This window comes from Bacillus proteolyticus (assembly GCF_001884065.1).
GTDB classification, from domain to species: Bacteria; Bacillota; Bacilli; order Bacillales; family Bacillaceae_G; genus Bacillus_A; species Bacillus_A proteolyticus.
The window spans coordinates 57,672-115,342 of record NZ_MACH01000048.1 but is presented as its reverse complement, the minus strand read 5'-3'; the positions used below and the strand labels follow the sequence as shown (position 1 = coordinate 115,342).

Genomic DNA, 57,671 nt, shown 5'->3' with positions numbered 1-57,671 from the left:
CCATCATCATGAATAACGATAACCATTTTTTCATTACCCTTTGTTATAACTTCAAATTTACATCCAATGCCCGGTAGTTCACTCTCTCTAATATTCATATTCCCGCCTCCTAAAATTTTTTAGTTACGGCTCTTCCCTTTTTACAAATCTACATCAATCTCTGTCTTAAACTTTTCATCTTTCGAGATTCCTAAATACTTTAATGTTTCTGACGGAGTCGCGTGATGGAAATGTTTTTGCAACAGTGCGATTGCTATTCCTCTTTTATATGCATGAAATCCAAATGTTTTTCGCATTGAGTTCGTTCCAATCTTACCAAGTATTCCGACCGCTTCAGCTGCGCTATGGATAACACGATACGCTTGTTGGCGTGAGATTGAATTTGTTGTTTTGTTCGATTGAAATACGTAGTTTTCTCTTTGAATATCAAAAGATTGTACGTACGCTAAAAGTGCCTCTTTGACTTTTGTATTTAAATAAATATCTTGTTTAAACTTTTCATCTTTCACAGGAAGAGAATAAAAATCTTTAACAGTTCTATCTTCATTTAATACATCTTCAAATTTAATACTTAATAGCTCAGTAATTTTTAATCCAGTGTTAATCCCAATAACAAATAAAAGATAATCTCGCTGCGAGTGCTCTTTTAAATATTTTTTCATAGCCTCAATTTGGTTTATATCTTTTAATGCCTCTACAACTTCCATACATGTTTTCTCCTCATCTTATGAACGGTAATTTTCTCATTATGTTGTCCATTTTACCTTATCATGCTATGGGATTTCCATGTCTTATCCATTATTTTTACAATATACTTCTGTGGTCTCGGCAATTTTTAATGTGGAAACTTACGATTGTACAAATACGGTGTGGTTAGAAAAAAGTGTGGGGATAAAAGGTTCAGCTTCTTTCTACAGATCGGATTCCTCCTTTCCTTATCCAGCTGCTTCTACTTTTATTTTATGTTACTTATTTATATTATATTGTATATTTCAGTAACATTAAAGTGTTTTTTCTGAAAATAATAAAAACCGAGCAGTTTCGCTCGGTTTTTTATTAATCTTCCTTAGGAAGAACAATTCCTTTATACAATTGAACTGTAATGAAGTAATAAATCGTGTAAATAACTACGAAAATTACAATTGGTACCCAAATACGGAAGTACGGATCGATTAAAATAAATCCGAAAATATTCATACCGACTAATACGTGAGCAATACCTACAATTGCTGGGAATAAGAATACTAAGAATAATTCTTTATAAATTGATTTTGTTAATAATTCACGGCGCACACCGATTTTACGAAGCATTTGATAACGCGTAATATCTTTTGATGCACCAGAAAGAATTTTAAACATTAAACAACTTGCCATCATTGCTAAGAAAGCAATTCCAAGGAAGAATCCCATAAACACTGTTCCGCTCGCAACGCCGTAGAACATGTCGTAAGCTTGATATTTACTATCTAATCTTTCAGATGCTACATTTTTATATTTATCTAGTTGCAACTCGTCAAGTTTTTTCCATTCTTTTGTGTGTGCTTCAAAATCATCTGTTTTTCCAGTAAATACGATTCCTTCTTTACCATTTACAGTATCGTACATTTTTTGATCTACAATTTTAATTGCATGATCTTCATGTACGTAGAATGGCTGGATTGTTCTGAAAGCCTCGTCCCATTCTTGTGGAAGTTCTTTAGCGTTCGCATCTTTTTCATTCATTTCTCTAGAAACTGCACCTACTGGTAGTTCCTCTGAAACTTTTTTCGTTTTCACTAAATCCTTCATCGACTTCATGTTTTCCATATCTTTTACTAAAGGACGATTTTTCTCTAAATCCTCTTTTACATAGTAAACGTATTTATCATCGACTTTGTAACGATATTCGCTTTTCTCTTTAAATGTAATACCGTCTAAAATTTTCTTTTCTTCAGCAGTTGGATTATGAACTACTGAATCATATATTACGAAACCATCAACCATTTTTATAACGTTATTTTTAAACGCCATACCACCTGAAATCGCACCGGCTCCAAGAGCAACTAACATCGCTACCGTAGCAAGAACCTTTGTTAAACTATTAATACGGAAGTTTAATTGTGCAAATGTAAAAGCGTTAAGTCCTTTTTCACTACGCTTTTTATTGCTCTTTAACTTTTTAATAATAACAGGAAGAAGTGATCCAAATAGCATGTAAGTACCAGCTGTTGTTGTAATTAATGCAATAAGGATTCCCATTTCTCTTAGTTTTTCCATGTAAATCATTGATGCATAGCCAATTCCTAATAAAATAACCGCTAGGAATGCAACTAAACCTGTCATTTTTCCTTTTACTGCAACACGCTCTGTTTGTGCATCTGCATGTACAAGTTGCAGTACAGAAATACGTGATAACTTAATACTATTCATAATTGCTGATAGTACAAATAATGCAAAGAAGAAAATACAAGTAACAGTCATAGATGGAAGGTAAAATGCTTTATAACCTTCACCAGCAAATTCTAATTGTTTCATTAATAACTGCCCGATACCTTCTGCAAGTCCTACACCAACTGTAATACCAATCGCAAGAGATGCAGCACCTAATACAATCGTTTCAATAAACATAAGTAATGTAACTTTATGCTTTTTTGCTCCTAACATCATATACATACCAAACTCTTTTTGACGAAGCGATAATAAGAAAGAGTTCGCATATAAAATATAGAAGAAGGTTATGATTGCTAGTAAAAATGAACCTGCTTGGAATACGAATCCAATTGATTGAATAACTGAGTTAGATTCGATAAACGCTTTATTCAGCGCTAACGTTTGAAACATATAAAAAATTGAGATAGACATGACAAGGCCGACAAGTAAGACGATATAATCTTTTAGCTTACTCTTTAGCCCTGACATGGAAAGTTTGAATAACATGTCCTAGACCTCCTCCCTTACGCTTTTTGTGTACCTAAATCTGCAAGTACATCTAAAATTTCTTTATAGAACTCTTCACGCGTACCACCGCGATGAATTTCTTTATATAGCTCACCATCTTGAATGAATAAAATACGCTGACAGTAGCTTGCACTGTACGGATCATGTGTAACCATCATAATAGATACACCTTGATCTTGATTTAAGTTTGTCATCGCATCAAGTAAGCTCGCTGCATTTTTAGAATCAAGCGCTCCTGTTGGCTCGTCCCCTAAAATAATTGCTGGCTCATGTACTAAAGCGCGCGCTGCTGCTGAACGCTGTTTTTGTCCACCAGAGACTTCAGATGGATATTTTTGAAGTATTGCCGAAATGCCTAACATATCAGCTACCTTTTCTACTTTCGGTCCAATATTACGTGATGAAACACCTTGAAGTGAAAGTGGAAGTGCAATGTTTTCATAAATAGATAAGTTTTCTAATAAATTAAAGTCTTGGAAGATGAATCCTAACTTTTGTGAACGGAAATCTGAAAGCTCACCTTGCTTCATTTTTGTAATATCCGTTCCTGCAATTTCAACAACGCCGCCCGTTGCTTTATCAAGCGTTGAAATTACATTTAATAATGTCGTTTTACCAGAACCAGATGGCCCCATAATTCCAACAAACTCACCCTCTTGAATTGAGAATGATACACCTTTTAACGCGTGTGATTGATTCTCACCTTTTTTACCGTACACTTTTTGAACGTTTTTTACGTCTACAACTGGTTTCGTCATATATATCCTCCTACGCTTGTTTTTCCATTACCTATTTTGCGCCTTTTGGAGAGGAACTGCTATTTGTTAACATTACATTTACCTTACACTTTTGTAATATAAAAAAGGGGTGCTTGTAAGCTTAGCTTTTATCCTTTTAAAACAAATTCATTTTCTTCATTAGTAGATAAAATTCCATTAGCGATTTACCGCAAAAAGCTGACAAAAAAATAGACTGTTCCACAAAAGGAACAGCCCACTTCTCTCTTTATTTCTTTAAAGGTGTTACCGTCCAATACGTAATAACACGCCAAATCCATTCTAGTGGACCCATTTTAAAGTTTTTCATCCAAATTACACTAAACACAATTTGAATTGCATAAATTGCGATACACACATATAACGTCTGCATGTACGTTAAGTTTCCTGCAAAGTTAAATACACTTCCTGCAATTAAAATCATTGCAGTTTGTCCAATATAATTCGTTAAAGCCATACGACCATAGTACTTCAGTGGTGCTAGCAATGTTTGAACTGGTTTTAATTGAAGTAGTAAAATTAATGCTCCAACATAGAAAGCTGAAATAATTGTTCCAACTGTAATACCAATTTTTAAGAATTGGCTTGCAGCATCCATTGTCCCATCCTCATTCTCAAGTATCATATTTACAAATGGAGCAGCAGGGACGTGCCCATATTGATACCATAAAGCTACAACACTTAAAACAAACATAATGCCTGTAAAAATAGCTACTTGCTTTATTTTCGCTGAAAGATTTTCAAATACTTTATACTGCCCTGCAGCAAGCCCTAATAAAATTAAACTTAGCGGCAGAAATTCTTTCGCAGCAAGTACACTAAGGGTAATTGTCAAAATAAGACCGATTACTAAGTTCACTTCTTTTTTCGCTTTATAAAACGGTAAAACGATTAACCCGTAAATTGCATATAGCGTTAACGCTTCTCCAGGTTGAAACATTTGATGAATGTAGCCAAAAATAAATAGCGCAACTACACGGCGTAAAAATAAAACATATCCATTTTTCCCCTTCGCAATCGCTCTAGAGATAAAGATATAGAATCCCACTCCAAATAAGAATGAGAAGATTGAAAAGAAACGACCTTCTACAAATAAGTATAGAAATCTTTGATAACTTGCATCCACTGTATTAGGATCTGGAGTTTTAATATTAAGTAGTGCGAGAATATTTACTAAAATAATCCCCAGTAGTGCGAAGCCACGAATATAATCTAACTCATCAATTCGTTTGTTTGTAACATTGTTCCCCATAAAGCAACTCCTTGTATAAAATTTAATCCTTCCTTACTCTACTGGAGAAGTGGGCTTATAACTATCGACAAACCTTACAGGAATCTTACATTATTGTAATATAATAAAATGAAGCTTTAATCAACCCTCACCAATCGGGCGTTTATGAGCAGCCCGACTCCCACAAATAGCGGGATAAAATAAAACCAGGTCATATTGCGACCTGGTTTACTCTGATTGCTTTGATTTTTGAGGTTGTCCTTTTTTACTGTTACGCTGTTTCACTTGCACAACTGGATCAAGTTCATTTGAAAATTCAGCGTTATGTCCATTTTGCGTTTTTTGTTCTGGATTATTTTGATCTGAACGTTTTGCCATAACATTCACTCCTTATTAGTGCGGTGTAATAATCATTTGATGTTGCAATTGGCGAATTGCCATACGTGCTCTATTTAACTGCTCACGTTGCTCATCATTCGCATGTTGCTGCATAGTTTGTAAGTCATTATATGCTTGTTCTAATTGTAACTGCGCATCCGAATACTCCATCGTATTGTAATGCTCTTGTCTCATACCTTGGTCTAATTGTTCTTTCGCATATTCCACCGCTTGTTCAGCTTGTGTAATATACGATTCAAGTGATTGACGCTCTGCCATAATTGTCCCTCCTTGCTTCAATTCCTCTTTAGTGTGTCCCTTCCATCTGAACCTTATGAGTATGTTATAATGGATTTTATTTGTTTCATTTTGACTCGTCTTAGGAGGGAAAGTAATGAAGGTTCAAAACCCTTTTCCATATACAAACGACAATAAACGTTATCATACATGGAATTACCATTTACGAAATGAATTTGGTGAAAAAATCTTTAAAGTTTCATTAGATGCTGGCTTCGATTGCCCGAACCGTGACGGTACAGTTGCTTATGGCGGCTGTACATTTTGCAGTGCTGCTGGATCTGGTGACTTCGCTGGCGATCGCCGCGATGATGTTATAACGCAATATCATGAAATGAAAGACAAAATGCACTCAAAGTGGAAAGATGGAAAGTGTATCGCTTATTTCCAGGCGTACACAAATACACATGCACCACTTGAAGTGTTAAAAGAAAAATTCGAACCGCTTTTAGCGGAAAGGGACGTTGTCGGTCTTTCTATCGCAACTCGTCCAGATTGTTTACCGGACGATGTCGTTGAATATTTAGCGGACTTAAATAAACGCACGTATCTTTGGGTTGAACTCGGATTACAAACTGTCCATGAACGTACTGCAAATCTGATTAACCGTGCTCACGATTATCCATCTTACGTTGAAGGTGTAAATAAATTACGCAAACACGGCATTAGAGTTTGCTCTCATATTATTAACGGTCTTCCACTTGAAGATTACGACATGATGATGGAAACAGCTCGTGAAGTAGCGAAGCTTGACGTACAAGGAATTAAAATTCATTTACTCCATTTATTAAAAGGAACGCCAATGGTGAAGCAATATGAAAAAGGACAACTAGAATTCCTTTCTCTTGAAGATTACGTAAGTCTCGTTGTTGACCAACTTGAAATTATTCCAGAAGATGTAATTGTGCACCGTATCACAGGTGACGGCCCACCTGATTTAATGATCGGTCCGATGTGGAGCTTAAATAAATGGGAAGTATTAAATTCCATCGATGCAGAATTTGTACGCCGCGGAAGCTGGCAAGGAAAATATGCAAATGAGGAGAAACAAAAATGAAATTAGAACGTGTATTACCGTTTGCTCGCTCGCTTCTGCAAACGGCAGTAAAAGAAGGCAATTACGCTGTAGATGCAACTTTAGGCAATGGGCATGACACTTGCTTCCTAGCTGAAATCGTTGGAGATAACGGAAAAGTATTTGGATTTGATATTCAAAAAGAGGCAATTGAAAGCTCAACAACTCGTCTAAAAGAAAAAGAACTTTTCGAACGTACTGTTTTAGTTCATGATAGTCACGATACACTTCTATCCGTATTACCAGAAGATGCAAAAGGAAAAGTAACAGGCGCAATTTTTAACTTAGGTTACCTTCCAGGCGGAGACAAGCATATCGTTACAAAACCGAACTCAACAATCTCAGCGATCGAACAATTATTAGAAGTAATGGCGCCTGAAGGTATCATCGTCCTTGTTATTTACCACGGACATCCAGAAGGACAAGTAGAACGCGACGCTGTACTTAAATTTGCCGAGGAACTAGACCAAAAACAAGCACACGTACTGCGATACGGCTTCATTAACCAGCAAAATAACCCGCCATTTATTGTGGCGATCGAGAAACGATAATATATCGACAATTCGACAAAACATAACAAAAAAAGACGTGCACTCATTGCACGTCTTTTTGTTATTCTCCTATATAATGGATATATACACTATTTAAAGAAAGAAGGATAGAACTTTGCTAGTAGAACTACGGGGAATTCAAAAGAAGTATGGCAAATCACTTATACTAGACAACATTGATTTATCCATTCCAGAAGGAGAAGCGCTCGCCATTGTTGGCGGGAACGGGACTGGAAAAAGTACTCTACTCAAAATAATTGCAGGTTTTATTTCACCTACAGCAGGGACACTTCAAAGAAAAGAACATATACAAATCGGCTATGTACCTGAACATTTTCCTGAAGGAATTCGTTTTACATTAGAGGATTATTTATATCATCTCGGCCACATTCATGGTTTATCAACAAAATATTTAAAAGATAAAATTCCGATGCTTCTAGAATCTTTTCATTTACATCATGCAAGACATTCCGTTGTACGAAACTTTTCAAAAGGTATGAAACAAAAAACAGGCATTATGCAAGCATTACTTACGGACGTACATTTATTAATTTTAGACGAACCGCTTTCTGGGCTCGATCCTAACTCTCAGCAAGAATTAGAACATATTTTACTCTCATTAAAACAGCAAGGCATATCTGTACTCTTCACATGTCATGAAAAACAACTACTAGAAAACCTCGCCGATAAAATCGTAACGTTAGCAAATCATACAATCATAGCAGATACCTTTGTACAAAAAGGGGCAGAACAAGTCTATATTGAAGCAATCGTTCACGACACATTTTCAGCGATAGAACTACGGAAACAATTAGGTTTTATACACGTTACATACAATTCAAATCAAAACCTTATTCAATTACAAATCGAAAAGGAATATACAAACGAAATGCTTCAGTTTTTATTACATAAAAAAGCATCTATCACACTGCTACAACCTAACTTTTAAATCGAAAGAAGGTTTATTATGTTTGCGCTTATTCGTTACCATTTTCTCGACTATACAAAATCGTATAAGTACATCCCTCCTATTGCGATGTACTTTGTGAGCTTGCTTTTTGTATATACATATAAACCGACTCCTATTGTACCGACATATTTAGAAACAGCACTCGCACTTTATTTATTATCTGCCTGGATTGCAGTCACAATTTTTCATACCGAAGACCCTGTACAAGAGCAAATCACTATTTCACACACAAATAATATTTCCACATTATATGTTGGTAAATATATTACGGCTCTTCTCATTTGTACTGTGTTATCTTTTATATCCGTAATCTATCCCATTATTTTGCAAATGTTTAATGAAAAAATGACAGTTTCTTTATTTATGGTCGGATTTCTCGCTCACATGTCTTTCTCTATACTAGGAATTTCAATCGCAACATTATTTACTAGAAATATGATTCAAAAAGCAGGCACTGCTTGGCTTAGCCTTACATTTATATTGCTTATAACGATCGTATCTATCCGGTTTAAAAAAGAGTTACTATGGTTTTTACCACCTGTCGAAAGCTTTCTAATGCTTGGACAATACAAATATAATTTACTGACTCACACTCTATGGCTTACAGCTTGGGCTATCGTATATTCATTTTTATTATTTACCTTATTTCTTTTTATCGTTCGCAAAAAACGTTTTTAATTACATATTAAAGGAGACGAAACAATGATCGGAATACTAGCAGGAATGGGGCCAAAATCAACTGGACCATTCGTCGATACAGTTGTAGCAAGGTGCCAAACAATATACGGAGCAAAGCATGATATGGACTTTCCTCATATGATGATTTATTCTTGTCCAACGCCCTTTTACATGGATCGCCCTATTGAACATGCGGCGATGAAAAAAGCAATTATTGAAGGGGCACAAAAACTTGAAAGTACTGGCGTAGAATTTATCGCTATGCCGTGTAATACGGCGCATCTTTATTTTGAAGAATTACAGCGTTCTCTTTCTATCCCAATTTTAAATATAGTCGATGAAACGTTAAAAGCAATTCCTGAAAATACAAAAAGAGTCGCTCTTCTCGCAACAGAAGCAACTGTTCAAGCTGTGATTTACCAAGACGGCATTGCAAAGCGTAATATAGAGTACATTCACCATGAAAAATGGCAAGAAATGATTAATCAAATTATTACTTGTATTAAATCTGGAGAAATTGAAGAAGCTCGTGAATTGTGGAATACACTCGTTTTACAATTGCGAGTTGAAGTTGATACCGCTATTATTGCATGTACTGATTTGAATGTAGTCGCGAGTGAGAATTTTGTCGATTCCGCTCAATGTCTTGCTGAAGCGGTTGTTAGAATGTATGTAGAAAATATAAGGAGGTCCAAATGAATATACCTTTTGAAATGGGATACACATTTGATGAAAATCTTAGAGAAAAACCTATATCCCTTGCTGAAATGAAGCAAGGGATTGTATTTTTGAAAGAGCATTTACATAAAGGACCGTTATATGGAAAAAACTGCGGATTAATCGGTGTTTATGAACGAATCGCTGGCAACCTTTCTGACAGTAAGTATTACTTACAGGAGGCGATTGAATATTACACACAAACAGACAACATCCAAGGGATTTTTATTAACAAACTTCGTCTCGCACATACATATCATTGGGAAAGAAAATTTCCTGCTGCAAATGTACTCTTTATCGAACTTCTACAAACACTACCCGACTTACCTAATTATGAGGACTTCTTCTACCAACATTACGGAAAAAGTAAATTGGATGAGGGCGACTTCCACACCGCCCTTACTTATTTTCAAAAGGCACTTCAAATCAGGATACAAAAAGGAAATGAAGAGCTGATTCACTCAACTAAGCTTTGTATTACGTATTGTATGTCTCGCCGATAAAAATCCCCAAAACTTTTAACTTTCTTCACAATTCTTTCAAAGTATCCACACTTAATCTCGCTATATTAAATAAGTAGTTTATTCATATAGGGAAGGTTAGGGGAACTGAAAGTATGAAACAAAATCGTTCGCTTCATTATATTTTTTGGCGTTGGCATTTTTATGCTGGACTTTTTATTACGCCGCTTCTTATTACTTTGTCACTGAGCGGAATTGGGTATTTATTTCGGGAAGAAGTTGAGGATTTCATCTATAAAGATTTATATTTCGGGAAGAGCACCCAAACAGAATCTATTTCGATGTCTGATTCGCTTTTCTTAACAGAGAAAAAATATCCACATTATAGCGTGGCGAAAATTAGTGAGTTTAATGGGGATTATAATACGAGACTTACGATTGCAAATGAATATACTGGGCAACAAAAATATGTGTATTTAGATAGTAATAATCAAATTGTTGGGGATCAAAACGCAAGTGAAACGTTTGCCAATATAATGAGGGAATTACATAGTTCTCTTTTAGTTGGTGGCACTGTCGTCAACTATACTGTAGAACTTGCGGCATGCTGGACAATCTTTTTAATTGTGACTGGGTTGTATATGAGTATACGCCAATTCAAAAACACACCGGCATCCAATAAGCGAGAAAAGGCAAAACGACGTCATTCTATTATCGGTATTATATTTACAATTCCTCTCGTTTTGTTAGTCGCATCTGGATTGCCGTGGTCAGGATTTATGGGTAACCAAATTTATAAAATTGCATCGTCGAATGAATCGCTCGGATATCCAAAGTTGTATATGGCACCGCCTGAATCGAAGGTAAAAGAATTGCCGTGGGCAACAAGAAAAGAAGCTCCTCCTGAATCTAATTCAAATGAGCCAAAAGCAATTTCAGTTGATACATTACAAAAAGGAATTGAAATAAAAAAGCCATATGTTATTTCACTACCAGCTGATCCGAAAGGTGTATTCACCGTTTCGAAATCGAGCGGTTCTGGTATTACGGGTATGCACGTCGCACCAAATGAAGAAATAACAGCTTACTTTGATCAATATAGCGGAGAACTCATTTCCAAAACGGACTATCGTGATTATGGCTTATTGGCACAATGGTTCACTTACGGTATCCCACTTCATGAAGGTCATTTATTCGGATGGCCAAATAAAATATTATGCTTACTAACGACATTATCTTTATTACTTCTCATTTATTACGGAATAAAAATGTGGTTAGCAAGAAGGCCGAAAGGAAAATTAGCAGCCCCTCCAAAGCAAAGAGATAAGAAAAGTATATTCGTTTTCTTTGTCATGATGGTTATACTAGGCGCTGTCATGCCTTTATTCGGACTATCTGTTTTAGTTATTTTCACAATTGAACTTCTCATATACGTATTTTCAAAAATACGATCATAATAAAAAGAAAACCACTCTATATGAGTGGTTTTCTTCATCACTGCGCCATTTTCTTTCGGTACATCTTCCCGTTCCAGTAGAAGAATCGTGAAGTGAGCCCTCCGTATTTTACAATGCGCCGTGCCATTTTGTTCATATTCTTTTGTGCTGATACTTTTTGATCTGATAAATAAATACCAAGTAGGCCTCGGCTTATGAGACGATGAAACTTCGCATGAGGCAAATCACCAATGCTCTTCTCTGCTTCTTCAACAAAATGTTTCATACGATCTAATATAGCTTGCTCGTTTTCATAATAACTACAGAAATTCAAATCTCCGCCGATACGGTCTTCTTCTTGATCAATGAAATAATCAAGTAAAATGTGAAGTCCTTGTACGTAAGGAAAGTATCCTTGTCTAATTTTCACAATATCTTCTTCATGTAACTCATCATGAAATGCATATGCTACAAGACAGAAAATTCCAAGCGTAGAACCTGCACATGCTGAAAACTCAAACCAACTCATCGATGGTAAATTTTCTTTATGTGCTTCAAACCATGTTTTTAAGCGTGGTTCTCTTTCTTCTAACTTCACGTGTTTATGAATTTGCAAATCACAATAATAACAAGCAAGCTCATGAAGAATTGGAGCAATTTTGTCATAATGCTTCGTTTTCTTTAAAACATCCTGACATGTTTCAACGAGCTCATCTAAATAACCACCATCATCTTGATCATCACGATAACGATAATAGTTACCGCCTCCTTCAACTTCAGGACTTAATGCCATTACCATCGACTCATGAAGAGCCGCAAAGTCTTTCGGGTCAAGTGATGTACTACGATCACATAAATTATCTAAGTAGTCGCTAATCGTTTGATACGCTACAATAAAACGAATACATTCCTCACGATGTTCATTTGCTAGCAGCGCTAAAATACCACCGCCTTCGCAATGAAACGTTTTATTTTCAATACTTGCGATCGCTTGACTATGAAGCTCGTCATTCGGAATATGGTAGGCACGCTCTTTCCACATCGCTAGCTCATGGTGTACAACCGGAAACACATCACGGTATACTTTGGCCATGAGCGTTATGGGATTACTCGGTACGTTCACTTCTTCCTTCATCTCCTCTATTAAATGTACAAATAATAATTTATTTGTTTGTTTCTACTATATTATTGATACGTATTTCAGTAAATGACTGAATATAATTCAAAATTTCATCACGCTCATACTCATTTAATAATTCATGATAACAATTAGGCCATTCCTTATATGCCTTATCACTCATTTTAACATTATCAAACCATGTGCGGACACGTGTTTTATCTACAAGTTTATCCTCACATGCCTGCATTAGCAAGAGCGGAACATCTGGAAAATCATCTATTTTCTCATGAGCAATCTCGATAGACTTAATTAATTCACTATACCAACGCACTGATACTTTACGCAAGAACAATGAATCATTCTCCATCGCATCCCTCACTTCATGATTGCGAGTTGACATTTCTACAGTGAGATTTGTTGCAAATTGTAACTTCGGGGCAACGATATTTAATATTTTTGAAGCAGCACGAAGCGGAGCGGAGGGTGCAGCTAATACTCCTAAACAAGGCGAGCTTAGTACAATCCCATCTATGTCCTCTCTTTTCGTTTCTTGCATCATACGAATAACGACAAGTCCTCCCATACTATGACCAAATAAAAAAATAGGCAATCTATATTTTCTTGCTTCTTTCACCCATAACTTTATTTCCTTTATGTATTCATCAAATGAGTCGATATGTCCTCTATTTCTTGAAGTTGTTCCGTGTGCTGGAAGATCGCCCATAACAACGTGATAACCGATATGATTCCACATTTCTGCAACTGCTTCATAACGCCCGTGATATTCCATAGCACCATGCACGATAATAATGACGGCTTTCGCTTCTTCCGCTTCATAGTTCCACATACGAAACTCCTCCATTTCACTCTTTTTCATAATTTGATACACTAAAACTAGTCTCTAGGAAAGGAAGGCTTTACATGATATATCCTTATAAAGAAAAAAATCCGAAAATTGCGAGTAGTGCTTTTATCGCTGACTATGTTACTATTACAGGCGATGTTTCAATTGGTGAGGAATCAAGTATTTGGTTTAATACAGTCATCCGTGGTGATGTATCACCGACAATAATTGGTGACAGAGTAAATGTACAAGATCAATGTACACTCCACCAAAGCCCGCAGTATCCTCTTATTTTAGAAGATGACGTTACCGTTGGGCACCAAGTTATTTTACATAGCTGCAAAATCGAAAAAGATGCTTTAATTGGAATGGGATCTATCATATTAGATGGTGCTGAAATTGGTGAAGGAGCTTTCATCGGTGCTGGAAGTCTCGTTTCACAAGGAAAGAAAATCCCTCCTAATACGTTAGCTTTCGGTCGTCCTGCTAAGGTCATTCGCGAATTAACAGAAGAAGACCTTAAAGATATGGAACGTATCCGCACACAATACGTTGAAAAAGGACAATATTATAAATCGTTACAAAAATGATTTTATCGCTGCCATAAGACTGGCAGCTTTTTTTATGAAAAAATCTAACTTTTTCTTTACAAAACATTATTATTCCCTCAATAAAATCTTATTAAAATAGAAGTTAATAACTCCATATATATGTAAATGAGGGAGGAAAAATCTCATGAAGGTCAGTGGACTATATAAAATAGAATGTTACATTTTCAAAGGAATTAATCGCTACTTTGATCAAAAAACATTAAACATCTTTTTCAGCAATATTACCCATATCGGTGGTGCTACCTTCTCCATTGCACTCACACTTTTCTTTTTAATTTTCGCAACAGGGAATTTGCATCAAGCTGCAATTGCAACTGCTATTTCTTTAACGATTAGCCATATTCCCGTGCAAATATTAAAAAGATGGTATCCACGAAAACGTCCATATTTGACAATTCAAGATGCGAAATATCCAATTCATCCATTAAAAGATCATTCTTTTCCATCCGGACATACAACGGCTGTTTTCTCTGTCCTCATTCCATTTATTTGCTATAATCCAAGCTTACTTGCTTTTCTATTACCGCTAGCGCTATGCGTCGGTATTTCCCGTATTTATTTAGGGCTTCATTATCCGTCAGATGTATTTGTAGGCATGTGCCTTGGCACTTGCTCTGGCATCATCTCTTTTTATCAATTCATCCCACTTTTCACATAAAGGAGCGATATGATGAGAGTCGCCATATTTACCGATACATTTACACCACAAGTCAACGGTGTGGCGAAAACTTTGGAACGTTTAACTAAATATTTTCAAAGAGAAAATATCGCCTATTCTGTTTTCGCCCCTCAGCATACGGCAGAAGATAATTTCGTAGCGAATGTGAACAAAATGAGAAGTATCCCGTTAACAATATTATATCCAGAATGTCGCTTTTCTTTTCCTACTCCGCGTATTAAACGGGAACTTCTTGCCTTTAAACCTGATATCATTCACATTGCCACACCTTTCAACATGGGACTTTGTGGATTGTATTATGCAAAAAAGTTGAACATCCCTGTTGTCGGTTCTTATCATACTGATTTCGACGCCTATTTACGCTATTACAAAATCGAATTCCTCTCTAACATGCTATGGAACTATTTAAGTTGGTTTCATAGTCATATGCAAAAAAACTTTGTTCCTTCTCCTGAAACATTACATCAATTAAAGAAAAAAGGATTTCAACAGCTCTATATTTGGGGACGTGGTGTAGATTGTACTCTCTTTCATCCAACTTACAATAAAGACCTATTCCGAAAAAAATATAATATTACAGCGAAATATATTCTTTCCTACGTCGGACGCCTTGCTCCTGAAAAAGATATTGATACATTGCAAGATCTTATTGTTAAAACTACACATGCTCGGAGCGATATTCATTGGCTCATCGCTGGAGACGGTCCTCTTGCAAAAACTTTGCGTGAAAATGTGCCAAAAACAAATGTAACCTTTACTGGATATTTACAAGGTGAGGATTTAGCTGAAGCTTATGCTTCTTCCGATTTAATGGTATTTCCATCTGCTACTGAAACATTTGGGAACGTCGTACTTGAATCACTGGCCTGTGGTACACCTGTTATTGGTGCGAATGGTGGAGGGGTTAAAAATATTATTACAGATGGAAAAACAGGTTTTCTTTGTGAACCTAAAAATGCTAACTCATTTTTGTCATCTATTTATGAATTGTTAAATAATGAAGAAATGCGTAAACAAATAAGCCTAGATGCTCAATCCTATGCTGCTACACAAAGCTGGGATGAAATTTTCAGTAATTTACTCATGCATTATGATGATGTGATTCAAAGTCGAAAAGCGGAAATGCTAGCTTAGACTCAGCTTATGTATCATCAATTTACAAGATAAAAGGAGGTCCTCCTTCGAAGGATGACCTCTCTTTATCTCACGCTTTTATTTAACGCCTAAGTTGTTACATAGATATAACGAATAAAATTTGAACTTATTTTTCTTTCCCTTTTGTTTGATTCGCATTAAACGTCCAGTTCAATTTCAATGTATCTCCTTGGAATACGTTTTGATCTTCTCCATTATCTTCAAATATGAATTTCACATAGAAAGTGTCATCCTTGCCTGGAGCAAGTCCATTTCCTTCCCAGTTTACGACACCTTTTTCTACAAGATCAGGAAAATTGCCATCAGCAGTAGCTTGTTTCAATTCAGACAAAGTAGTTTCCCATACAGGAACTGTGTTTTTGTCTATGTTCCATAAAAACTCCACTTTGACATGATCACCGAAATCAGCATTTCCATTATCACCTTTTGCATCTGTTACAGTGTAATCAGTAAGAAGATGAACGTCCTTAATTTTCAAAGTACCGCTATTGATTAAGTGGAAATCGCGTTCTATTTGATCACCTGGTTTGATTTTGTCAACATCGATGATAACTTGTGGATCAATGCTCAAATCTAACGTACCAGCCGCAAATGTGTTTTCTGATATTTCTTTATCACTGAAGTATGCAAAGGTTCCGCCTCCAATTAAAGATAAACCAAGAACTGCAGATGCAACACCCATACCAAGTTTTTTCTTAAGATTCATTTTAATAATCCCCCTATTTTTATAATATTTAAACCATCCCAAAGCTGATAAGTCTATATGAGGTAAAAACGAATTGTTTCCTTATTTGATGCCTTTTAGGTGGCCACTAAGTTCTTAATAAAGAACTTAGTGTTTTATTTAAGAGCGACTATCGATATTTACAGAAGATGAAATCCCCCCCTATTTTATCAACAACCACTCCTAGGTCACCTTATTTTTATCCCGCTTTTTGTAGGCAGTAAACGTCCGATTGGTGAAGGCTAATAATCCGTGGGGGATGAACAAAACCCCCACGGATTATAGTTTCACTTTATTTCTTCGGTTCTAGACCGATCTGACGTAAGAAATCTGCCAGCCCTTTTTTGCCAATTGTTTCTTTTGGCTTAACTACTTCTGGAACACCGACTTCTTTTTGCAAGAAGTTTTTCTCAATGAAGCGGACATCTTTCTCGTCTACGACACCGTCTTGGTTAATGTCTTGCGGCAAGATAGATGCATCTTTCTTACCGTATACATCAACTACACTTTGCATATCGCGAATGTCAATCAATCTATCACCATTCACATCCCCCGCAAGATTTGTAGCACGTAATCTAACATGTTGCCCGCGCATCTCACCGTTTACAGAATATCCAGGAATGAATTTCTGCATCGCTTTGAGATGTCCCGGAACATCGAAAACAACTGTATATGCTTCATTAGAAGCTGGGATACCCTTAATCGTGTATTCCCCTCTACTATCAATTGTTCCCTGATATTTTTTACCTTTTGGGGACATTGCATATACTTGGGCACCGATTTTTGAATAATCACCTTTTGACAAACTACCGTCATTTCTCAAAAATGCTTCCGGCCCGATATAACCCTGCACTCTCGAATGCGTTGGAATGATGTTAAAGCTTTCCGGACCGACATAAGGAATGGCAGTAGCAGCTGTTTGTCCCGCTTTCATATAAGACGCCTGATTCACCTGAAATCCGGTAGCATTATCGTAATATGCATCACTTACTACTTTGAACGTGACATCAAGAAAAGGCATATCCCCGTCCATACCGTTGAATGCATTCCCTTTCATAGATGCGCCAACTTTCACCGTATTAGTGTTAGTTCCTTCTGTCACCACAGGTTCTTGCAACGATACCTCCAGGCCCTTTTCCTTTGCATACTCGTTTGCCGCATTGTTCAGCTTCACATTCTCAAACTTAAACAAATCGTTATTGAACCCTACTTGGAATTCTCCAGATACAAGCTGCTTTACATTATTGAGGCTAAGTGTCATCGTAACTGTATCGTCAATTTTCACGTCTTTCTTATCGTAACTAGAAGTCGTATATTCCGTACCTTCTTTTACGAAAACATAGTTTTGTTTACCAACTGCCGTCGCGATATCAGACGTAGTCAAAGTCAAATTTAAAGGTTTTTTTGCAATGTCGCTTTCCTCAATACCGAATTTCACATCTCCGTTTGCTTGTATTGGGAAGTACCCATTTATGAACCCAGAGTTTGCAGAGTACCCCATTTCGTTAGACGATTGATCGTAGTTCAACCCTTTGGATTTTAATAGATCCACTGTTGCATCCTTAGCTGTTCCATGCAGCCATACTGCTTTTTGTCCATCCTCTACTGTAAACATGGAGTCATTAACCTCAATTACACCCGGTTTTTTATCCATGTTCACTTCCGGTGCTGTATTGTCCACGATAAGCGGATTATCTGCAACATATGATTTCCCTTCCTCATCGTGCGCAATAAATTCCAATATATAATCGCCTGCTGGAAGCTTCACAGGAAGATCACCAATTGGCTTAGAAGGATCGTTTGTAAATGGATAGACAGTACCACTGAATGCATTCATAAGATAAGTTTCTACATCTATCAGTAATTTACTAGTGTTCGCTGTTCCTATAAAACCTACAGCTTTCCCTGCTTTGCTGTCCTTAACAAGCACATCGATTGTTTGCATCTGACTATTCAACTTTATTATTCCGTGAACAAAAGGGTATAAACCTTGCCAAAAAGGCGTTGTATTCGTTACGGATGGTGTACTTGTCTTTACATATTCAAATCCCTTTTCCGTCACCATGACAGCGAATGGAATTTGATACGTTTCGGACGGATTGTTCGCATTCGTTACATGAATATATCCTTCGTATCTGCCTTTCGCTGCGCTACCAGGAATCGTAATTTTTGGCTGCAGTTCCTGTGACTTTCCACTTGCCACTGTAAGATATGCAGGCACCTCAACTTGTATACCGTTCTTTACTGCATCTTGAATACCTGTACGCTCACCGTGATACTCCACTTCTACTTTAAAGGATTTTTCTTCTTTACTGTTGTTCTGGACAGCCACTTTTTTGCTCGCTTCAATCGGTTTATCCCCTTGCTTAACATGTCTACCAAACACGATGGAACCTGTTTGTTCGTCAATTTCGACAACTTTTCCATTCTCGACATTTTGTGTTTTGTCTAATACTTTAATGGATGTGTCCGTATGAACAGCTTGATACGCATCAATGCGCCCCGCACCCACTTCGTATACGGAATTCTGGCCATTCAAATCATCGGATGTATTCATAAGAGCCGCTTTTACATCGAAAGGAGTGTATTCTGGATGCTGCTGCAGGATCAATGCTGCTGTACCTGCTACATGAGGAGACGCCATAGAAGTACCAGACAAGCGTACATATGCATTGCCGTAATTTATACCGTCCTGCGGATCATTGATATATTCTGGTGCAGTAGAAAAAACCGACACACCAGGAGCGACTACATCCGGCTTAATGTCATAATTTCCGTTTACCGGTCCGCGTGAGCTGAAATCAGCTAAGTGATCACCTTCCGTTTTTGTATTGCCCAGCGTTTCGAATTTGAAAGATACTTCTCCTAGCGCCTTTAACCGTTCGCCATCCGCTTTTGACAGGCGGAAAGATGGAATAAGACCTACCCCCTCACCTAAGTAGGCAGATATTTGGCCGTCAGCATTGTTATATACGATAACCGCTTTTGCCCTAGCATTTTTTGCATTTTTAATTTTTTCATCAAACGTAATTTCTCCGCGCTGAATTAACGCAATTTTTCCGTTAAGATCTTTCCCCGTAAAATCAGCTGGTTTACCAAGTCCCGCAAATACAATCGGTAACGATTGTCCTTGTAGATCTTCTAACTTATTAGGAAAATCTTTTCCTAATAGCTGCATATTTTCAAATTTTTCGTTAGATACACTTGCGCTGAATGTAGGAATAGACATGGCAGCATCACTTGCCCCTACTGAAATACCAAGAGCTGCCGTTCCAGGGGAACCGAGCGTCTTTTCGTTTGGTCCATTGTTTCCTGCGGCAACAACTGTCGCTACTCCTGAAAGCATGGCGTTATTTACTGCGACAGAAGTAGCATATAGCGGATCATTCGTCTGTGCGCCTAGCGACATGTTGATGACATCCATACCATCTGCAATTGCTTTATCCATTCCGGCAAGGATTCCCGCTGTATTTCCTCCGCCCCATGGTCCTAGTACTCTGTAAGCATATAAATCTACATCAGGTGCCACACCTTTTACAGCGTAATCTGCATTATTTTTCTTTTGAGCTGCAATCGTTCCTGCTACATGTGTACCATGGTTTGTATAGTACACTAAGCCTGGATACTCTGGCTTACCAGCTTTTATCCAATCCTCGTACGTTGTTTCCATCGGATTTGCATCGTTATCTACAAAATCATATCCGCCTTTATAAGCATCTTTTAAATCTGGGTGATTATAGTCAACACCTGTATCAAGAACGCCGACTTTAATCCCTTTACCTGTAATGTTTTCTGCATGAAGCTTGTCTACACCAATTTGCGGAATGCTGTCCGCCATTTTTGGCTGGATTTCTTTTTGTGTTTCTACTGGAGGTTCTACTTTTACCTCGTAATCTTTAAAGACACGGTTTACTACTCCAGATTGGATCAACTCCTGCACAGCCACACCAGGTAAAGTCATCGCTACACCGTTGATTGCATTCTTATATTCGCGTGTGATTTCCACTTTTTTCGTATCGTAAGTGCCAACATCTTTCTTCGATTTTAAAGATTCGACATGTTGTTTGAACACTTTATGCTCTTCATCCACTTTTGCTTGCGCAGTAGTAGCAGCTATTTTCTTCCCTTTCGCCGCTTGTTTCATCACTTCAATTTTTGCTGGAGCTTGATTGAATTCCACGATAACGTTAACTAATTTAGGACTATTCGTATCAATATCAGGTGAAATCGTAAAATTAGGGCTTACATCTAGCTGTTCCAACGCTTTTCTTTGTTCTGGAGACAGATTCTTTAGTACCTGTTCCGCATTATCAACTGGCTTCAGTTCAGCCGGACTTTCTGCTAATACATTATACGGAATACCTTGTGACAATAGCATACCAGCAACTAATGTTCCTGTAAGAACCCTCCCAAATTTTCCTCTCTTCATACAAGTTCCCCCATCTAAATTTATTTGTATCTATAGTCATTGCATAACATAAATCTCCAAAACTATTAGGCTACGACTCTACTTTCTTATCTTAATAAATTTAAATTTTTCTGAAAATTACCAAAAAGGAATATTTTTTTTAGTTATTAGTTCTATACCGTATAGTGCAAAAGAACTACTCCGCTCCTTATTATTTTGAGTAAAATAATAAGGTACAGAGTAGTTCTTTTAAATGATTTTCATTTAAGAAAATGGAACAAGCTGATTTCGAACAGCATATATGACTGCTTGTGAACGGCTTTTCACATTTAATTTCCTGAAAATCTTATTAATATGGATTTTAACTGTCTTATCACTAATATATAGTGCCTCAGCAATTTCCTTATTGCTAAGACCTTTAACCAATTCAAACAGTATTTCTTTTTCACGTTCTGTTAGTTCATTTTCATTTGATTCTGATTTCGTTTGTTGATGATATGTAATCAACTTTTTAGTCATACGCGGATGAATTACAGAATCTCCTTGTAATACCATTCGGATTGCCGCCACTACCTGCTCGGATGATGAATCCTTCAGTAAATAACCGTCTGCCCCTGCCCGAAGAGCAGACATCAAGTATTCATCATGTTCATACATAGTTAATACGAGAACACGGCAGTTCGGATACTGATTTTTCACGAGTGATGTAGCCTCGATACCATTTTTCCCTGGTAAATTAATATCCATTAAGATACAATCAGGCCTACACTCTTCTACTTTCTTTACTACCTCATCACCGGAAACAGCCTCCCCAACTACTCGCATATCAGATTCGAGTTCCAATATACTTCGAATTCCATCACGCAAAACAGTATGATCATCCACTACTAATATTCGAATCATGATACTCCTCCCCCATTTCTGAATCTGGAATTAACAATATGATTTCTGTACCTTTTCCTTTTGAACTATCAATTTGAAGGGCAGCCCCTAGCTGTTCAGCCTGTTCATTCATATGTAATATACCATAATGCGGCTCATGCTTTGCTTTAATCATAGATTCAAAAAGAGAAAAGCCAATTCCGTTATCCTTTACCTTTAAAAGCACATGTCCCTTTTGATAACTTAATAAAATATCAACTTTATCTGCCCTTGCATGCTTTATAATGTTCTGCAAACTCTCCTGTAAAGTGTCGAAAATGACTCGTTCTTTCGTAAAACTAAGTTTTCGAGAACGACCTCTTTCATGGTATGTAATGGCTAGATCATATTCTTGTTTTAAGGATTGGACTTTATTTATAATTGCTTGTTTTAGTCCTAATCTTTGTGTTGGATATGGCTTTAAAGCATAAATAGAATAACGGACTTCACTCAAACTCTTCCGTAATTTTTTTATGCTTGTATCAACCACTTGCTGCATGTCTTTTGGTTGATCTGCATATTTTTTCTGGGCTGACTCCATCTGAAATACCACACCAGCCAGTGCTTGTGCGATTCCATCATGGATTTCACGAGCAATTCGATTTCGCTCTTCTAAAATCGTTCTTTTTTCCTGTTCAGAGACGAGTGTCCGTGTTTTAAGCAAGCTGCCTAATTGATTGGCAAACGTAGCTAAAGTTTGTACATCTTCAGTAATAAAACTCGCACTCCTACTTTTCCCTGCCACAAACATTCCAACTAATTCATGATTTACCTTAAGAGGTAAATACACAAGGGAACGCATCGTATTTTCAAACACTTCATCTCCCGGAGCCATACCTGTTTTCCAATCCGTCACAACAACAGTTTCTAATATTTCTTCAAACTCCTTATACAGGTCAGAATAATTAGAAATATCACGACGTACTTTTCCATCCTTTAATAAAAGCGTCCAGTTCTCTTCATCTTTCGCCCATAAAACATATGCCTGTATTCCTAGAAACCCTTTCAATGATTGTTTCATCTGTTGTAAGTTTCCGGCAGATAATCCGTGACTTAATTCCGTCGTAATAGAAAAAAGCTTATATAATCGTTCTTTTTCCACTCGTATTTGTCTAACGAATGAGCTAATGATACAAATTGCCACAAGGGGGAAAAAGAAGAACAGTACCATAATTTCATCTATCACGCCACGATATCGGTAATCTAAAATATGTATAAGTGAAGAATAAAATAAACAAAAACTCAAACTCAAGAGTACTAACATATTCTTTTTACGCCACTCTTCTAGTGGATAAGGCTGAGGGAGAAGTATGATTAAAAGATCATAAAATAAACTGTTAAATAGACAAAGAAATGCGCTGAATAAAAATAAGATTATGAATTTTTCATATAAAACTGAAAGATTCATTCCAGAAATAAAAAAAGAGAAACACCCTCTCGAAAACCATTCTGCTAATACAATGCTAAGAGCAAGTTGCGCACAATTAAATACCGTCCTTTGCATAGGTAATCGGCGAAACAATTGGATACTTAACATCACACCCACACATGAAACAACAGTTATATACATTCCAAACTGCCAATTCATTGTATAAATAAGTGTAAGGCTCAGTGTGATTCCACCTCTCCAAATGCGGATAGGAAAATACTCAGTAATGCCCATAAACATAATTAACAACAAAAGTAATACAAAATGGGAAGGCATTTCAATTAAAAATAAGGAAATCATAACAGCAATTAAACCAAGAAAAGAGATAGAATAAATATAAAAACTAGCTACTTGCTCTCTCACAGAAGTAAAATCTATCTTTTTCAAAACGATCCCTCCCTCAAAAAATTTATTATCATCATTATCTAATAAAAAACCGGCACTGGCAAAATGAGAATGTTCCCATTAGCCAATCACCGGCTGCGCACTGTCCCTTAGAAGGGGTGACACAATATTAGTATAAAACAGGCCTTTTCATTTCGCTAACCATCAAATGTTATATTTGTAAATATATTCTATGTCTATCGTATAGAACTAAAGATGTATATAAATCAATTTCATAACAAAAAACTCCCTTCAACTAGACAAAGAAAGTTTATTACACAATTATAAAATTTCTTTCACGAAATGATACACAAGGTGAAATATCTCTTTATTTCTATATTAATTATATCAAAAAGATACATAACTAAACAGACTTGTAATAAAAACCCATAAAAATTAATATATGGTTATACAGTGTTTTTACTGTATAACCATTTTAAGAGATTCCCCTTAAAATCTACTTACTCACATACCTGTATACAGCAATTGTTCCCCAATTTCTGTATATCAAAAAGACCTTTCATTCATTTGAAAGGTCTTTTTGAGCCTGCGCATATTCTTCTTTCGTATTCACATTTATAAACCATTCTGCATTTGCTTGTACATCTTCTCCGGCAACATATTTCACATTACATTGTGATAAAAGCTGCCCCATGCTTCTTTTCTCTTCCTGAAGTAAAGTGTAAATCTTCTCTTTCACACGGTTATGATACGCCGCAAGTAACGGTTGTTTTCTTCCATTAATAATAGGCACAACCGCATCATACTCATCACTCGTTTGCTCTAGTAAAATGGTAAACCATTCAAGCGAAACATTTGGTGCATCGCAAGGCATAATAGCGTACCAATCTGCTTCTATATATTCCATTCCTGATACAATGCCAGCAAGTGGGCCATTTCCTTTATAATGCGGAATATCTTCTATAACAGGAACTTGTACGAATTTCTCTACTCGCTCTTTTATATCGGAGTTACTAATGACTACAACTTCTTGTATCGCAGTTGTCATCACTTTCAAAATATGCTCAACAAAAGTACTCCCACCCCAGCTCGCTAACGCTTTCGGTTCACCGAATCTACTCGACATACCACCCGCTAATACAATTCCAGCCCACTTACTCATTGGCGATGCAGCTCAAATGTAATATGACCTAATTCCGGTAAAATTAATTTATTCATCGCAAGGCGAACTGCGCCGCTAGACCCTGGCATCGAGAAGACTACTTTGCGCCCAATTGTACCACCAATTGCTCTACTTAACATTGCGCTGCTTCCGATATCTTCTAAATAACTAATCATGCGGAACAACTCACCAAATCCAACAATTTCTTTATCTAATAGCGCTGATACTGCTTCAATTGTCACATCACGTTTCGTAATACCAGTACCGCCATTTGTTAATACAACATCTACGTCTTCCTTATGATAACCAGCTAACACCGCTTGCTGAATACTTTCTTTATCATCTTTTACAATTTCATAAGAAGTTACTGTATGTCCTGCTTCTTTTAACAATTCATGTAGTAGTTGTCCGCTCTTATCTGTCTCTTCCGTACGTGTATCGGAAATTGTTACGATCTTGCAACGCACTTCTTTTGGCGCTTGTTTTTTATGTTCAGTTACGCTCATTTTTTCATCTTTCCTTTCATTTAATCTTATAAAATTATGTATAAATTAAATAATCCAATATGATACAATAAAAGTATATTTATCCATATAAAGGAGCTTTACATGATTCAAAATATAAAACGATACGTACCCATTATACCATTCCTAGTTATATTATCTCTTTTTCAATGCATCGCTTACGGATTCGATATTAACTTTCTAAAATTTTATGTACTTATGCCTGATGGTGGTATCCGTTACTATTTAACTAGCACAGCCATTCCACTTGCCCTTACCTACCTTATAAATTTTGTATGGAAGCAAAAACTTAATTAAAGGAGGTAACATGAAAAATAATACGATTTATATATTTTTCATTTCCTTATTAGGGCTATGTTTTTCTTCTGTCGTTCATGCTGAAGAGAGAAATACGAATGCAATACAAGTAAACATAACAAATTGGAATGAAGATAAAAATACGTCTGAACAAAAAGCAAATCTCCTACTAAAAAAGAATTCTGCTGGGATCCAGCTCCACCATAATAACGGTAATCCAATTAAAACAAACATCTTGGAATCTTCCCCAAAAACAAATTTATATTTATTTGCTGTCTCCGATTATTATATAAACAAAATCAGCTATAGAGACTATTACTTCTCAGAAGCGAAAACAGAAAATATAGAGACCATTCAAAAAGAATCCACACACTCTTTAGAAAAGATTTTACATTCAAATTCTTATACTTCTAAGTCCGTTACAGCAAAGAGAAATTATCATTACTCCTTTTATTCTGGGGCTGAATTAACAACAACTATTACATTTAGTCAGAACAGTTCTGTCGTAGATATTAACGAAAAAACAGGATCTGTGTGGGATATTACGGCATCTCATACTATGAAAAACACAGTTATAAACCCGCCTTTTATAAGCTGGCATACACAATTATCTGTACCCTATTCATCACAACTTTTAATAGATTTCGCCCCTGATTCCACTATGCTCCCAACAAGAATTTTTTCAAACTTAACTGATTTTAGCATAAACAGTAGCTCATCATTAAGTGACAAATATGGAAGCTGGACGCTGGAGAAAAATCTATTTAACTCTGTCCCCAAAACAGCTCAAATGAATACAAAAATTAGAACTTCAAATACTGCTGGAAATTTAGGTTTACAGTTAAGCCACACTTACGTACGCGCCGGTGGTATTACTCACTCTACAGGGATAGTTTCCACATATATACCAGATAGATGACACTATACATTTCTTGAAAAGGAGATTCATTATGGAACTTTATAAAAAATTAACAACAACATTTATCCTCTTATTCATCGCTTCAATCACTGTCGGCTTTTCCTTAAAAGGCGCAATTCCATATGCTACATTAATAAGCGTTATATTCGCAACACTCTTTTTACTATGCAGTGCATTTTGCGCAGGCAAAGCACGTCAGATAAAGGAATGATTGCATATGTTCCGTAAGAAACTGACAATTTGTAAATCATGTAAAAAGGAAATACAAACGTATGAAAAATCGTGGATTCATATGCCCTTTCCAGCAAGCGGAATGACAAATACGAAAAAATATATTGAGGTAGAAGGAGAAGTGTATTGTAATTCATGCATTCAAATAATAAGTAAAATAAAATAAAAAAAGCTTTGCGCTCACCGCGCAAAGCTTTTTTTCATATATTATAGACCAGCTTGCTCTTTTAAAGCTACAGCTTTGTCTGTACGTTCCCATGAAAGATCTACATCAGTACGTCCAAAGTGGCCGTAAGCTGCTGTTTGTTTGTAAATCGGGCGACGTAAGTCTAGCATTTTAATAATACCAGCTGGGCGAAGATCGAAGTTGTTACGAACTAGTTCTACTAGTACGTCTTCAGATACTTTACCAGTGCCAAATGTATCAACTGAAATTGATACTGGTTGCGCTACGCCAATTGCGTATGCAAGTTGTACTTCTGCTTTGTCAGCAAGACCAGCTGCTACGATGTTTTTCGCAACATAACGAGCTGCATATGCTGCAGAACGGTCAACTTTTGTTGCATCTTTACCAGAGAATGCACCGCCACCGTGGCGAGCGTATCCACCGTAAGTATCAACGATGATTTTACGTCCTGTTAAACCAGCATCACCTTGAGGTCCACCAATTACGAAGCGACCAGTTGGGTTAATGAAGAATTTCGTTTCTCCATCCATTAATTCAGCTGGAACTACAGCTTTAATTACATGCTCTTTTAAATCGCGATCGATTTCTTCCCATGTAACATCTGGATGATGTTGTGTAGAAATTACAATTGTATCCACACGTACAGGTTTACCATTTTCATCATACTCAACTGTAACTTGCGTTTTTCCATCCGGACGTAAGTATGATAATGTGTCATCTTTACGTACTTCAGTTAAACGGCGAGCTAATTTGTGAGCAAGCGAGATTGGAAGTGGCATTAATTCTTGTGTTTCATTACATGCGAAGCCAAACATTAAACCTTGGTCTCCCGCACCAATTGCCTCAATCTCAGCGTCAGTCATTAGACCTTCGCGTGCTTCTAGCGCTTGGTCAACACCCATAGCGATGTCAGCAGATTGCTCATCGATAGATGTTAAAACTGCACAAGTTTCTGCATCGAATCCATATTTTGCACGTGTGTAACCAATGCCTTGAATTGTTTCACGAACGATTTTCGGAATATCTACATAAGTAGAAGTCGTAATTTCCCCCGCTACCAATACTAAACCAGTTGTTACAGTTGTTTCACAAGCTACACGTGCATTTGCGTCCTTTGATAAGATCGCATCTAAAATTGAATCAGAAATTTGGTCACAAATTTTATCTGGATGTCCTTCAGTTACAGACTCAGATGTGAACAGATGACGTTTTTTTGTCATGTGGTAAACCTCCCTACAGTAATTGTATATATTGTACGGAACTCATCCTTAATTTGCCACAAACTGCGACATACATTTATTCTCCCACACAAGCATACAGAAAAACCTTTCCCACTTAACATAGAGGAAAGGTTTAATTTGCTACTTGCATACTGCTTTTTGCCCTTTGCTCTTATCGTTCGAGACCATTAGCCTCGCACAGGTTTTAGCACCTATTCACCTGTATTTACCACTACAAGTGAGGTTGCTGGGCTTCATCGGGCCTGTCCCTCCGCCAGCTCGGGATAAGAGAGTATCCGTCCCAACCTATACTAAAGAAATGATATTCATTTGTCAATTAATATTCACATTTTCCTGAAAGTTTTTCTCAATACGTATGGAATGAAATATAAATAAGGAAATAATACATTCACACAAACAAAAATAAATAAATAGTATACATTATTTATATAATTGTGTTATACTCTTGATGGGGATTACGAGAAATATTTCATTAAATGAAAAGGATGGTATATAAATATGAGTACTGTGAATGTCCAAATTGGTTTACATGAATTATTGAACGGAAGCAATGCACAGATTCAACTAAGTGTTCCGCAATTAGTGGAAAAAGTATTAATGCGAAATGAAGGGAAATTAACTTCTACTGGTGCCGTTTCTGCTTCAACAGGAAAATACACAGGACGTTCTCCTAAAGATAAATTTATTGTGAAGGAAGCATCGGTTGCTGACAAAATTGCTTGGGGAGCTGTGAACCAACCGATTTCTGAAGAACATTTTAATAAATTATATACGAAAGTTTTAGAATACTTAAAAGAAAAAGAAGAGTTATTCGTCTTCAAAGGATTTGCTGGCGCTGACCGCAACTATCGCCTACCAATTCAAGTTGTTAACGAATACGCATGGCATAATTTGTTCGTACATCAATTATTTATTCGTCCAACTGAAGAAGAATTAGCAACTCATGAATCAGAGTTCACAATTGTTTCTGCACCAAACTTTAAAGCAGATCCAGCAGTTGACGGTACAAATTCTGAAGCATTCATTATGGTTTCATTTGAACAACGTATCGTACTAATCGGTGGTACAGAATATGCTGGAGAAATGAAAAAATCAATCTTCTCTATTATGAACTTCTTACTACCTGAACAAGACATTCTTTCTATGCATTGCTCTGCAAACGTAGGTGAAGAAGGCGACGTAGCATTATTCTTCGGTTTATCTGGAACAGGTAAAACAACATTATCCGCTGATCCAAACCGTAAATTAATCGGTGATGATGAGCACGGTTGGTCTGATAACGGCGTATTCAATATTGAAGGCGGTTGCTACGCGAAATGTGTAAACCTTTCTCATGAGAAAGAACCACAAATCTTCGATGCGATCAAATTCGGTTCAGTTTTAGAAAACGTTGTCATTGATGGCCAAACACGCATCGCTGACTATAACGATACTACTTTAACAGAAAATACACGTGCTGCATACCCTATGCATGCGATTGACAATATCGTACTACCAAGTGTTGCAGGACATCCAAATACAATTATTTTCTTAACTGCTGATGCATCTGGCGTATTGCCTCCAATCAGTAAGTTATCAAAAGAGCAAGCTATGTACCATTTCTTAAGCGGTTACACTAGTAAACTAGCAGGAACAGAGCGCGGCGTTACATCTCCGCAAGCTACATTCTCAACTTGCTTCGGTTCACCGTTCTTACCACTTGATGCATCTCGCTATGCTGAAATGCTTGGTGAAAAAATCGAGAAACATGATGCGAAAGTATTCTTAGTAAACACTGGCTGGACTGGTGGCGAATACGGCGTTGGTAAACGTATGAACTTAGGTTACACTCGCGCAATGATTCAAGCAGCATTAAGTGGCGAACTTGCAAAAGCTGAAACTGCGAAACACGACATCTTCGGTCTTGAAGTTCCACTTCACGTACCAGGTGTACCTGACGAAGTATTAATGCCTGAACAAACTTGGGCTGATAAAGATGCTTACAAAGTGAAAGCAATTGAGCTTGCAAACGAATTCAAAGCAAACTTCAAAAAGTTTGATAGCGTTTCTGAAGATATTATTAACTTAGGCGGCCCAATCGCTTAAGTATAAACTTTCTGTTGGAATAACCCTTTACTCATATGAATAAGTGTCGTGTAACCGTAAAGTTTCGCGTACTCACCGACAAAACCCAATGCGGCTTAACGGTTACACACACTTACATAAAAAAGAAGCTTACGTTTTTTACGTAAGCTTCTTTCTATATCTTATATAAAGTGAAACATTAATCCCTTCATCTGTGACTTAGCTCGTAAAATTACAGAAAATTCACTTTATAAACATTCATTTTTTAGTTTTCATGGTAAAATTTACATATACAGGAAAGGAGCAGTCCTATGAAAAATTTTTCTCGTACAGGAAAAATTTTATTCAGTTATGGAGCGATTCAAATGTTTTGGGGACTTGTGATGCTTAACGTTAATTTATTTGAGCATACAAGTGAAATGATAAAATACATTATTCTAATTACTGGACTAGTTTGTTGTATTATATCCAATTTTTTTAAAGAACCTAAGAGTCATACTAATACGTGATTTCATATTAACTTATTGGAAGCAGAAACCTGTATTTTATGCAAAGTTTCGCTTCCTGTTGTACTACCCTTCGCTGAATCCTCTATTCCATCTAAAAAGAGGCTTTTTATCTTTTTATCTCTTTTAGCTCTTTGTTAATTCTTTCTCATCTTTCATACTATAGTATCCTAAATTAACAACAATTAAGAAATAACCGCCCATAATCCCTACTGCAAATGCCCACATAACCATATGGTGCTCAATCTCGTACATAATAATAGCACCTAAAATGGCAGCTGCAAAGCGATTAAACATACCAAGCGTCGGCGCCTTCGTCTTCTTTACGAGACTATCTCCAAGCTTTTCAATCCGTCTCCCTAAAAGCCAAACACAGTACATACTTACAATAAGTCCAATTCCAGCACCGAGAAAATGTGCTGAAAACGGTGTTAACATCCAGCCTAATAACAGAATACCTAGTAGATAATACGATTGAATTTTAAACGATCTTAATGACATACTAATCATGCTGTACTCCCCTTCAATGTTTTTTCTATTTATCCAACAAAAGCTGTATAACTCATTTCTTTCGAGTCCATACTACTTAAAATCCATTTCACTCAAATAAAACAACATAAACAGTATGTTTATGTTGTTAAAATGTTTTTAGAAAATAATATTATACAAGATTATTAATATAGAATCCCTCACAAATGTGACGTTTTTCAAAACATTTTCCGTCCAATTATGAAAAAAGTGATATCAATCTATGAACATACGGATATGATGTAATAAACACATAAATAAAGGGGGCGTCTAATGATTTATTTTTTAATGGCTCTCATTCACCTCATTGTCCCTGCACTTATTGGACTTTCCTTATATTGGTACACGAAAAAACATAGTATTTTCTATGCTGTCCTCGGTGTTCTTCTTCCAGGTATTATTCTTATTACACTCTTCCGTATTCCATTTTTAAACTTAATTCCACTTATTACTGCGATCTTATTTCTCATCTTCTTACCAAAAATAAAAAAATAGGAAAGCAGATCATAGGTGATCTGTTTTCCTATTTTGATATAAGTTTTTCTACAGTAGCATGCACCTTTACTTTCTCTGATTTCACAAACCATAGACCGAAGAAAATGATGATTCCACCGATTACTTGTTGTAATGAAACATATTCATTTGCCCATACAGCTGCAAATAAAACAGCTACAAGCGGTGTAATATACATATATACCATCGTATGTGATGCTCCAATTTTTTGGACACCAACATACCACATAACTAAGCCGAATACTGTTACAAAGAAAATAGAATATAGTAAGGCAAATAGTGTCATTCCGTGTGTAATACGAAATGGCATGGCAAATACATGTGGACCACTTAACAATAAAAGCGGGATTGCGCCAACTAATGCCGACCATGCCGTAACACGTAGTGCCGAGTACTTTTTAATTAACGGTCCTGCTAAAACAGGATAAAGCCCCCAGCATATCGATGTAATTAGTCCAATTCCATTTCCGTAAAAAGAACTAGCGAGTGAATGACCAGCTACTAAAACTAATGCAGCACCGGCAAAGGCAATCATAGAACCAATGAACTTTCGAGAAGAAAATTTTTCTTGTTTCAAGAAAATCGCAAATACAGTTGTAAAAATTGGTGAAATAGAAATGAGTAAGGAGGCATTTGTAGCGGATGTATATTTGACAGTTTCCATAAATAGCGTTTGATACAGTACAATACCTACCGTGCTAACGATGATTAATCTTGGTATATCTTTTCGCTCCATATAAAGCGATTTTTCAATAAAGAATGTAAGTAATAACAGTAGTGGTGCCGCAGCCATCATTCGAAGCGCGGTAAATTCAATTGCGGTAAATTCTAAAAATCCATATTTTGCAATCGTATAGTTAATACCCCAAATAATAACAACACTTAAAATTAATAATTCAATTCCCCATTTTCTCATGCGTATCCCCTCCGCAAAGAAAATTATACAGAAAATTCAATCATATGTACATTTCATTATGTGAAAAAATCTTTTTATTAAGCCTTCTTTTGGTAAATAAAATTATATCGGCGATTTTCTGAATATATCGACCGTAACTCAAAATATATCAGCGATTTTTCGAATATATCGACCGTAACTCAAAATATATCAGCGATTTTTCAAATATATCGACTTATCAACAAAAAACGACAATAATAGCACCTCATACAATAAAAAGGTGGTTCCAAAATACATTTTGGAACCACCTTCCTTTTACTACACTCGAACATGTAACTTCATAGTTGGATTATAAAATTGGCTTGGGCTCTTCAGCTGAAAAGTTCCTCCACCTTCATGCCAATCAACGGTTAACTTATCATCCATAAATACAAGCTTTGTGCGATCTGCAATAAAATTCATTGCGCTGGATTCGATATCCACATCGCGCTCATCTTTTTCCGCTACAGCTACTAAATCGATGATTCCGCTCATTACACAACCGCAACCTTCATTATCGTAAAATAACTTTATATATTTCGCTTCATTTGGAATCGTATCCATAATCTTTTTATATGCTGCTTCTGTTACAGTAACGTACATACGTTAATCTTCATCCTCTCTTCTCGTATCCTTCATATATTGTACCACCATTTTTCTCAAAAAATATATACAGAAAATTAAGACTAATGTACGCTATATGTAATAAAGGAGGTTGTATCACGTATGTTCAAATTACTGCGATACCCCATCTTCTTAGGTCTACTCGGTAGCTTTTTTATTTCTAGCGGAATGGTATTACAACATATACTTCCCTATTCTCCTTCTATCGGTTGGATTCTAGGTTTTTTGTGCTTCCTATCCGCTTCTTATTTTGCCATGAAAAACAAAAACAACTAACAGGGTAAGGATTATTTTAAGGAGGGTAACACAACATGCCAGCTTTAAAAGAAATAGAACAATCACTTAATCATTTATTCCAAATTGAAAAATACGGAAAAGACAGTTCCTTTAGTCGTTTCCTTCCAGCTACATATGATCAAATCCAGTTTCCATGGCAACAATTTTTCGAAGCAACTTTTGTTGAGCTATTTAACGGTCTTATGATAAGAGGCGCTGAAAATGTAAACACAATCTTTTTAGCTGTGTTCCCAACTGATGATGTTCTCGAAAAATTCATTTCACAATCCAGGCCAGGTGATTTACTCTTCATGCACCATCCAATTGTGATGGAGTGCGGTGATCCACTCGGAAAGTCAGGGCGAGGATTTACTCCAATTTCATCAAAATATTTGCAGGCAATTAAAGAAAAACAACTTTCTATATATACATGTCACGTTCCAATGGATTTTCATCAAACGCATGGAACTAGCATTTCAATCGCAAAAGCACTACAAGCCAATGTAATTGACGGGTTTGCTTACGGTGGTCCAGAAACAGAACCAGTCGGTCTCATTTGTGAAATAGATGAAACAACAACAGAAAAACTCCAAAAACATCTAAAAAAACTCTTTAACATTCCTTATACAGACTTCGAAGGTAAACAACATGATTTCATCAAGAAAATTGCAATTATCGCTGGCTGCGGCGATGTCGTATCTTTAATGAAAGAAGCAGAAGAAAAAGGTGCTGAAGCATATATTACAGGAGAAATCCATTGCCATATCGACAATGATTACGGCAGGCATAAATACTCGCTCATTATGGATTACGTAAAAGAAACAAATATGTCACTCATCGGTGTGTCACACTCTGCCTCTGAATATTTAGTGAAAGAGACATTGATGTATGATTGGTTTAAAGAGAATTTTGGTGCGAATGTTACTTTGCTTCCACAGGAAAAATGGTGGTTATAAGACCTCCCCTATTTTTGAAATCTATATACACAATACAATCGGCCACACAAAAATATAGAATCTATAATATATATATAGTGGTTCTACTTTTATAATAGATTTTCAAAAATATAGAAAGGAGAAAGTACATGTATCAACGCAATTGTTTTAGTTGTGACGGTAGACGTAACAGTGGTTCTATCGGAAGCACTGGACCTACTGGTTCTACTGGTTCTACTGGCGCCACTGGACCTACTGGACCTACTGGACCTACTGGTTCTGCTGGGCCTACCGGGGCTGGTTTACAAAGTACTACCGCTTTTAGTCTAGCAGCCGCTCCTAACTATAAAACAGGACAAGTTGTGACTTACACGAGTAGCGGCTATGTTGTAAAAAAAGATGCACCTCAAGGTTTTCCGAATGTATCTCCAGATTATATCGTATTGGTAGAAGGTGGTCCTACTGGAGCTACTGGACCTACCGGGAGCACCGGACCTACTGGAAACACTGGGACTACCGGGAGCACTGGATCCACTGGCATTACTGGACCTACCGGGAACACTGGACCTACTGGAAACACTGGACCTATCGGAATCACTGGGACTACCGGAGGCACTGGACCTACTGGCATCACTGGGACTACCGGGAGCACTGGAAACACCGGTAGCAGTTCAGCAAAAAGCATCCTTTTCCAAGGAACTAACACTGGGTTTCAACGTATAGCAGGTGCTCCAGCAGTTGATTCCAATATTATTCCTTATGTAGTTGCTGGATCTGGAAATATAGCTGGTTTTTCTGCATCTATAAATGTAAATAATTTGCCTATAGAAGTTTATACAATTCAAATCTGCACTAATGTCCCAACAAACCTTTCCGCCCCTACCTCTAATCACGTTATATCTACTATTACTTTTACCACTACGGCTAAAATCACTGGAACAATCACATTTGCTATTACTCCTTCAGACGTTGGATCACAGCTGGTTCAAGTGTATGATCCTACCCCTTTACCGGGACCTGCCACTGTTATTTGGACTAGTACAACAACTGGAAATCCAGTTTCCAGAGGAGATGCATTATGCCTTTATATTAGCCCTGGGATTACTGACAGTGCTATATACTCCATTTTTCTGATTACCTCTATTTAAACTGTACTCTATAGAAAAAACTTTAATCAGTAGGGGGATCCCTTCCCTACTGATTATTGGTTGAACCAATTGGATCTTAACGCAAGATAAATCAAAAAAACATCACTTTTGATTAAGTGATGTTTTCTATTTATCTCTTACACTATCATTAAATCGGCAACATAATCTCAACAGTCGTTCCAACTCCAACTTCACTTTCAAAGTTCAATTTACCGTGGTGATCTTTAATAATATTTTCCGTAACTACTAATCCTAAGCCTGTTCCAGTTTCTTTCGTTGTGTAAAAAGCTTCATTCAGCTTCGGAATTTTATCTTTTGGAATGCCGCATCCCTCATCTATAATTTGCACAATGATTACATCTTTCACTATAACTTTCACAGTAATAGTTCCACCAACTGACATTGCTTCAATCGCATTTTTTATTAAATTAAAAAATACTTGTTTCAATCGTTTTTCATCGCATGTAATTGAAGGGATATCTTTACTATAAATAGCATGCATCTTTATCCCTTGTTCTAAAGCTGGCTTTTCCATAACCCTGATAACATAAGAGATAATTTCTTTAATATTATGAGTTTCTGACTCTAGCGATTTAGGCTTCTCAAACCCACTGAGTTCTGTAGCTATTGTATGAATTCGCTCTATTTCCTGTCTCATAATTTCACTATAAATCTTATCTTCTGGATGTTTTTTTGCTTGCTTGTTCACAAGTTTTTTCAATTTTTCTAACGGTCTTCTAATCTTATCGCCAATTACAGCTGCCATTTGTCCAACCATCGCTAATTTTTCTACCTTTTGTATTTCTTTGTCCATCATTTCAAGTGTACGAACGTAAGATTGGAATCTTAAGAATATAATCCAACATATAATAACAAACGCGCTGTATAATGCCATTGGGATAAGAACGATAAAAGATTGTACAACGAATCCCATAAGTACATATTTTCCAACAATAGTTCCGGCAACTAACCAAAAGTACCTCTTATTCACAAATATCGGTGCAAATAAAATAAAGAATCCTTCTACTATATTCCCACCATCAAATTCCGCATCACTTCCGTAATAAATAATGAAGTTATTAATAAAATCCAATATGTTATAGCCAATTAAAATAATATACTTCACAATATACGGCTTTTCCCATTTTATTATATAAAATCCGACAAGGAATAATCCAATCATCAAACTATGTAGCCATAGACCTAATCCTTCTCCAAAAACATCTGCTAGTTTTTGATTTTCATCTGATAAAAGGACCATAGCCTTTTCAGCAAAATCATACGCAAAAAATATAAAGAAGAATAAGCTTGAAAATATTTTTAACGCCTTTATCTCTTCTTTTTCAAATATATTGCCTTTTTCCATATGATAACTCCTTTAACAACCCCTCTTAATCTTGTGTCACATTGCTCTTACGTTTTTTCGGAAGCAGTATTTCTACTCTCGTTCCCTTTTTTACTTCACTAGAAATATGTAATTCTCCAAGATGCTCTGTAATAATTCGCTCTGCTACCGTAAGACCTAATCCAATTCTATCTTGCTTTGTTGTATAAAAAGCATTCTTAACTCTTCCTAAATTATCCTTTTTTATCCCAAAGCCACTATCTACTATACTTACTATTACGTAATCTCTTTTTTTATTTTCAACTTGTATTTTTAATGTTCCACCATGTTCCATTGCCTCTAAAGCATTTTTAATAACATACAAAAATACTCCTTTTAATTTGCGTTTATCACATTCAATTTCACTTCTATTTTCCTCTTCATTAAAGGTGCAATTTATATTTAACTCGTCCATTTTTCCGCGCATATTTTCTACTGCCTGTACTAAAACATCACTTACAATATGTTTTTCATAAACAGAAGGTTTACATGTAGCAATCTCCATTAATTCACTAATCATGTTATTCATATTTTCTATTTCAAGAATCATTTGTCCATATGTTGCATCTTTTTCGTGTTTCTCTTTTTGTAATTGCGTAAACCCTTTTAATGAAGCAAGTGGATTTTTAATTTCATGCCCAACTGTCGCTGCCATTTTTCCGATAACCGCCAATTTTTGTGACTGACTTGCTTCTGCAATACGTCCCTTTACTGCTGAAAGATATTGTAAAAATCGATTTAAAATAATAAATGACACGAAAAGCAACAACATATTGATAACAAGAGACATAAACAAGTTAAGTTCTCCAAATACAAATAGGTATATCATATATTTCCCTATGAGAAATGGCGCTAAGATAAATAAATATCTTTTACTCAAAAATATCGGTACGAAGAAAATGAAAATAAATTCAATTACATTCCCTTCATCAAATGCTATTGTATTATGAAAAACATACCATCCAATATTAAAAATCTCTGCGATCATGTATGCAAATAAATATGTATATTTAACTAAATACGCTTTTCCTCTCTCCAATAAGTAAACACTAATACCTAATATAACCATAATATATGCAAGCTTCCATATCACTTTATGCCAATTTCCTAAAGGCATTGTATCTTCTATCATAATCGTGTATGTAACCTCATATACAATTAAAATAATATGTATTACCCATAAGAAAATCTTAGCGTTTGTTTTTTCTTCTTTAGCTGATAGAAAACTCTCTTCCACTTCAACACCCCTTCAAAAGAATACCATTTATTATAATAAATGATTTTCATAGACAAACAAAGATAAATTGAACAAATGAGGAAAATCAATCCATAGATAATATACTTCTCCAGACCATATGTAAGCATAAAAACCATGAACAATAATACGTATAGTATGGGAGGTGCTTTATATGGATAGTCGGGAAAATAAGAAGATAGAACAGTTACAATCCTTTACGAAAAACAATGAAGGAAAAGAGATGACAACGAATACGGGTGTCAAAATTTCAAATGATGAAAACTCTTTAACCGCCGGCGATCGTGGCCCTACACTTTTAGAAGATTTCCTTATGCGAGAAAAACTCGCTCATTTTGACCGTGAACGAATTCCTGAAAGAGTCGTTCATGCCCGTGGTTACGGAGCACATGGTGTTTTTGAGCTATATGAATCTTTAGAAGACTTAACAATGGCTCATTTTTTACAAGACCCATCTAAAAAGACACCTATTTTTATTCGTTTTTCCGAAGTTGCTGTATCAAAAGGTGCAAATGAAACGAACCGAGATGTACGAGGGTTCGCTGTTAAGTTTTATACAGAAGAAGGAAATTTCGATTTAGTAGGAAACAACATTCCAATTTTCTTCATTCAAGATGGTATTAAATTTCCGGATCTTATTCATGCTCTTAAACCCGAGCCACATAATGAGATTCCTCAGGGGCAAACAGCACATGATACTTTTTGGGACTTTATCGCCAATAATCAAGAATCAGCTGCGATGATGATGTGGATTATGTCGGATCGCTCAATTCCGAGAAGTTTTCGAATGATGCAAGGATTCGGCGTTCATACATTTCGCTTAGTTAATACACACGGAAAGTCCCGATTCGTAAAATTCCACTGGAAGCCTAAGCTTGGCGTTCACTCGTTAATTTGGGATGAAGCTCAAAAACTAGGCGGTGCTGATCCAGATTATCATCGCCGTGATTTATGGGAAAATATTAATGCTGGAAACTACCCTGAGTATGAACTTGGCATTCAAATTTTAGAAGAAGAGGATGAATTTAAATACGATTTCGATATATTAGATGCAACAAAAATTTGGCCGGAAGAAGACTTCCCTGTTAAAATCATCGGAAAAATGACGTTAAATCGGAACGTTGATAACGTATTTGCTGAAACAGAACAAGTCGCGCTGCATCCTGGAAGCATTGTCCGTGGTATTGATTTTACAAATGATCCTCTCTTACAAGGTAGGCTCTTTTCTTATACAGATACACAATTGGCGCGCGTCGGTACAAACTATCAAGAATTACCGATTAATCGTCCGGTATGCCCGTTTCATAACAACCAAAGAGATGGTGCTTCTAAATATATAATTGATAAAGGGAAAGTCGCTTATCATAATAACTCCTTAGCTAATAACTCTCCTTACACTGTCCCCGGAACAAAGGGTGGATTTGTTACATACCCTTCTACTGTATCTGGGCATAAAACGAGAGAAACATCTGCAAGTTTTAAAGACCACTTCTCACAAGCACGCTTCTTTTGGAATAGTATGAGTCACGTCGAAAAAATCCATATTATGCAAGCCTTCTCCTTTGAATTAGGAAAAGTAAAAAGTAAATCCGTTCGCCAACAAGTCGTAAGTATGATTGGTCATATTAGTACAGAATTGGCTACTTTAGTCGCAGAAGCGGTCGGGGCAACAGTACCAGATGTTCAAGAATCCAATGTCACAAAATCATCTCCAGCACTCAGTATGGCAAATACAACATTTAGTCCAAGTACATTACGGGTAGGTGTCATTGTTGCAAACGGGTATGACGGACAAAACGCACAATCTATGCTTCAGCAATTCAAACGAGTCGGTCTGCAGCCAGTAATTATTTCTGAACGATTAGGTATAGTGCAAGGAACACAAAATGTACAGTGGGAAGTGGATGATACTTTCTTAACAGGATCACCACTTCTTTATGACGGGCTATTTCTTATTGGTGGAAACCTTGATGATCATTTTCTTAACAAAGCAAGTTCATTTGTCGTAGAATCATATAATCACTTTAAGCCCATTGGCGCTTTTCAAAATGGAACTACTATTATTCAATCTTTAAATATCGAAAAAAAGCCTGGCGTTATAACAGAACAAAACCCTACTCTATTTGCGAATGAATTTATTCAGGCAATGACAAAACAGCGCTTTTGGGAGAGAGCCTATTAAAATGCATGAGGAGGATATATCATGTTCGTTACAGTGGAAAAAGATGTACATATTTTTGTGCAAGATATGAACCCAGGTCCTGACAGTAAAACTGTTTTCTTCGTACACGGATGGCCTTTGAATCACCAAATGTTTCAATATCAATTCAATGTTTTACCACAGCACGGGTTTCGCTGTGTCGCCATGGACATTCGCGGAAACGGGCAATCTGATAAACCATGGACCGGTTACACATATGACCGTTTAGCTGATGATATCGCAATTGTATTAGAAGCACTTCAAATAGAAAATGCTACGTTAGTTGGTTTCTCAGTCGGCGGTGCTCTTTCTATTCGATACATGTCACGATATAACGGTCGCCATATTTCTAAACTTGCATTAATCGATGCCGTCTCCCCCTCTTTCGTAAAAAAACAACAATCCCCTTACGGCGTACCGAAAGAACAAGCAGATACCCTTATTAATCAAATGTATGTAAATTTGCCTAAATTTCTAAATGATGTATCTTTATCATTTTTTAATAGAAACTTAGGAGCTGCTACGTTAGAATGGTTTTCTTATCTTGGTATGCAGTCCGCTTCATATGCTCTCATCAAAATTTTGCAAGCCGCTGCAAACGAAGACGTAACGAAGGACTTAAGTAAAATTAACGTCCCAACAAAAATATTCCACGGTGTTCACGATCAACTCATTCCTTATAAAAGCGCTGAGCTAACAAAAGAGCGAATTAAAAACTCTGAAATATCCCCTCTTACAAATAGCGGGCACGGCTCTCCTATCGATCAAGCGGATGAGTTAAATAAAGAACTTATTAAATTTTTAAATTCATAGTTACTTTACAAAAAAGAATTTGCCCTTATTGCAAATTCTTTTTCTTAACTACCTTTTTCTATCGATTTAGAAAACACCAGAATGAACAATGATTTATCTATTTCCTTCTTTTCCTGTCTTTGTTCATATGGCTCTTTCTTTATCCCTTTAATTATCATATGTAAAACGAATATAGAAACAGTAAAGAATAGTAGTGGTGCAATGACAATCCATGGTGCTACTAAAAATTCATTTTTGTATAGACCAATTAAACCCGCCCATTCATTCGTAAGTGAGTATGGTTTCTCCGTATCATAATCTACACCTCATCCTCCAATTAAAATCCCAAAGAACGACAAGAATTTCTTGTAGATACAATCATATATGCTTTCTAATAATCCGACACTTTGAAGCTCCTCCTGTAATACGATTCACTCGGTAATATATAATAGCAAATAGAATATAGAATGGTACAAATAATAAATTCTATTATTTTCCTGCCCCAAAAACTATTCAATATCCCACCTCTTTTTTTAAAATTACCACACACCTTAATTATAACTGATTTTTCATGCGAATATCCGAATAAAAAAATATCCAATTATAAACTAAACGAAAAATTCACACACTTCTCACAAATCAATCAATAAAACGATTCTATTTTAATTTATACTAAATGTACAGGTAATACTCCCTAAACCCAGATTGTCTGTTTACCCCGTTAAATACTATGAAAAAAGAACTTGTATCGTATACAAGTTCTTTTTTTCGCTTATTTAAATAATATATCCTTACTATATTGCTTTCCGGCGAGTAAGTCATATTGAATAAACTCATATTGCTTTAACATTTCTTTTTGTTTCGCTGTTAAATTTTTTATTACTTCTCCGTCTTTTCCTGTCATCAATTCGTCACGAAGTACGGGAACTTCTTCATATAACTTCGATAAAAATTGATAGAACGGTACCTTATTTAATCCAGCATAATCAAGGACAAGATTTGAAAAATAAATTGGACTTACTAAACCTAGATTGTCATTTGGTATATCAAAATTGGCATACATTAATAATGGCGTTTGTGCCATTGCTAATCGTTCACTTGGCGTTTTTTCATTTGTTATATAGCCAGTCTCTTTATAAAGAGATTTATTTGTTCCTAGTGATGGGAGATGATCTCCAAAAAACACCAATAATGTAGGTCTATCTAGACTATCTAGTTGCTCTATTAAATATTGAAGAGCTTCATCTGAACGTCTTAAACCTTCTGTATAAGTCTCTAATTCAGCCCTCGATTCTTCATTTTCTAATCCACTAATCCCGATTTGATTTTCGCCAAATCTTCCTTCTGTAAATGGAAAATGATTTTGCATCGTAACTGCATGAACAAACGTAGGTTTCTTTTGCTTCTCTAATTCAGCTATTATCTCTTTACTTATAGATAAATCGCTAATATAATCTCCATCAACTTCTACATTTTCCATCGTATCTTGTGCATTAAAATTATCAAAACCTAACACTTTATATACATCATCCCGTTTAAAAAATGAGCGACCGAACGAATGAATAGCGCTTGTGTAATACCCTTCTTTTTTCAACGTTCGAGGAATGGATGGAATTTCTATTTTATTTGTAACGACTTGCTGATATGGTATAGATCCTGGTTTTAACAAACTCATTGAATAACTCGTTAACGCCTCAAATTCAACGTTCGCAGTATTCCCTCCAAATGTTGGCGAAATTGTTTGTCCACCTGGAAAATTTTCTATATAATGATGCAAATTCGGTAAAGGATCTTCACTAAAGGAAAGATTCGTTAATTTCGTTGGATCCCAAAACGATTCACTCATTACAAAAATAATATTTGGTTTCTCTTCTTGCTTCTGTGCCCCTATATTGCTACCATATTGTTTCTTTATGTCGTTTGCTATTTGAAGCATATTTTCTTTTGAATAATCTTTCGGCTTTTCAATGACTGTCGTATCTAGATTACTTATAAAGCCTAACACAAAACCATTCAAAGCATAATTTTCATTTTGATTCCACAAAACGAACTCTATACCCGACTTTTGGAACCATTTATTCATAAACGTATTCGTAAAATTACCATACGCATATAAAACAAAAACGGATCCTACTACTAAGAAGGCTCTTACTCCTGGATGAATCTTTACACTTTGAATATATTTTCTAATATATATCCCCGCTATAATACAAGCTACAATACTTACGATAACGACAAAAATATAACTCCAACTAAAATATTCCATCACCATCGGTATAACAGATTGCATATGGCCAATCTGTGTAAAATCAGAAGGATATAGCGGCTCTCCCCTAAAAACAATTTTAAAGTGATTTACAATAGCCAAAATAATTAATACACTGCTTGTCAAAATAGTACTCAAAAAAACTTTTCCAAGTACGTTGTACACCAAGACATATATCGCATAAATTACAATTAAGCTAAATATAAACTGTGCATTATAGCTGTAAATCCAATTCATTGTATTTACGAGATCCATATTATTTTGCATAAAAATAAAAAGTAGAGTAACCGCATGAGCTACTAAAAAAGTTCTAATATAAATCCGAATAATCGGTTTAAATTTATTAACTATACCTTTATTTAAATATGCAACATACAGTAGTACACCCCACATCAAAATTATCATTATGCTTAAAACAATTTTTTGATTTAACATATCTTTCATCGCATCTAAACTAAAATATTTTAAAATCAAGAAAAGTGTGGGTACAACATATAAGGTTACTAAACCACTTAAAAGCGCTGAAATTAATATACTTCTTCTTGGCTGATGAAATGAATAATTATCCCTCAATTCATTCCCTCTTTTCTGCTTATTAATTTCACCCCGCACCGTAAAAACAGTTTCTATTAAGATAACATACTTTCATGCATTTCGTCTTCACACTGGATTCTACTATAACTGTAGTTTCTTAATTCTCCCTTAACTAACAGTTGAATTTTGGAATACAAACTATTCATTCTTAAAAAACTAAATTCCTTCATTCCACTTTATGATATAATAACTATGTTTTGGAAAACCTTAATACTATTAGGGCTTTATCATGAAAATACGAAAGTAATAATAAAAAAGGAGATGCTCATTTTTGCTAAATAAGTTTAAAAATCTACCTAAAGCGGTATATGCAATTTTGGCGCTTTCTTTCCTACTGCACGTTTTTTGTCTAGTAAAACAACCAGGATTAGATGGAGAGTTAATCAAAGTAACATATGGTGCAAATGATGCCTTTAACTATTCGTTAACAGCTGAACAATTATTAAAACATGGTGTATTTGGCTATGTTTATTTAGAACCTAGTGAAGTTCCTGGAAAAAATGCATACATCACACCAGGGCAGCCGCTATTATTAGCTGGTGCCATGATTATTTCTGATGTTACATCACTTCCTTACTATTACGTGGCAACTGTCATTAATATGATACTGAACCTCGGCACAGTGTTATTAGTATTCTTAATAGGAAAAGAGTTATTTGAAAAGAATATTTATGGAATTGTCGCAAGTATTTTATATGCTATTTATCCAAGTAACTATACATACTTCCGTACATTACTAACAGAAGTTCCTTCAATATTCTTATTATCGTTAAGCGTGTATGTATTTGTTCTTGCATGGAAATACAATAAAACAAAATTCCATATATGGTTTGGAATTGTTGTTGCTATTTTACTTATGTTCCGTCCAAACCCAGCTCCAATGATGCTTATTCCTGTTCTTGTCGTCTTGTTCACATATGGATTTAAAGACTCCATTCGAATTGGATTATTATGGCTCATTGGTCCGTTCCTTATTATCGGGGCCTGGGTTGTTCGTAACTATTTAGCATTCAATCAATTTATCTTATTCTCAACGCAAGGTGCAGACCCATTAATTGCCGGTGCAGATCCGTTTAACAAAATTGGCTATGAAAATGTAGTTAATCAAATGAAAGCCCAGGGCTTAGATGATAAAGAGGCATACGCAAAAGATTTAATCAAAAATGGATTTAAAACGGACTTCACATATTGGTTCTCTTGGTTCACTGTCGGTAAAACAATTGAATTATTCAAAACAGCTCCTGCTGTAGACCAATACCGTATTCATAACTTTATACAAATGTGCCATAGAGTCTTTATCATTGGTACATTCTTAAGTGGTTTCTGCTTCATGCTAAATTCATTTAAACATAAACGCGTTATGATGCTAGTAGCAGGTTCTGTTATTTACATCATCTTCTCAAACTTATTCTTAGCAATTAATCGCTACGGATTTTTCATTAACCCTCTTATGTGCTTAATTCTTGCATATGGGTTAGTTTACGCTGTGCAGAAGCTTCCATTTTTCCGCACTAACCAAGCATAATAAAAAAGAGGTCGTCCAAAGATGATGTGGACGACCTCTTTTTATTTATCCAACACTTTGAACACGGCCAATTTGTCCATCTTGTAATCGAACTTTAATTCCGTACGTATGTGTTTCCGTGTTTGTTAAAATGTCTTTCACAACACCGCTCACAGTTTTACTATAATCTTTATCTAATTGGATGACTACATGAGAACCGACCGAAATTTGTGATCTTGTCGGCTTCCCACCCGTTGCTTTTGTTGTTTTTTCTTGTTTCTGCATTCTCTCTTGTTGTGCAGACTGTTGTTGCTGGATCTTCTGCTGTTCTTGCTTACGTTTTTCTTCTTCTACTCTTTGTTGCTCTTCTTGCTTACGCTTTTCTTCTACTCTTTGCTGCTCTTCCTGCTTACGCTTTTTTTCTTCTACCCTTTGCTGCTCTTCTTGCTTACGCTTTTCTTCTTCTACTCTTCGCTGCTCTTCCTGCTTATGCTTTTCTTCCGCTGCCTTTTGTTGTTGTTCTTGTTTACTTTCCTCTTCTACCTTCTTATCTTCTTCAACTTTCTTTTCATCTATTTTCTGTTCTTCCGTTGCCTTCAGCTTGTCCTCTTCATCTTTACAAGCTGTTAAAATAACTACACATAAGCCCGTAAGTACAAATAATAATAATTTCTTTAACATTAAAAAATCCTCCTATATATACATTACAAATAATGACCTTTAATAGAATAACAAATATGTATGAACCCATTTGTCGTAATTTGTCGTATACATTGGATTTCCCATGTAACACTACATGCTACAATTGAAAAAAAGGGGGGCAATATGAATACACATATAATCTCGTTTCTAAAAATCATGTTCCTCATTATTTATTTCATACTATATGTTCCATTCTTCATTCAAATTATTTCTCACAAGCCGTTAGAACTTGGATTGTTTTCTCATACCCTTATCCTCTTTTCTTTTTTAGCAATTACCATTTTAAATTATAAAAAGAAACAAATAATCTTTACTATAATTTTTGCAAGCGCGGTTTTACTTGTCAGCACGAGTTTCGGAAAACTATTATTATAGAAAAGAACCTGTCATATGACAGGTTCTTTTCATAATTTATTAGGATACGATGATTAGCATGTTTACTATACAAGAGGAAGCATCCATAATTTCCATATGATACTTACGATTGCTATAAATACAAAATCAAAAAAATCTAATCTCGGACCCTTTTTCATAGTCATATCTAACCACATATGAACCAATTTCAATCTTTTGTATTTATGAATATTTTTCTTTACAAATCGGTAAGTGAGCACTTGCATGATGTAAAATCCAGTTACGCAAATAAACAATAAGATGAGAAATTCAACCACGAAATTCCTCCCTATTTTTGAAGCGTTCTTTCTACGATATGGTTCTTCAAGACCCATTCCTCAAACTGTGCACTTCCAAATTCCCAGCTCAAATCACGAGCATGTACAGAAAAAACATAATAACCAGCATATTCGTCCATAAACCGGCCTGTCTCTATCCCCTCTTTCTGAAGACCGTATACTCCAAAATTAAAATACACATCCCACACGTCTTCATGCTTCCTCTTATAAGCAATCGATTCCATATCACATTCAGTTCCGAAATAATCAAGATGTAAATGAACGCTATCGTCGTATTCATACTCCATTTTATCACCCCTTATATTTGTACTTCTTTATTACCCAAAAAATTCCTGCTATCTATACTCACATATGGGCACTTACCTACATATTATGCTTGTAGATTGACTTCTAGGAGGTGTCATATAGTGAAAAAATTAATTACCGTTTTTTGCATCATGTTACTAGCTGTTTTCACATTCGTTGCTTGTAGTAGCACAAAGGAAAGTACGAAAGAACAAGATCAAAAAATTCGCGTTGGCGAAGTTACCCACTCTCTTTTCTACGCACCATTATATGTTGGAATTGAAAAAGGATTTTTTAAAGAGGAAGGTTTAAATATTGACTTACAAACAACAGCTGGCGGAGATAAAACGATGACCGCTCTTTTATCTGGCGGAATCGATATTGCGCTTGTTGGTTCAGAAACGTCTATTTATGTTCATCAACAAGGAGCAAAAGATCCTGTCATTAATTTTTCTCAACTTACACAAACAGATGGCACATTTTTAGTTTCTCGTAAAAAATTAGATTCTTTTAATTGGAATGACGTAAAAGGCGTTACGTTTTTAGGACAGCGTAAAGGCGGCATGCCGCAAATGGTTGGGGAATATGTTTTAAAGAAAAATGGCATTGATCCTCACAAAGATACGAACTTAATTCAAAATATCGAGTTTGCTAATATTGCAAATGCCTTTTCATCTGGTACAGGAGAATTTGTACAGCTCTTTGAACCGACTGCAAGTATACTTGAAAAAGAAGGAAAAGGTTATATCGTCGCTTCTTTCGGAGCTGAATCTGGCACTGTTCCTTATACAACATTTATGGCAAAGGAAAGTTTCTTAAAGAAAGATAAAGCTGCTGCTGAAAAATTCACGCGCGCACTATATAAAGCGCAGCAATGGGTTGATACACATAGTCCAGAAGAGATTGCCAATGCTGTTTCACCACTATTTAAAGACACTTCAAAAGACATTTCAGTGAAAGTAATTGAGCGCTACAAAAAACAACATTCTTATGCGACAAATCCATTATTAGATGCTTCTGAATGGAAACAGCTCCAAACGATTATGAAAGAATCTGGTGAATTGCAAAAAGAAGTTCCACATGAAACGCTCGTCAATACAAAAATTGCCGAAAGCGTTATTAAGAAATAGAGGCGAAGTGTATGAGCTTTTTACAAATACGGAACGTTTCTCACTGCTTTTTTGCAAAAGAAAATGCCAAACTTATTCTTGAAGATATGAGTTTACAAGTAGAAGAAGGAGAATTTATTTCTATTCTTGGTCCGAGTGGTTGCGGAAAAACAACGCTCCTCTCCATCATCGCAGGGCTACTTGATCCAATTGAAGGTATCGTATTTTTAGATGGTGAACCGATTACAACTAAGACCCCATCTATGGGCTATATGCTTCAACAAGATTACTTGTTTCCATGGAAAACAATTGAAGAAAACATTATGCTCGGACTTCATATTCGGAAGATTTATGACGAATATACGAAAGAACATACATTAAAGCTTTTACAACAAGTTGGTTTACATGATATAGAACAGCAATATCCTCGCGAACTATCCGGCGGTATGCGCCAACGTGCAGCACTCGTTCGAACGTTAGCGACCGATCCAAAAATTTTATTGCTGGATGAACCATTTTCCGCACTCGATTATCAAACAAAGTTAAAACTAGAAGATCTCGTCTTCACATTATTACGTAACTATAAAAAAACATCTCTACTCGTGACACACGATATTGAAGAAGCAATCGCGATGAGTGATCGCATTTATTTACTGCAGGCGAACCCTGGAAAAATTGCAAAAACGTTCATCGTCCCAGAAAGTATTCGTTCCTTATCACCGTTAGAAGCACGCCACCACCATGACTTCCCATCCCTCTTCCAAGAAATATGGAAGGAGTTGGAACGACTTGGATAATATAAACCAACTACATGAACAGTTTCGAAAAAAAGAACGTAGGCGCGCATGGTTAGCACGTTCTTTACAGCTCTTACTGCTCATCCTCTTTTTTGCACTATGGGAAATAGCTAGTAAAAAGGAGTGGATTGATCCTTTACTCTTTAGCTCTCCTTCGAGCATTTGGGATCTCTTCTTAGCGAAATGGATTGACGGTTCACTTTGGATTCACATATGGACGACATTACTGGAAACCGGAGTAGGTTTTATTCTCGGAACTGTACTCGGAGCTATTATTGCTACTTTCCTTTGGTGGATGCCACTTTTGGCCCGTGTACTTGATCCTTATCTCGTCGTCCTAAATGCAATGCCAAAAGTTGCACTCGGTCCAATTATCATTGTTATTTTTGGTCCAAACATTTCATCTTCTATCGCAATGGGAGTAATCATCTCCATCATCATTACCATTCTCGTTATTTACAGCGCATTTCAAGAAGTCGATTCCAACTATATAAAGGTCATGGACACATTTGGCGCAAATAAATGGCAATGCTATACGCACGTTATTCTCCCTTCATCTTTCCCTGCAATTATTTCAACGTTAAAAGTGAATGTTGGCTTATCGTGGGTCGGTGTTATTTTTGGAGAACTCCTCGTTTCTAAACAAGGACTTGGCTATTTAATTAGCTATGGATTCCAAGTCTTTAACTTCACACTCGTCTTGCTCAGTGTATTGCTCACTTGCGTCCTCGCAACTCTTATGTATGTATTTGTCGAGGCGTTTGAAAAACTCCTTATCGGAAAACGAAAAAAAAGCTGACTTAGAGCGATACGCCAGAGTCAGCTTCTTTCTTTTATCTTTTATCGCACATTTTTGATTCATTTGTAACGTTCCCATTCGCAACCGTAACTGTATGGAAACAATCTTTCACACGCACTGTAACGACATTATCTTTTCGATCAATAATATGATAATCATTAAACTCTTTATTTAATGCACTACGAATTTGCTCTCCTTCAAAAATCGGAAAACCGTGAGACATTACCCAAATGAGACCAGCAACCGCAAGAATCGTTTTCATACGCTTCATTACCTCCTCGAGAGTAAACTTATAGCCCCTATAATACGCGCATTATAATTGTGTCTAATTTGTGACATTTTTATACTAATTCTATTTTAAAGCTTCAGTTCCTTCTTCTTTTTTAAAAAAGACAGAATTTTCAATTTTATCAACAAAAAAAACGCAAAGAAGTAAAATTCTTCACATTTTCCCTTGGCTAAAATATATCGAACACATCAATCGCCTTAGTGTCCACTTTGTTATTCTATCGTTTTTGAAACATCATATAATCCTGATAACACTTCTGCACGCATTTTTACAAGCTCTGGGAATTGATAGAAGAAGGCAATTTTTTTATATTTTAACTCTGTTCCTTCTTTCACCTCTTTTGAATCTTGTAATATAAATGCTGTAAATGTATCTGCGATATCTTCCGCTACATTTGTTGTACCGTATTCAGACACAAACTCATCCTGTCTCTCCTTAAAAAATTGAATTTGAGCTTCTTCACTCTCTTCCACTTTCTTTTCTGTCCACTCCTGCTCAATTGGTCTCCAGAACGAATTGTAGAATTGATTTATATAAGAATTCTCTTTCGCACACCCTTCTTGTAAGAAAAGAGATTTACATTTATTTTGGTATGATGAAATATCTTTATCTTCTTCAAAAGCCTTTAAGTACTTTTCATTTACTGGTATTTGTTTATGCCCCAGCGTCAATACGTGAGCTGTCTCATGAATTAATGTTTTCATCACTTCATCGATATTTACTGCCGAATCAAGCGTATCTAAACTAAGAACCCATTCTTTCGGATATTCCACACTCGGCATAACATGAGCGACAATTCCATCATAGCCATCTGTTACCATGTCAAATTCTTTTATGTCAGTGCGATACTTAGCTGGAATAAGAGTACTGTACATCTCCCATAACGACCCATGATACCCTCTATCTTGACGCTGTTCCAGCACCTCTTCTTTCGCTTCTTTATCTTCAGCGAAAGCCTTATTCAATCGTTTCCGATCTAGTTTATCGAAATAAGGATCTACAATTGCGTCTCCATCAATATAATAAGAAGCTAAAAAGAAATAATTTTCATCATCCTCTTTTTTCATTTCTACTTCTTTCATATCCTTACTTGTATGATGTTCTGTTACATCCTCCTCGGGCACTTCAAGTTCCGAAAGTCCATCTATCTTTTTATATACTTTTTGGAGCGTTTTATCGCCTATTTCTGTACATTCTTCTGTCGTTTCACACACATCTTTCTTCTCTCTTTTCAAAGTTTGCTCCGCCATATCACATCCGGCGACTAAACCAATTGAAATTATAAAACATGTTATCTTTCCATACAATTTTTTCATTTAAACCTCCGTCGTTACAGCCTACAAAAATATGATAATCATTTTCTGACGAATATGCGATAATTATTTATAAAAGCTTTGAGGAGGTTACATATGATTCATGCTGTGCTATTTGATTTAGATGGGACACTATTAGATCGACGACAATCTTTAGAGCGATTTATCCATGACCAATACAATCGCTTTTCCCTTCATTTTATGAACCTTGAACAATCCGAGTATTGTTCTCGTTTTCTTGAACTCGACAACAATGGCTACACGTGGAAGGATAAAGTATATGCTACTCTCATTGGCGAATATAATATTACCACTTTAACACCAGAGCAACTGCTGCACGACTACATTACAAATTTTCAATATCATTGTATCCCTTTCCCAAACATGCATAAATTACTTCAGCGTTTAATACAACAAAATATTAAAATTGGCATTATTACAAACGGCTTTACTGATTTTCAAATGCACAACCTTCGTGCCTTAAACATACATACGTATACAAATACAATTCTCATTTCAGAAGCAGAAGGAATTAAGAAACCACATCCTGAAATTTTCGAACGAGCTTTGCAAAAGCTAAATGTAAAAGCCGAAGAATGTCTTTACGTTGGAGATCATCCAGAAAACGATGTGCTCGGTTCTGAACAAGTAGGAATTCTTGGCGTTTGGAAGAGAGATTTATTTTGGGGTGACTTTGAGCATTCACGTGTGATAGATGATTTATTAGATGTTCTTTCGTTTTTAGAGGTAGAGATAAAAACAAGATGATAGTAAATAAATTATATGAGCGATTTACCGCCAAAAAGAGGAGGCCGTTATTCAAAAACGCCTCCTCTTCCTTTATTATTCATAAACTGTAAACTGCGGTTTACTCGGATGATCTTTAACTTGCGCATCATCTGGAAACTTTGAAACTTTTTGATATAAAGCAATGTCACCGATACAACCTGCTGTTAGTAGAACCCCTAAAAATGAGATGGATTGCATATTCATAGCTAATCCAATTACAATTGGCAAAATTCCAGTTGGTAAAAACGGCAGCATTAGCACTTTCTTCATTTGCTTTACTGTAATTTCCTTTTTAGAATGAGCGTATGCTACACCTAATTTCCAATTGACACCCCATTTTAGTTCGCTCCACGGAACACCTCCGATATAGCGAAATCCTATTAAATGTATCGCTTCATGTATACAAACGAGAACAATCATTCCAATAATTAAAAGAAACATAATCGGCAATGTAATTTCAAATTGAAACTTACCTGAAAAAAGCGCATGTAAATAACTAATTCCAATCGCCAGAGCGAATATTATAAAAAATGAATAGATATTTAATTTAACCATCGAAACAGTAACAGTCGTTTCTTTTCTTTTATCCATTTTCCCCCTCCTAAAATGTAAATATATCTTTACAAAATTGTATAATATACCCAAAAATATGTAAAGATATATTTACATTCTTGAACAAAAAAAGAAACCAGCCATTTTACTTCGTAAAACAGCCGATTTCTTCTATATGTTTCATCGTACGCGCTAATACATCGTCGCGCATAATAAAGCTAAATTTTCTATCAGTTTTAATGTTGTCAGGGATGTCTGTTAATAAAACAGAGCCTTTCGTTTCTTCGTAATGCGTATGTTCTTCTACCGCACTAATTGTTGCAAAATAAATGTTTTTAATGATTATTTTGTCTTTTCCAGATACTTTATATTGTCCTAAGTAAGTTAAATCAGAAACTATGCCGCCGGTTTCTTCATGAACCTCTCGAACTGCCGCTTCTTCCGGTGTTTCCCCTAGTTCTACTTTACCACCTGGAAATTCAAGACCGCGACGTAAATGATGCGTTAATAACCATTGATCCCCGTACCGGCATACAACCCAAACATGCTTTGGCTCAGGAGAAAATGGATAACGTTCAAACGATAATTGTACAGTGTTGTGGTAATAATCTTTAAATTTGTACATGCCATTACTCCCCTATTGATGGTTACAAGTTTTTCCTACCACAAATTGTAGCATATTCTCGCTTTTCTGCATAATATTATCCAATTACAATCCATTGATTATTCCCATTTGCGCGACTAATTCTTTCGTCTCATGATTTCCTAAATCGTAAATCATTTTATATGCTTTTTGTAATTGTTCATCATATCGGTCATTATTTGAATCGTGATGATACTCAACAAATGGAACGTGAGAACGTACAAATGAACCTAAATCCTCTACATATGCTTGATCAAAGTACTCTCTTAACTCCGTAATTTCCTCATCACTTGCGGAAATCTCAAAATTATACGTATCCGCCGTCTTCACTTGTGAAATTTGACCATTTGCTATTGATATATAATATGTTTTTTTCTGCTCCATGTAACACCCTTCTTTCATCCTTTTAATTTCTATTGTTTTCATCAATTACAAAATTATGTAAAATAAAGAAAAGGAGGGATTTCCATGTTCAAAATATTAATTATCGGTATTATAATCGTCCTAGTCATCCTCGTACTCTCCGTCATGACGATTAATAAAGGCTATGCATATAAACATTCTGTTGATAAGCCCGAAGATAACCCTTACTCGAAAAATAATAAGGGGGACTCATAGTATGCTTCGAATACTTCGCATCGCAATCGCACTCACTGTGATAATTATGTCGGCAATTGGGCTCTATACAGGTCAAAATAACTTTCTACCACTTTCACAATTTCTATTAGGCGCTTTAATGTTTCTCATCGCAATTGAACAAATAAAGAAAAAAGATTCAGGAACAGGATTTATTTGTATTGCTGCTGGAGCTTTCAGTTGGATTGTTCTCATCATTAGCTATATAAAATAGAAGGAGGTTCCTTTATGTTAAAAGGATTGCGAATTACTTTTTCACTTATTGCTTTATGTATAGCAATCTATAGTTTCTTTACTAGTAATAGAGAAATTATGCCTTATATGTTCATCTTTTTAGGGATTATGGCTTTCATTATTAGTATAGAGGAAATCTTAAAACAGCAAAAAGGTGGTAGTATACTTGCTCTGTTAGCAGGAGCTGGTGCTTTATTTCTTGGCTTCTCAGAAATATTTCGATAAATAGTCTCTTTAAAGGAGGTATACGATGCTAACTGGATTACGGATTGTTTTAGGGCTTCTCACACTTCTCACAATCTTGCTTTGTACTTATTCCCTTATTACCGATAATTTCACACTTCTCCCATACGTACATTTTATCCTTAGTTGTTCCTTTATTATTCTAGGACTGAATGAATTGAAATCTGGACGAAAATCAATGAGCATTCCGTTTTTTTTCGTTGCTAGTTTTATATTCTTCTTTTTAATATCGAACTACTTTCGCTACGCATAGAATGAAATTTTGATCAATTTAGCATTTACAAGTATTCAATAAAATAGATGCTAATTTTGAAAAAAAGGGGAGATTTGTATGTTAAAAACATTTCGAATTATATCCGCTCTTATCGTCATCGCACTTGCTCTATCTGGAATGTTTACAAATCCTCTTGTTACAATGCCTTATATGCTCATCGCCTTATCCATTATGACCTTCATCATGAGCGCAGAAGAAAAACAGAAACAAAAGAAAGTAAACAGTACACTCTCCTGCTTTTCTGGCGTATTCACTTTAATCGTTGCTATTATCATTATTTTCTCTCGGTAACTATCTCTTTCTACTTAAGAAGCGCTAAAATGCACATAAGACACTTACAACTAATCATCGTGTTTATTACTTTAATTCTATGTTTATACAGCTTATTTACAATGAACTTTCAAATCTTTTCACCTATCATTTTTTTCTCTTTAGCTTATATGGCATTTTAGTAGGAATAAAGACCATTCAAAAACAGCAAAAGCAAATTGGAGCTATTAGCATCGGTTTAAGTCTTTTTACGATTGTTTTTGTTAGTCCATTTATACTGTTCTTCTAAAGGAGGATTATATGTTAAAGAACATTCGAATTATACTAGCAACGACTGCCCTCATCCTCGCTATATTTAGCCTCTTTGCAAGCTTCTCTGTGCTTTTACCATTCGTATTTATCCTTTTAAGTATTATGTTTATCCTTTTTGGAATTGATGAAATGAAGAAAAAGGATAAAGCAAAAGCATTTGTTTATTTTCTCGGTTCTGCCTCTGTTTTATATGTTGGGGTGTCTAGTATGCTTTCATAAAAAAGAAGAGCATGGTCGCTCTTAACACAATAAAAAAACTGCCCTTTCACAGGCAGTTTTTCCTTCTTATCCAAACACTTTCTCAAGTTCGTCTTTATCTTGGCTTAACCAGAAGTTCATTAAGCGCTGTGCTCCTTCTAAGTCGTGAAGCTTCGCTTGGCCACATTGTGTTTCATTTGCAGCTGGAATTTCTGTAATTTGAACCGCATCTTTTAATGTTAGTTCTAATAAATCAATGATTTCACGAACTGTTGGTGTCCCGCTTACTACAAGATAATACCCTGTTTGACAACCCATCGGTGAAATATCGATAATATCAAAATGCGGATAACGATCAATATATTTACGTAAATTAAATGCTAATAAATGCTCTAACGTATGAATAACATCTGGTTTCATTGCTTGTTTATTTGGTTGGCAAAAACGAATATCAAATTTATTTACAATACCGTCACTACCTACATTATGGACTCCGCAATGTCTTACATAAGGCGCTTTTACAATCGTATGATCTAATTCAAAGCTTTCTACTGATGGCATATAACATCTCTCCCGCTTTTAATTTAATTCCGTTATATCCAATATGATATAACGGAAATCGACATTAGTAAAGAATTATGTACGGTCGTGCTATAATACTTTAAGACTATGCTGAAAAGGAGACCATTATGAAACAGATTTTTATCGGTATTATACGCTTTTATCAAAAATTCATTTCTCCGATGACACCACCAACATGTCGCTTTCATCCGACTTGTTCTCATTATGGATTAGAAGCGTTTCAAAAACATGGTGCATTCAAAGGATTTTGGCTTACATGTAAGCGTATATTAAAATGCCACCCTTTCCATCCAGGAGGATTTGATCCTGTCCCAGATAAAAAGGATGACAAAGTAAATTCTTAATTGTCGTAACCATTCACAACTAAATCCAATTTTCCTGTGTCAGGATCTATAACAAGACCATGAACAGGTACTTCTCCCGGAAGTAATGGATGGTTGCGAAGTATTGACACACTATGTTCTACACTTTCTTCTACACTAGAGAACCCTTGTAGGAATCTTTCTAAATCGATTCCAGAATAACGAAGTGTATCTAATTTCTCTTCTGTTACGCCGCGCTCTTTCATTTTTTCAATTGTACTGCTTGCTTGAATTTTTGCCATACCACAATCGTGATGACCAACTACACATACTTCATCAGCACCTAGTTCGTATACAGCAACTAAAATACTACGCATAATACTTCCGAATGGATGTGAAATAACAGCGCCTGCTACTTTAATAATTTTCACGTCACCGTTACGCATATTCATTGCTTTCGGTAATAGTTCAACAAGACGAGTATCCATACAAGAGATAATTACCATTTTTTTATTTGGAAATTTTCCTGTTTCATACTCTTCGTATTTTTTCTCTTCAACGAATTTTTCATTGTATTGTAAAATCTCTTCTAATGACTTCATAGTAAAGAACCCTCTTTTCTCTCATTTACATTACATATATAGTGTACCAAAATATGAAAAACTCAAAAAGGATATTGTTTTATTATAAAAGCAATATATTTTCAGATAACCGACATAATTCTTTCAAAATATACACACAGCTTTGTAACAAGTCACACATACTTTACCCCTATTCTCACTATAAACTAACTGTAGATAATGTAAAAAGGAGTGAATATTTA

General features: G+C 35.8%; 63 protein-coding genes, 2 pseudogenes and 1 riboswitch (1 of these 66 only partly in view). Of the genes and pseudogenes, 32 read left to right on the top strand and 33 right to left on the bottom strand.

Translation table 11 applies throughout. From position 1 onward, the window contains the following. From BAQ49_RS05205 to BAQ49_RS05170, 7 genes are all read right to left on the bottom strand, one after another. A protein-coding gene (locus tag BAQ49_RS05205) for a cation:proton antiporter regulatory subunit (protein ID WP_071744453.1) crosses the window boundary here: on the bottom strand, positions 1–98 show its 5' end (the start). The gene continues 400 nt to the left of window position 1, outside the view; 98 of the gene's 498 nt are visible here — the first part of the coding sequence; it begins with the start codon at positions 96–98; the stop codon falls past the left edge of the window. Between the two features lie 42 nt (positions 99–140). Then, on the bottom strand, positions 141–707 hold the full coding sequence (locus tag BAQ49_RS05200) for a tyrosine-type recombinase/integrase (RefSeq protein ID WP_071744452.1): 567 nt from the start codon (positions 705–707) through the stop codon (positions 141–143). Positions 708–1,056: 349 nt separating this feature from the next. Next, positions 1,057–2,916: an FtsX-like permease family protein gene (locus BAQ49_RS05190; RefSeq protein ID WP_071744450.1), complete on the bottom strand. Its 1,860-nt coding sequence runs from the start codon at positions 2,914–2,916 to the stop codon at positions 1,057–1,059. Between the two features lie 17 nt (positions 2,917–2,933). Then, positions 2,934–3,695 carry an ABC transporter ATP-binding protein gene (locus tag BAQ49_RS05185; protein ID WP_071744449.1) on the bottom strand — a complete coding sequence of 254 codons (762 nt, stop codon included), beginning with the start codon at positions 3,693–3,695 and terminating at the stop codon, positions 2,934–2,936. Positions 3,696–3,942: 247 nt separating this feature from the next. Continuing rightward, on the bottom strand, positions 3,943–4,965 hold the full coding sequence (locus BAQ49_RS05180) for a DUF418 domain-containing protein (RefSeq protein WP_071744448.1): 1,023 nt from the start codon (positions 4,963–4,965) through the stop codon (positions 3,943–3,945). A 207-nt stretch (positions 4,966–5,172) separates the two neighbouring features. Continuing rightward, complete coding sequence (locus BAQ49_RS05175) at positions 5,173–5,322, bottom strand: hypothetical protein (protein WP_001129344.1); 150 nt, start codon at positions 5,320–5,322, stop codon at positions 5,173–5,175. A 15-nt stretch (positions 5,323–5,337) separates the two neighbouring features. Next, positions 5,338–5,601, bottom strand: coding sequence for a YtzC family protein (locus BAQ49_RS05170; protein ID WP_000840869.1), 264 nt, complete (start codon positions 5,599–5,601; stop codon positions 5,338–5,340). Positions 5,602–5,716: 115 nt separating this feature from the next. Here BAQ49_RS05170 and mnmL point away from each other — a divergent pair, with 115 nt between their 5' ends. The 7 genes from mnmL (at position 5,717) to BAQ49_RS05135 (ending at position 11,528) form a co-directional block, all read left to right on the top strand. Next, positions 5,717–6,676 (top strand): tRNA modification radical SAM protein MnmL/YtqA, encoded by a 960-nt coding sequence (gene mnmL / locus BAQ49_RS05165; protein WP_071744447.1) that lies wholly within the window; start codon positions 5,717–5,719, stop codon positions 6,674–6,676. Further along, the gene (gene mnmM, locus BAQ49_RS05160) at positions 6,673–7,245 is read left to right on the top strand and encodes a tRNA 5-(aminomethyl)-2-thiouridylate-methyltransferase MnmM (RefSeq protein WP_071744446.1); all 573 of its coding nucleotides are present in this window, start codon (positions 6,673–6,675) and stop codon (positions 7,243–7,245) included. The genes mnmL and mnmM overlap by 4 nt, the downstream gene beginning before the upstream one ends. A gap of 115 nt (positions 7,246–7,360) precedes the next feature. Continuing rightward, positions 7,361–8,194, top strand: coding sequence for an ABC transporter ATP-binding protein (locus BAQ49_RS05155; RefSeq protein ID WP_071744445.1), 834 nt, complete (start codon positions 7,361–7,363; stop codon positions 8,192–8,194). 18 nt (positions 8,195–8,212) lie between these two features. Further along, positions 8,213–8,893, top strand: a complete 681-nt coding sequence (locus tag BAQ49_RS05150) for an ABC transporter permease (RefSeq protein ID WP_071744444.1) — start codon at positions 8,213–8,215, stop codon at positions 8,891–8,893. Between the two features lie 24 nt (positions 8,894–8,917). Further along, positions 8,918–9,592, top strand: coding sequence for an aspartate/glutamate racemase family protein (locus BAQ49_RS05145; RefSeq protein ID WP_071744443.1), 675 nt, complete (start codon positions 8,918–8,920; stop codon positions 9,590–9,592). Then, on the top strand, positions 9,589–10,113 hold the full coding sequence (locus BAQ49_RS05140) for a tetratricopeptide repeat protein (RefSeq protein ID WP_071744442.1): 525 nt from the start codon (positions 9,589–9,591) through the stop codon (positions 10,111–10,113). The genes BAQ49_RS05145 and BAQ49_RS05140 overlap by 4 nt, the downstream gene beginning before the upstream one ends. Before the next feature lie 113 nt (positions 10,114–10,226). Further along, positions 10,227–11,528 (top strand): PepSY-associated TM helix domain-containing protein, encoded by a 1,302-nt coding sequence (locus tag BAQ49_RS05135; RefSeq protein ID WP_071744441.1) that lies wholly within the window; start codon positions 10,227–10,229, stop codon positions 11,526–11,528. Positions 11,529–11,565: 37 nt separating this feature from the next. On the opposite strand, the gene BAQ49_RS05130 is transcribed toward BAQ49_RS05135, so the two are convergent. Together BAQ49_RS05130 and BAQ49_RS05125 are read right to left on the bottom strand one after the other, a co-directional pair. Continuing rightward, positions 11,566–12,630, bottom strand: a complete 1,065-nt coding sequence (locus BAQ49_RS05130) for a tetraprenyl-beta-curcumene synthase (RefSeq protein ID WP_071744440.1) — start codon at positions 12,628–12,630, stop codon at positions 11,566–11,568. A 40-nt stretch (positions 12,631–12,670) separates the two neighbouring features. Beyond that, a complete protein-coding gene (locus tag BAQ49_RS05125; RefSeq protein WP_071744439.1) occupies positions 12,671–13,474 on the bottom strand; it encodes an alpha/beta hydrolase in 804 nt (267 codons plus the stop codon). Positions 13,475–13,548: 74 nt separating this feature from the next. Between BAQ49_RS05125 and BAQ49_RS05120 the strand changes: the two genes are divergently transcribed. The 3 genes from BAQ49_RS05120 to BAQ49_RS05110 all read left to right on the top strand — a co-directional run bounded on the left by BAQ49_RS05120 (position 13,549) and on the right by BAQ49_RS05110 (position 15,895). Next, positions 13,549–14,061 carry a gamma carbonic anhydrase gene (locus tag BAQ49_RS05120; RefSeq protein ID WP_071744438.1) on the top strand — a complete coding sequence of 171 codons (513 nt, stop codon included), beginning with the start codon at positions 13,549–13,551 and terminating at the stop codon, positions 14,059–14,061. 145 nt (positions 14,062–14,206) lie between these two features. Then, positions 14,207–14,740, top strand: coding sequence for a phosphatase PAP2 family protein (locus tag BAQ49_RS05115; protein ID WP_002145275.1), 534 nt, complete (start codon positions 14,207–14,209; stop codon positions 14,738–14,740). A gap of 12 nt (positions 14,741–14,752) precedes the next feature. Beyond that, the gene (locus tag BAQ49_RS05110; protein WP_071744437.1) at positions 14,753–15,895 is read left to right on the top strand and encodes a glycosyltransferase family 4 protein; all 1,143 of its coding nucleotides are present in this window, start codon (positions 14,753–14,755) and stop codon (positions 15,893–15,895) included. A 127-nt stretch (positions 15,896–16,022) separates the two neighbouring features. Here the strand turns inward: BAQ49_RS05110 and BAQ49_RS05105 are convergent, their stop codons facing one another. From BAQ49_RS05105 to BAQ49_RS05080, 6 genes are all read right to left on the bottom strand, one after another. Next, the gene (locus tag BAQ49_RS05105; RefSeq protein ID WP_071744436.1) at positions 16,023–16,622 is read right to left on the bottom strand and encodes a TasA family protein; all 600 of its coding nucleotides are present in this window, start codon (positions 16,620–16,622) and stop codon (positions 16,023–16,025) included. A gap of 310 nt (positions 16,623–16,932) precedes the next feature. Beyond that, positions 16,933–21,069, bottom strand: coding sequence for a S8 family serine peptidase (locus tag BAQ49_RS05100; protein ID WP_071744435.1), 4,137 nt, complete (start codon positions 21,067–21,069; stop codon positions 16,933–16,935). Positions 21,070–21,312: 243 nt separating this feature from the next. Beyond that, the gene (locus BAQ49_RS05095; protein WP_071744434.1) at positions 21,313–21,951 is read right to left on the bottom strand and encodes a response regulator; all 639 of its coding nucleotides are present in this window, start codon (positions 21,949–21,951) and stop codon (positions 21,313–21,315) included. Next, the gene (locus tag BAQ49_RS05090) at positions 21,926–23,785 is read right to left on the bottom strand and encodes a GAF domain-containing sensor histidine kinase (protein WP_071744433.1); all 1,860 of its coding nucleotides are present in this window, start codon (positions 23,783–23,785) and stop codon (positions 21,926–21,928) included. The genes BAQ49_RS05095 and BAQ49_RS05090 overlap by 26 nt, the downstream gene beginning before the upstream one ends. Before the next feature lie 517 nt (positions 23,786–24,302). After that, positions 24,303–24,905, bottom strand: coding sequence for a molybdenum cofactor guanylyltransferase (locus BAQ49_RS05085; protein WP_071744432.1), 603 nt, complete (start codon positions 24,903–24,905; stop codon positions 24,303–24,305). Next, positions 24,902–25,411: a MogA/MoaB family molybdenum cofactor biosynthesis protein gene (locus BAQ49_RS05080; RefSeq protein WP_000117130.1), complete on the bottom strand. Its 510-nt coding sequence runs from the start codon at positions 25,409–25,411 to the stop codon at positions 24,902–24,904. Before BAQ49_RS05080 ends, BAQ49_RS05085 begins: the two co-directional genes overlap by 4 nt. Before the next feature lie 325 nt (positions 25,412–25,736). Here BAQ49_RS05080 and BAQ49_RS05070 point away from each other — a divergent pair, with 325 nt between their 5' ends. Genes BAQ49_RS05070 through BAQ49_RS05060 form a run of 3 tightly spaced genes read left to right on the top strand, consistent with a single transcriptional unit; the run spans position 25,737 to position 27,042 of the window. Then, positions 25,737–26,645 carry a hypothetical protein gene (locus BAQ49_RS05070; protein WP_071744430.1) on the top strand — a complete coding sequence of 303 codons (909 nt, stop codon included), beginning with the start codon at positions 25,737–25,739 and terminating at the stop codon, positions 26,643–26,645. 31 nt (positions 26,646–26,676) lie between these two features. Further along, positions 26,677–26,856, top strand: a complete 180-nt coding sequence (locus tag BAQ49_RS05065; RefSeq protein ID WP_071744429.1) for a hypothetical protein — start codon at positions 26,677–26,679, stop codon at positions 26,854–26,856. A 6-nt stretch (positions 26,857–26,862) separates the two neighbouring features. After that, the gene (locus BAQ49_RS05060; protein WP_071744428.1) at positions 26,863–27,042 is read left to right on the top strand and encodes a hypothetical protein; all 180 of its coding nucleotides are present in this window, start codon (positions 26,863–26,865) and stop codon (positions 27,040–27,042) included. Positions 27,043–27,083: 41 nt separating this feature from the next. Here BAQ49_RS05060 and metK read toward each other — a convergent pair whose 3' ends face one another. Next, on the bottom strand, positions 27,084–28,283 hold the full coding sequence (metK, locus tag BAQ49_RS05055) for a methionine adenosyltransferase (RefSeq protein WP_000163112.1): 1,200 nt from the start codon (positions 28,281–28,283) through the stop codon (positions 27,084–27,086). A gap of 169 nt (positions 28,284–28,452) precedes the next feature. After that, positions 28,453–28,574, bottom strand: a riboswitch (SAM riboswitch). Between the two features lie 228 nt (positions 28,575–28,802). Here metK and pckA point away from each other — a divergent pair. Both pckA and BAQ49_RS05045 read left to right on the top strand, forming a co-directional pair. Next, complete coding sequence (gene pckA, locus BAQ49_RS05050) at positions 28,803–30,389, top strand: phosphoenolpyruvate carboxykinase (ATP) (RefSeq protein ID WP_071744427.1); 1,587 nt, start codon at positions 28,803–28,805, stop codon at positions 30,387–30,389. 290 nt (positions 30,390–30,679) lie between these two features. Beyond that, positions 30,680–30,877, top strand: a complete 198-nt coding sequence (locus BAQ49_RS05045; RefSeq protein WP_071744426.1) for a hypothetical protein — start codon at positions 30,680–30,682, stop codon at positions 30,875–30,877. A gap of 123 nt (positions 30,878–31,000) precedes the next feature. On the opposite strand, the gene BAQ49_RS05040 is transcribed toward BAQ49_RS05045, so the two are convergent. After that, positions 31,001–31,384 carry an ATP synthase subunit I gene (locus tag BAQ49_RS05040; protein ID WP_000624940.1) on the bottom strand — a complete coding sequence of 128 codons (384 nt, stop codon included), beginning with the start codon at positions 31,382–31,384 and terminating at the stop codon, positions 31,001–31,003. 291 nt (positions 31,385–31,675) lie between these two features. Here BAQ49_RS05040 and BAQ49_RS05035 point away from each other — a divergent pair, with 291 nt between their 5' ends. Continuing rightward, positions 31,676–31,897 (top strand): hypothetical protein, encoded by a 222-nt coding sequence (locus tag BAQ49_RS05035; protein ID WP_002123250.1) that lies wholly within the window; start codon positions 31,676–31,678, stop codon positions 31,895–31,897. A gap of 28 nt (positions 31,898–31,925) precedes the next feature. Here the strand turns inward: BAQ49_RS05035 and BAQ49_RS05030 are convergent, their stop codons facing one another. Together BAQ49_RS05030 and BAQ49_RS05025 are read right to left on the bottom strand one after the other, a co-directional pair. Further along, on the bottom strand, positions 31,926–32,831 hold the full coding sequence (locus BAQ49_RS05030; RefSeq protein ID WP_071744425.1) for a DMT family transporter: 906 nt from the start codon (positions 32,829–32,831) through the stop codon (positions 31,926–31,928). A gap of 297 nt (positions 32,832–33,128) precedes the next feature. Continuing rightward, a complete protein-coding gene (locus BAQ49_RS05025; RefSeq protein ID WP_071744424.1) occupies positions 33,129–33,452 on the bottom strand; it encodes an iron-sulfur cluster biosynthesis family protein in 324 nt (107 codons plus the stop codon). A gap of 332 nt (positions 33,453–33,784) precedes the next feature. On the opposite strand from BAQ49_RS05025, the gene BAQ49_RS05020 reads away from it, so the two are divergent. Both BAQ49_RS05020 and BAQ49_RS05015 read left to right on the top strand, forming a co-directional pair. After that, on the top strand, positions 33,785–34,705 hold the full coding sequence (locus tag BAQ49_RS05020; RefSeq protein ID WP_071744423.1) for a Nif3-like dinuclear metal center hexameric protein: 921 nt from the start codon (positions 33,785–33,787) through the stop codon (positions 34,703–34,705). Between the two features lie 128 nt (positions 34,706–34,833). Then, positions 34,834–35,832, top strand: coding sequence for a hypothetical protein (locus tag BAQ49_RS05015; RefSeq protein ID WP_071744422.1), 999 nt, complete (start codon positions 34,834–34,836; stop codon positions 35,830–35,832). Positions 35,833–35,980: 148 nt separating this feature from the next. Here the strand turns inward: BAQ49_RS05015 and BAQ49_RS05010 are convergent, their stop codons facing one another. Next, positions 35,981–37,198, bottom strand: coding sequence for an ATP-binding protein (locus BAQ49_RS05010; protein ID WP_071744421.1), 1,218 nt, complete (start codon positions 37,196–37,198; stop codon positions 35,981–35,983). Positions 37,199–37,223: 25 nt separating this feature from the next. Next, on the bottom strand, positions 37,224–38,453 hold the full coding sequence (locus BAQ49_RS05005; protein WP_071744420.1) for an ATP-binding protein: 1,230 nt from the start codon (positions 38,451–38,453) through the stop codon (positions 37,224–37,226). A gap of 172 nt (positions 38,454–38,625) precedes the next feature. On the opposite strand from BAQ49_RS05005, the gene BAQ49_RS05000 reads away from it, so the two are divergent. Then, entirely contained in the window at positions 38,626–40,653 is a 2,028-nt protein-coding gene (locus tag BAQ49_RS05000) for a catalase (protein ID WP_071744419.1), read from the top strand. Between the two features lie 21 nt (positions 40,654–40,674). Then, positions 40,675–41,484 carry an alpha/beta fold hydrolase gene (locus BAQ49_RS04995; RefSeq protein ID WP_071744418.1) on the top strand — a complete coding sequence of 270 codons (810 nt, stop codon included), beginning with the start codon at positions 40,675–40,677 and terminating at the stop codon, positions 41,482–41,484. Between the two features lie 44 nt (positions 41,485–41,528). Here BAQ49_RS04995 and BAQ49_RS33430 read toward each other — a convergent pair. Both BAQ49_RS33430 and BAQ49_RS04990 read right to left on the bottom strand, forming a co-directional pair. Then, positions 41,529–41,880: pseudogene (locus BAQ49_RS33430) on the bottom strand (ABC transporter permease subunit); the annotation flags it as partial. A 355-nt stretch (positions 41,881–42,235) separates the two neighbouring features. After that, complete coding sequence (locus tag BAQ49_RS04990) at positions 42,236–44,302, bottom strand: LTA synthase family protein (RefSeq protein ID WP_071744417.1); 2,067 nt, start codon at positions 44,300–44,302, stop codon at positions 42,236–42,238. Between the two features lie 292 nt (positions 44,303–44,594). Between BAQ49_RS04990 and BAQ49_RS04985 the strand changes: the two genes are divergently transcribed. Then, positions 44,595–45,848: a glycosyltransferase family 39 protein gene (locus tag BAQ49_RS04985; RefSeq protein WP_071744416.1), complete on the top strand. Its 1,254-nt coding sequence runs from the start codon at positions 44,595–44,597 to the stop codon at positions 45,846–45,848. A gap of 45 nt (positions 45,849–45,893) precedes the next feature. Here the strand turns inward: BAQ49_RS04985 and BAQ49_RS04980 are convergent, their stop codons facing one another. The 3 genes from BAQ49_RS04980 to BAQ49_RS04965 all read right to left on the bottom strand — a co-directional run bounded on the left by BAQ49_RS04980 (position 45,894) and on the right by BAQ49_RS04965 (position 47,508). Next, a complete protein-coding gene (locus BAQ49_RS04980) occupies positions 45,894–46,508 on the bottom strand; it encodes a YwbE family protein (RefSeq protein WP_071744415.1) in 615 nt (204 codons plus the stop codon). 461 nt (positions 46,509–46,969) lie between these two features. Further along, complete coding sequence (locus BAQ49_RS04970; RefSeq protein WP_071744413.1) at positions 46,970–47,200, bottom strand: hypothetical protein; 231 nt, start codon at positions 47,198–47,200, stop codon at positions 46,970–46,972. A gap of 11 nt (positions 47,201–47,211) precedes the next feature. After that, a complete protein-coding gene (locus BAQ49_RS04965) occupies positions 47,212–47,508 on the bottom strand; it encodes a DUF3986 family protein (protein ID WP_071744412.1) in 297 nt (98 codons plus the stop codon). 120 nt (positions 47,509–47,628) lie between these two features. Between BAQ49_RS04965 and BAQ49_RS04960 the strand changes: the two genes are divergently transcribed. The 3 genes from BAQ49_RS04960 to BAQ49_RS04950 are packed head-to-tail and all read left to right on the top strand — an operon-like array spanning position 47,629 to position 50,211. Then, positions 47,629–48,636: an ABC transporter substrate-binding protein gene (locus tag BAQ49_RS04960; RefSeq protein ID WP_071744411.1), complete on the top strand. Its 1,008-nt coding sequence runs from the start codon at positions 47,629–47,631 to the stop codon at positions 48,634–48,636. 11 nt (positions 48,637–48,647) lie between these two features. Then, positions 48,648–49,412 carry an ABC transporter ATP-binding protein gene (locus BAQ49_RS04955; protein ID WP_071744410.1) on the top strand — a complete coding sequence of 255 codons (765 nt, stop codon included), beginning with the start codon at positions 48,648–48,650 and terminating at the stop codon, positions 49,410–49,412. Next, a complete protein-coding gene (locus BAQ49_RS04950) occupies positions 49,405–50,211 on the top strand; it encodes an ABC transporter permease (protein ID WP_071744409.1) in 807 nt (268 codons plus the stop codon). The genes BAQ49_RS04955 and BAQ49_RS04950 overlap by 8 nt, the downstream gene beginning before the upstream one ends. A gap of 34 nt (positions 50,212–50,245) precedes the next feature. On the opposite strand, the gene BAQ49_RS04945 is transcribed toward BAQ49_RS04950, so the two are convergent. After that, a complete protein-coding gene (locus tag BAQ49_RS04945) occupies positions 50,246–50,473 on the bottom strand; it encodes a hypothetical protein (protein ID WP_000849114.1) in 228 nt (75 codons plus the stop codon). 239 nt (positions 50,474–50,712) lie between these two features. Then, positions 50,713–51,816 (bottom strand): hypothetical protein, encoded by a 1,104-nt coding sequence (locus BAQ49_RS04940; protein ID WP_071744408.1) that lies wholly within the window; start codon positions 51,814–51,816, stop codon positions 50,713–50,715. 93 nt (positions 51,817–51,909) lie between these two features. Here BAQ49_RS04940 and BAQ49_RS04935 point away from each other — a divergent pair, with 93 nt between their 5' ends. Further along, positions 51,910–52,581 carry an HAD family hydrolase gene (locus BAQ49_RS04935; protein ID WP_071744407.1) on the top strand — a complete coding sequence of 224 codons (672 nt, stop codon included), beginning with the start codon at positions 51,910–51,912 and terminating at the stop codon, positions 52,579–52,581. A 75-nt stretch (positions 52,582–52,656) separates the two neighbouring features. Here BAQ49_RS04935 and BAQ49_RS04930 read toward each other — a convergent pair whose 3' ends face one another. The 3 genes from BAQ49_RS04930 to BAQ49_RS04920 form a co-directional block, all read right to left on the bottom strand. After that, positions 52,657–53,193 (bottom strand): DUF3267 domain-containing protein, encoded by a 537-nt coding sequence (locus tag BAQ49_RS04930; RefSeq protein WP_071744406.1) that lies wholly within the window; start codon positions 53,191–53,193, stop codon positions 52,657–52,659. A gap of 106 nt (positions 53,194–53,299) precedes the next feature. Beyond that, complete coding sequence (gene mutTA, locus BAQ49_RS04925; RefSeq protein ID WP_000276386.1) at positions 53,300–53,779, bottom strand: antimutator 8-oxo-(dGTP/GTP)ase; 480 nt, start codon at positions 53,777–53,779, stop codon at positions 53,300–53,302. An 84-nt stretch (positions 53,780–53,863) separates the two neighbouring features. Beyond that, entirely contained in the window at positions 53,864–54,181 is a 318-nt protein-coding gene (locus tag BAQ49_RS04920) for a hydrolase (RefSeq protein WP_071710958.1), read from the bottom strand. An 84-nt stretch (positions 54,182–54,265) separates the two neighbouring features. Here BAQ49_RS04920 and ytzI point away from each other — a divergent pair, with 84 nt between their 5' ends. From ytzI to BAQ49_RS04885, 6 genes and pseudogenes are all read left to right on the top strand, one after another. Continuing rightward, positions 54,266–54,415 (top strand): YtzI protein, encoded by a 150-nt coding sequence (gene ytzI, locus BAQ49_RS04915; RefSeq protein ID WP_071744405.1) that lies wholly within the window; start codon positions 54,266–54,268, stop codon positions 54,413–54,415. A 1-nt stretch (position 54,416) separates the two neighbouring features. Beyond that, positions 54,417–54,647, top strand: coding sequence for a DUF3953 domain-containing protein (locus BAQ49_RS04910; protein ID WP_071744404.1), 231 nt, complete (start codon positions 54,417–54,419; stop codon positions 54,645–54,647). A 14-nt stretch (positions 54,648–54,661) separates the two neighbouring features. Beyond that, complete coding sequence (locus tag BAQ49_RS04905; protein ID WP_071744403.1) at positions 54,662–54,892, top strand: DUF3953 domain-containing protein; 231 nt, start codon at positions 54,662–54,664, stop codon at positions 54,890–54,892. A 349-nt stretch (positions 54,893–55,241) separates the two neighbouring features. Further along, entirely contained in the window at positions 55,242–55,475 is a 234-nt protein-coding gene (locus tag BAQ49_RS04895) for a hypothetical protein (RefSeq protein ID WP_071744401.1), read from the top strand. A gap of 29 nt (positions 55,476–55,504) precedes the next feature. After that, positions 55,505–55,743: pseudogene (locus tag BAQ49_RS34040) on the top strand (hypothetical protein). A gap of 11 nt (positions 55,744–55,754) precedes the next feature. Next, the gene (locus tag BAQ49_RS04885) at positions 55,755–55,985 is read left to right on the top strand and encodes a YczI family protein (RefSeq protein WP_071744400.1); all 231 of its coding nucleotides are present in this window, start codon (positions 55,755–55,757) and stop codon (positions 55,983–55,985) included. A 66-nt stretch (positions 55,986–56,051) separates the two neighbouring features. Here the strand turns inward: BAQ49_RS04885 and luxS are convergent, their stop codons facing one another. Continuing rightward, positions 56,052–56,525 carry an S-ribosylhomocysteine lyase LuxS gene (gene luxS / locus BAQ49_RS04880; protein ID WP_001141371.1) on the bottom strand — a complete coding sequence of 158 codons (474 nt, stop codon included), beginning with the start codon at positions 56,523–56,525 and terminating at the stop codon, positions 56,052–56,054. 128 nt (positions 56,526–56,653) lie between these two features. On the opposite strand from luxS, the gene yidD reads away from it, so the two are divergent. Then, positions 56,654–56,890 (top strand): membrane protein insertion efficiency factor YidD, encoded by a 237-nt coding sequence (yidD, locus tag BAQ49_RS04875; RefSeq protein ID WP_002112460.1) that lies wholly within the window; start codon positions 56,654–56,656, stop codon positions 56,888–56,890. On the opposite strand, the gene BAQ49_RS04870 is transcribed toward yidD, so the two are convergent. After that, positions 56,887–57,450 carry a beta-class carbonic anhydrase gene (locus BAQ49_RS04870; RefSeq protein WP_000838171.1) on the bottom strand — a complete coding sequence of 188 codons (564 nt, stop codon included), beginning with the start codon at positions 57,448–57,450 and terminating at the stop codon, positions 56,887–56,889. The two genes, yidD and BAQ49_RS04870, sit on opposite strands and share 4 nt — an antisense overlap. Positions 57,451–57,671 lie beyond the last annotated feature (221 nt).

Excerpts from the sequence above, each read along its gene's own strand:
- BAQ49_RS05030 (WP_071744425.1), bottom strand. The coding sequence starts at position 32,831 with ATGAGAAAATGGGGAATTGAATTATTAATTTTAAGTGTTGTTATTATT.
- BAQ49_RS05180 (WP_071744448.1), bottom strand. The coding sequence starts at position 4,965 with ATGGGGAACAATGTTACAAACAAACGAATTGATGAGTTAGATTATATT.
- BAQ49_RS05045 (WP_071744426.1), top strand. The coding sequence starts at position 30,680 with ATGAAAAATTTTTCTCGTACAGGAAAAATTTTATTCAGTTATGGAGCG.
- BAQ49_RS04980 (WP_071744415.1), bottom strand. The coding sequence starts at position 46,508 with ATGTTAAAGAAATTATTATTATTTGTACTTACGGGCTTATGTGTAGTT.
- BAQ49_RS04870 (WP_000838171.1), bottom strand. The coding sequence starts at position 57,450 with ATGAAGTCATTAGAAGAGATTTTACAATACAATGAAAAATTCGTTGAA.
- pckA (WP_071744427.1), top strand. The coding sequence starts at position 28,803 with ATGAGTACTGTGAATGTCCAAATTGGTTTACATGAATTATTGAACGGA.
- mutTA (WP_000276386.1), bottom strand. The coding sequence starts at position 53,779 with ATGTACAAATTTAAAGATTATTACCACAACACTGTACAATTATCGTTT.
- BAQ49_RS05170 (WP_000840869.1), bottom strand. The coding sequence starts at position 5,601 with ATGGCAGAGCGTCAATCACTTGAATCGTATATTACACAAGCTGAACAA.
- ytzI (WP_071744405.1), top strand. The coding sequence starts at position 54,266 with ATGTTCAAAATATTAATTATCGGTATTATAATCGTCCTAGTCATCCTC.
- BAQ49_RS05070 (WP_071744430.1), top strand. The coding sequence starts at position 25,737 with ATGAAAAATAATACGATTTATATATTTTTCATTTCCTTATTAGGGCTA.
- mnmL (WP_071744447.1), top strand. The coding sequence starts at position 5,717 with ATGAAGGTTCAAAACCCTTTTCCATATACAAACGACAATAAACGTTAT.
- BAQ49_RS04955 (WP_071744410.1), top strand. The coding sequence starts at position 48,648 with ATGAGCTTTTTACAAATACGGAACGTTTCTCACTGCTTTTTTGCAAAA.
- BAQ49_RS04930 (WP_071744406.1), bottom strand. The coding sequence starts at position 53,193 with ATGGATAAAAGAAAAGAAACGACTGTTACTGTTTCGATGGTTAAATTA.
- BAQ49_RS05185 (WP_071744449.1), bottom strand. The coding sequence starts at position 3,695 with ATGACGAAACCAGTTGTAGACGTAAAAAACGTTCAAAAAGTGTACGGT.
- metK (WP_000163112.1), bottom strand. The coding sequence starts at position 28,283 with ATGACAAAAAAACGTCATCTGTTCACATCTGAGTCTGTAACTGAAGGA.
- BAQ49_RS05175 (WP_001129344.1), bottom strand. The coding sequence starts at position 5,322 with ATGGCAAAACGTTCAGATCAAAATAATCCAGAACAAAAAACGCAAAAT.
- BAQ49_RS05145 (WP_071744443.1), top strand. The coding sequence starts at position 8,918 with ATGATCGGAATACTAGCAGGAATGGGGCCAAAATCAACTGGACCATTC.
- BAQ49_RS05040 (WP_000624940.1), bottom strand. The coding sequence starts at position 31,384 with ATGATTAGTATGTCATTAAGATCGTTTAAAATTCAATCGTATTATCTA.
- BAQ49_RS05115 (WP_002145275.1), top strand. The coding sequence starts at position 14,207 with ATGAAGGTCAGTGGACTATATAAAATAGAATGTTACATTTTCAAAGGA.
- yidD (WP_002112460.1), top strand. The coding sequence starts at position 56,654 with ATGAAACAGATTTTTATCGGTATTATACGCTTTTATCAAAAATTCATT.
- BAQ49_RS05140 (WP_071744442.1), top strand. The coding sequence starts at position 9,589 with ATGAATATACCTTTTGAAATGGGATACACATTTGATGAAAATCTTAGA.
- BAQ49_RS05060 (WP_071744428.1), top strand. The coding sequence starts at position 26,863 with ATGTTCCGTAAGAAACTGACAATTTGTAAATCATGTAAAAAGGAAATA.
- BAQ49_RS05105 (WP_071744436.1), bottom strand. The coding sequence starts at position 16,622 with ATGAATCTTAAGAAAAAACTTGGTATGGGTGTTGCATCTGCAGTTCTT.
- BAQ49_RS05125 (WP_071744439.1), bottom strand. The coding sequence starts at position 13,474 with ATGTGGAACTATGAAGCGGAAGAAGCGAAAGCCGTCATTATTATCGTG.
- BAQ49_RS05035 (WP_002123250.1), top strand. The coding sequence starts at position 31,676 with ATGATTTATTTTTTAATGGCTCTCATTCACCTCATTGTCCCTGCACTT.
- BAQ49_RS05095 (WP_071744434.1), bottom strand. The coding sequence starts at position 21,951 with ATGATTCGAATATTAGTAGTGGATGATCATACTGTTTTGCGTGATGGA.
- mnmM (WP_071744446.1), top strand. The coding sequence starts at position 6,673 with ATGAAATTAGAACGTGTATTACCGTTTGCTCGCTCGCTTCTGCAAACG.
- BAQ49_RS04935 (WP_071744407.1), top strand. The coding sequence starts at position 51,910 with ATGATTCATGCTGTGCTATTTGATTTAGATGGGACACTATTAGATCGA.
- BAQ49_RS05020 (WP_071744423.1), top strand. The coding sequence starts at position 33,785 with ATGCCAGCTTTAAAAGAAATAGAACAATCACTTAATCATTTATTCCAA.
- BAQ49_RS05110 (WP_071744437.1), top strand. The coding sequence starts at position 14,753 with ATGAGAGTCGCCATATTTACCGATACATTTACACCACAAGTCAACGGT.
- BAQ49_RS05120 (WP_071744438.1), top strand. The coding sequence starts at position 13,549 with ATGATATATCCTTATAAAGAAAAAAATCCGAAAATTGCGAGTAGTGCT.
- BAQ49_RS04885 (WP_071744400.1), top strand. The coding sequence starts at position 55,755 with ATGTTAAAGAACATTCGAATTATACTAGCAACGACTGCCCTCATCCTC.
- BAQ49_RS05010 (WP_071744421.1), bottom strand. The coding sequence starts at position 37,198 with ATGGAAAAAGGCAATATATTTGAAAAAGAAGAGATAAAGGCGTTAAAA.
- BAQ49_RS05000 (WP_071744419.1), top strand. The coding sequence starts at position 38,626 with ATGGATAGTCGGGAAAATAAGAAGATAGAACAGTTACAATCCTTTACG.
- BAQ49_RS05150 (WP_071744444.1), top strand. The coding sequence starts at position 8,213 with ATGTTTGCGCTTATTCGTTACCATTTTCTCGACTATACAAAATCGTAT.
- BAQ49_RS05080 (WP_000117130.1), bottom strand. The coding sequence starts at position 25,411 with ATGAGCGTAACTGAACATAAAAAACAAGCGCCAAAAGAAGTGCGTTGC.
- BAQ49_RS05190 (WP_071744450.1), bottom strand. The coding sequence starts at position 2,916 with ATGTTATTCAAACTTTCCATGTCAGGGCTAAAGAGTAAGCTAAAAGAT.
- BAQ49_RS05135 (WP_071744441.1), top strand. The coding sequence starts at position 10,227 with ATGAAACAAAATCGTTCGCTTCATTATATTTTTTGGCGTTGGCATTTT.
- BAQ49_RS04965 (WP_071744412.1), bottom strand. The coding sequence starts at position 47,508 with ATGGAGTATGAATACGACGATAGCGTTCATTTACATCTTGATTATTTC.
- BAQ49_RS05025 (WP_071744424.1), bottom strand. The coding sequence starts at position 33,452 with ATGTACGTTACTGTAACAGAAGCAGCATATAAAAAGATTATGGATACG.
- BAQ49_RS05100 (WP_071744435.1), bottom strand. The coding sequence starts at position 21,069 with ATGAAGAGAGGAAAATTTGGGAGGGTTCTTACAGGAACATTAGTTGCT.
- BAQ49_RS04945 (WP_000849114.1), bottom strand. The coding sequence starts at position 50,473 with ATGAAAACGATTCTTGCGGTTGCTGGTCTCATTTGGGTAATGTCTCAC.
- BAQ49_RS04940 (WP_071744408.1), bottom strand. The coding sequence starts at position 51,816 with ATGAAAAAATTGTATGGAAAGATAACATGTTTTATAATTTCAATTGGT.
- BAQ49_RS04910 (WP_071744404.1), top strand. The coding sequence starts at position 54,417 with ATGCTTCGAATACTTCGCATCGCAATCGCACTCACTGTGATAATTATG.
- BAQ49_RS04895 (WP_071744401.1), top strand. The coding sequence starts at position 55,242 with ATGTTAAAAACATTTCGAATTATATCCGCTCTTATCGTCATCGCACTT.
- BAQ49_RS05015 (WP_071744422.1), top strand. The coding sequence starts at position 34,834 with ATGTATCAACGCAATTGTTTTAGTTGTGACGGTAGACGTAACAGTGGT.
- BAQ49_RS05065 (WP_071744429.1), top strand. The coding sequence starts at position 26,677 with ATGGAACTTTATAAAAAATTAACAACAACATTTATCCTCTTATTCATC.
- BAQ49_RS05200 (WP_071744452.1), bottom strand. The coding sequence starts at position 707 with ATGGAAGTTGTAGAGGCATTAAAAGATATAAACCAAATTGAGGCTATG.
- BAQ49_RS04995 (WP_071744418.1), top strand. The coding sequence starts at position 40,675 with ATGTTCGTTACAGTGGAAAAAGATGTACATATTTTTGTGCAAGATATG.
- luxS (WP_001141371.1), bottom strand. The coding sequence starts at position 56,525 with ATGCCATCAGTAGAAAGCTTTGAATTAGATCATACGATTGTAAAAGCG.
- BAQ49_RS05085 (WP_071744432.1), bottom strand. The coding sequence starts at position 24,905 with ATGAGTAAGTGGGCTGGAATTGTATTAGCGGGTGGTATGTCGAGTAGA.
- BAQ49_RS04920 (WP_071710958.1), bottom strand. The coding sequence starts at position 54,181 with ATGGAGCAGAAAAAAACATATTATATATCAATAGCAAATGGTCAAATT.
- BAQ49_RS04905 (WP_071744403.1), top strand. The coding sequence starts at position 54,662 with ATGTTAAAAGGATTGCGAATTACTTTTTCACTTATTGCTTTATGTATA.